This window comes from Pleomorphomonas diazotrophica (genome assembly GCF_002844595.1).
Taxonomy (GTDB): Bacteria; Pseudomonadota; Alphaproteobacteria; order Rhizobiales; family Pleomorphomonadaceae; genus Pleomorphomonas; species Pleomorphomonas diazotrophica.
The window spans coordinates 55,018-108,545 of the sequence record NZ_PJNW01000012.1 but is presented as its reverse complement, the minus strand read 5'-3'; the positions used below and the strand labels follow the sequence as shown (position 1 = coordinate 108,545).

Annotated in this window: 58 protein-coding genes (1 of these 58 running past the window's edge); 35 read left to right on the top strand and 23 right to left on the bottom strand. The window is 65.9% G+C overall.

All coding sequences use genetic code 11. The annotated features are described in order from the left end of the window. Positions 1 to 68: 68 nt before the first annotated feature. The 3 genes from CXZ10_RS15420 to CXZ10_RS15410 form a co-directional block, all read right to left on the bottom strand. Positions 69 to 1,145, bottom strand: a complete 1,077-nt coding sequence (locus CXZ10_RS15420; RefSeq protein ID WP_180336022.1) for a DUF2336 domain-containing protein — start codon at positions 1,143 to 1,145, stop codon at positions 69 to 71. 329 nt (positions 1,146 to 1,474) lie between these two features. Beyond that, entirely contained in the window at positions 1,475 to 2,575 is a 1,101-nt protein-coding gene (locus tag CXZ10_RS15415) for a DUF2336 domain-containing protein (RefSeq protein ID WP_101290244.1), read from the bottom strand. 233 nt (positions 2,576 to 2,808) lie between these two features. Then, positions 2,809 to 3,498 carry a LexA family transcriptional regulator gene (locus tag CXZ10_RS15410; protein ID WP_180336021.1) on the bottom strand — a complete coding sequence of 230 codons (690 nt, stop codon included), beginning with the start codon at positions 3,496 to 3,498 and terminating at the stop codon, positions 2,809 to 2,811. 52 nt (positions 3,499 to 3,550) lie between these two features. On the opposite strand from CXZ10_RS15410, the gene CXZ10_RS15405 reads away from it, so the two are divergent. The 4 genes from CXZ10_RS15405 (at position 3,551) to CXZ10_RS15390 (ending at position 5,289) form a co-directional block, all read left to right on the top strand. After that, positions 3,551 to 3,844, top strand: coding sequence for a hypothetical protein (locus CXZ10_RS15405; RefSeq protein ID WP_143741539.1), 294 nt, complete (start codon positions 3,551 to 3,553; stop codon positions 3,842 to 3,844). Between the two features lie 227 nt (positions 3,845 to 4,071). After that, positions 4,072 to 4,506: a DUF669 domain-containing protein gene (locus CXZ10_RS15400; RefSeq protein WP_101290241.1), complete on the top strand. Its 435-nt coding sequence runs from the start codon at positions 4,072 to 4,074 to the stop codon at positions 4,504 to 4,506. A 64-nt stretch (positions 4,507 to 4,570) separates the two neighbouring features. Beyond that, a complete protein-coding gene (locus tag CXZ10_RS15395) occupies positions 4,571 to 4,780 on the top strand; it encodes a hypothetical protein (protein ID WP_101290240.1) in 210 nt (69 codons plus the stop codon). Next, positions 4,777 to 5,289, top strand: a complete 513-nt coding sequence (locus CXZ10_RS15390) for a winged helix-turn-helix domain-containing protein (protein ID WP_244617215.1) — start codon at positions 4,777 to 4,779, stop codon at positions 5,287 to 5,289. Before CXZ10_RS15395 ends, CXZ10_RS15390 begins: the two co-directional genes overlap by 4 nt. A gap of 29 nt (positions 5,290 to 5,318) precedes the next feature. On the opposite strand, the gene CXZ10_RS15385 is transcribed toward CXZ10_RS15390, so the two are convergent. Continuing rightward, positions 5,319 to 5,603, bottom strand: a complete 285-nt coding sequence (locus tag CXZ10_RS15385) for a hypothetical protein (protein ID WP_101290239.1) — start codon at positions 5,601 to 5,603, stop codon at positions 5,319 to 5,321. Between the two features lie 17 nt (positions 5,604 to 5,620). Here CXZ10_RS15385 and CXZ10_RS21585 point away from each other — a divergent pair, with 17 nt between their 5' ends. Together CXZ10_RS21585 and CXZ10_RS15380 are read left to right on the top strand one after the other, a co-directional pair. Then, positions 5,621 to 6,391 carry a DUF6511 domain-containing protein gene (locus CXZ10_RS21585; RefSeq protein WP_180336020.1) on the top strand — a complete coding sequence of 257 codons (771 nt, stop codon included), beginning with the start codon at positions 5,621 to 5,623 and terminating at the stop codon, positions 6,389 to 6,391. A gap of 2 nt (positions 6,392 to 6,393) precedes the next feature. Beyond that, positions 6,394 to 8,700, top strand: coding sequence for a bifunctional DNA primase/polymerase (locus tag CXZ10_RS15380; protein ID WP_180336019.1), 2,307 nt, complete (start codon positions 6,394 to 6,396; stop codon positions 8,698 to 8,700). Positions 8,701 to 9,433: 733 nt separating this feature from the next. Here the strand turns inward: CXZ10_RS15380 and CXZ10_RS15375 are convergent. The 5 genes from CXZ10_RS15375 to CXZ10_RS15355 form a co-directional block, all read right to left on the bottom strand. Continuing rightward, positions 9,434 to 9,772, bottom strand: coding sequence for a type II toxin-antitoxin system PemK/MazF family toxin (locus CXZ10_RS15375; protein ID WP_244617216.1), 339 nt, complete (start codon positions 9,770 to 9,772; stop codon positions 9,434 to 9,436). Further along, positions 9,762 to 9,977, bottom strand: a complete 216-nt coding sequence (locus CXZ10_RS15370) for an AbrB/MazE/SpoVT family DNA-binding domain-containing protein (protein ID WP_101290236.1) — start codon at positions 9,975 to 9,977, stop codon at positions 9,762 to 9,764. The genes CXZ10_RS15375 and CXZ10_RS15370 overlap by 11 nt, the downstream gene beginning before the upstream one ends. A gap of 87 nt (positions 9,978 to 10,064) precedes the next feature. Further along, positions 10,065 to 10,481, bottom strand: a complete 417-nt coding sequence (gene arr / locus CXZ10_RS15365; RefSeq protein WP_101290235.1) for an NAD(+)--rifampin ADP-ribosyltransferase — start codon at positions 10,479 to 10,481, stop codon at positions 10,065 to 10,067. Between the two features lie 91 nt (positions 10,482 to 10,572). Next, positions 10,573 to 11,838 (bottom strand): type II toxin-antitoxin system HipA family toxin, encoded by a 1,266-nt coding sequence (locus tag CXZ10_RS15360; protein WP_244617221.1) that lies wholly within the window; start codon positions 11,836 to 11,838, stop codon positions 10,573 to 10,575. Next, on the bottom strand, positions 11,831 to 12,169 hold the full coding sequence (locus tag CXZ10_RS15355) for a helix-turn-helix transcriptional regulator (RefSeq protein ID WP_101290233.1): 339 nt from the start codon (positions 12,167 to 12,169) through the stop codon (positions 11,831 to 11,833). The genes CXZ10_RS15360 and CXZ10_RS15355 overlap by 8 nt, the downstream gene beginning before the upstream one ends. A 156-nt stretch (positions 12,170 to 12,325) precedes the next feature. Between CXZ10_RS15355 and CXZ10_RS15350 the strand changes: the two genes are divergently transcribed. Further along, positions 12,326 to 12,946 carry a hypothetical protein gene (locus CXZ10_RS15350; protein WP_101290232.1) on the top strand — a complete coding sequence of 207 codons (621 nt, stop codon included), beginning with the start codon at positions 12,326 to 12,328 and terminating at the stop codon, positions 12,944 to 12,946. A 271-nt stretch (positions 12,947 to 13,217) separates the two neighbouring features. After that, positions 13,218 to 14,159: an alpha/beta fold hydrolase gene (locus tag CXZ10_RS15345; protein WP_101290231.1), complete on the top strand. Its 942-nt coding sequence runs from the start codon at positions 13,218 to 13,220 to the stop codon at positions 14,157 to 14,159. Between the two features lie 273 nt (positions 14,160 to 14,432). Here the strand turns inward: CXZ10_RS15345 and CXZ10_RS15340 are convergent, their stop codons facing one another. Beyond that, a complete protein-coding gene (locus CXZ10_RS15340; protein ID WP_101290230.1) occupies positions 14,433 to 15,428 on the bottom strand; it encodes an HWE histidine kinase domain-containing protein in 996 nt (331 codons plus the stop codon). A 216-nt stretch (positions 15,429 to 15,644) separates the two neighbouring features. Between CXZ10_RS15340 and CXZ10_RS15335 the strand changes: the two genes are divergently transcribed. Next, the gene (locus CXZ10_RS15335) at positions 15,645 to 16,382 is read left to right on the top strand and encodes a DUF6683 family protein (RefSeq protein WP_101290229.1); all 738 of its coding nucleotides are present in this window, start codon (positions 15,645 to 15,647) and stop codon (positions 16,380 to 16,382) included. Positions 16,383 to 16,392: 10 nt separating this feature from the next. After that, a complete protein-coding gene (locus CXZ10_RS15330; RefSeq protein WP_101290228.1) occupies positions 16,393 to 16,818 on the top strand; it encodes a hypothetical protein in 426 nt (141 codons plus the stop codon). A 38-nt stretch (positions 16,819 to 16,856) separates the two neighbouring features. On the opposite strand, the gene CXZ10_RS15325 is transcribed toward CXZ10_RS15330, so the two are convergent. After that, on the bottom strand, positions 16,857 to 18,131 hold the full coding sequence (locus CXZ10_RS15325) for a DUF892 family protein (protein WP_101290227.1): 1,275 nt from the start codon (positions 18,129 to 18,131) through the stop codon (positions 16,857 to 16,859). A 150-nt stretch (positions 18,132 to 18,281) separates the two neighbouring features. Between CXZ10_RS15325 and CXZ10_RS15320 the strand changes: the two genes are divergently transcribed. Further along, positions 18,282 to 19,151 carry an alpha/beta fold hydrolase gene (locus CXZ10_RS15320; protein ID WP_101290226.1) on the top strand — a complete coding sequence of 290 codons (870 nt, stop codon included), beginning with the start codon at positions 18,282 to 18,284 and terminating at the stop codon, positions 19,149 to 19,151. Between the two features lie 211 nt (positions 19,152 to 19,362). Here CXZ10_RS15320 and CXZ10_RS15315 read toward each other — a convergent pair whose 3' ends face one another. Further along, on the bottom strand, positions 19,363 to 20,166 hold the full coding sequence (locus CXZ10_RS15315) for a glycoside hydrolase family 25 protein (RefSeq protein ID WP_101290225.1): 804 nt from the start codon (positions 20,164 to 20,166) through the stop codon (positions 19,363 to 19,365). A gap of 199 nt (positions 20,167 to 20,365) precedes the next feature. Between CXZ10_RS15315 and CXZ10_RS15310 the strand changes: the two genes are divergently transcribed. Both CXZ10_RS15310 and CXZ10_RS15305 read left to right on the top strand, forming a co-directional pair. Further along, the gene (locus tag CXZ10_RS15310; protein WP_101290224.1) at positions 20,366 to 20,629 is read left to right on the top strand and encodes a hypothetical protein; all 264 of its coding nucleotides are present in this window, start codon (positions 20,366 to 20,368) and stop codon (positions 20,627 to 20,629) included. A gap of 124 nt (positions 20,630 to 20,753) precedes the next feature. Continuing rightward, positions 20,754 to 21,308, top strand: a complete 555-nt coding sequence (locus tag CXZ10_RS15305; RefSeq protein WP_101290223.1) for a nucleotidyl transferase AbiEii/AbiGii toxin family protein — start codon at positions 20,754 to 20,756, stop codon at positions 21,306 to 21,308. A gap of 153 nt (positions 21,309 to 21,461) precedes the next feature. Here the strand turns inward: CXZ10_RS15305 and CXZ10_RS15300 are convergent, their stop codons facing one another. From CXZ10_RS15300 to CXZ10_RS15290, 3 genes are all read right to left on the bottom strand, one after another. Further along, positions 21,462 to 21,620 (bottom strand): DUF3563 domain-containing protein, encoded by a 159-nt coding sequence (locus tag CXZ10_RS15300; RefSeq protein WP_101290222.1) that lies wholly within the window; start codon positions 21,618 to 21,620, stop codon positions 21,462 to 21,464. A 161-nt stretch (positions 21,621 to 21,781) separates the two neighbouring features. Then, positions 21,782 to 22,132, bottom strand: a complete 351-nt coding sequence (locus CXZ10_RS15295) for a nuclear transport factor 2 family protein (RefSeq protein ID WP_101290221.1) — start codon at positions 22,130 to 22,132, stop codon at positions 21,782 to 21,784. Between the two features lie 115 nt (positions 22,133 to 22,247). After that, positions 22,248 to 23,135, bottom strand: a complete 888-nt coding sequence (locus CXZ10_RS15290; RefSeq protein WP_101290220.1) for an AraC family transcriptional regulator — start codon at positions 23,133 to 23,135, stop codon at positions 22,248 to 22,250. Here CXZ10_RS15290 and CXZ10_RS15285 point away from each other — a divergent pair. From CXZ10_RS15285 to CXZ10_RS15250, 8 genes are all read left to right on the top strand, one after another. Beyond that, positions 23,134 to 23,541 carry a DUF2000 family protein gene (locus tag CXZ10_RS15285; protein WP_101290219.1) on the top strand — a complete coding sequence of 136 codons (408 nt, stop codon included), beginning with the start codon at positions 23,134 to 23,136 and terminating at the stop codon, positions 23,539 to 23,541. The genes CXZ10_RS15290 and CXZ10_RS15285 overlap by 2 nt on opposite strands. A 232-nt stretch (positions 23,542 to 23,773) precedes the next feature. Further along, a complete protein-coding gene (locus tag CXZ10_RS15280) occupies positions 23,774 to 25,165 on the top strand; it encodes a J domain-containing protein (protein ID WP_101290218.1) in 1,392 nt (463 codons plus the stop codon). A 148-nt stretch (positions 25,166 to 25,313) separates the two neighbouring features. Beyond that, positions 25,314 to 25,730, top strand: a complete 417-nt coding sequence (locus CXZ10_RS15275) for an MbcA/ParS/Xre antitoxin family protein (RefSeq protein WP_101290217.1) — start codon at positions 25,314 to 25,316, stop codon at positions 25,728 to 25,730. After that, positions 25,724 to 26,437, top strand: a complete 714-nt coding sequence (locus CXZ10_RS15270) for an RES family NAD+ phosphorylase (protein ID WP_101290216.1) — start codon at positions 25,724 to 25,726, stop codon at positions 26,435 to 26,437. Before CXZ10_RS15275 ends, CXZ10_RS15270 begins: the two co-directional genes overlap by 7 nt. Positions 26,438 to 26,539: 102 nt before the next feature. Then, complete coding sequence (locus tag CXZ10_RS15265) at positions 26,540 to 27,835, top strand: S1C family serine protease (protein WP_101290215.1); 1,296 nt, start codon at positions 26,540 to 26,542, stop codon at positions 27,833 to 27,835. A gap of 188 nt (positions 27,836 to 28,023) precedes the next feature. Further along, positions 28,024 to 29,349 (top strand): S1C family serine protease, encoded by a 1,326-nt coding sequence (locus tag CXZ10_RS15260; RefSeq protein WP_101290214.1) that lies wholly within the window; start codon positions 28,024 to 28,026, stop codon positions 29,347 to 29,349. Positions 29,350 to 29,390: 41 nt separating this feature from the next. Continuing rightward, entirely contained in the window at positions 29,391 to 30,686 is a 1,296-nt protein-coding gene (locus CXZ10_RS15255) for a S1C family serine protease (RefSeq protein WP_180336018.1), read from the top strand. A gap of 199 nt (positions 30,687 to 30,885) precedes the next feature. Further along, positions 30,886 to 32,049, top strand: coding sequence for a S1C family serine protease (locus CXZ10_RS15250; RefSeq protein ID WP_180336017.1), 1,164 nt, complete (start codon positions 30,886 to 30,888; stop codon positions 32,047 to 32,049). 88 nt (positions 32,050 to 32,137) lie between these two features. On the opposite strand, the gene CXZ10_RS15245 is transcribed toward CXZ10_RS15250, so the two are convergent. Further along, positions 32,138 to 33,028 (bottom strand): AraC family transcriptional regulator, encoded by an 891-nt coding sequence (locus CXZ10_RS15245; RefSeq protein ID WP_101290211.1) that lies wholly within the window; start codon positions 33,026 to 33,028, stop codon positions 32,138 to 32,140. 213 nt (positions 33,029 to 33,241) lie between these two features. On the opposite strand from CXZ10_RS15245, the gene CXZ10_RS15240 reads away from it, so the two are divergent. The 4 genes from CXZ10_RS15240 (at position 33,242) to CXZ10_RS15225 (ending at position 37,755) form a co-directional block, all read left to right on the top strand. Further along, positions 33,242 to 33,994, top strand: a complete 753-nt coding sequence (locus CXZ10_RS15240; RefSeq protein ID WP_101290210.1) for an SDR family oxidoreductase — start codon at positions 33,242 to 33,244, stop codon at positions 33,992 to 33,994. An 851-nt stretch (positions 33,995 to 34,845) separates the two neighbouring features. Beyond that, positions 34,846 to 36,048, top strand: coding sequence for an acyltransferase family protein (locus tag CXZ10_RS15235; protein ID WP_180336016.1), 1,203 nt, complete (start codon positions 34,846 to 34,848; stop codon positions 36,046 to 36,048). Positions 36,049 to 36,093: 45 nt separating this feature from the next. Beyond that, the gene (locus tag CXZ10_RS15230; protein WP_101290208.1) at positions 36,094 to 36,915 is read left to right on the top strand and encodes a class I SAM-dependent methyltransferase; all 822 of its coding nucleotides are present in this window, start codon (positions 36,094 to 36,096) and stop codon (positions 36,913 to 36,915) included. Between the two features lie 3 nt (positions 36,916 to 36,918). Then, positions 36,919 to 37,755: a DUF3626 domain-containing protein gene (locus CXZ10_RS15225; protein WP_101290207.1), complete on the top strand. Its 837-nt coding sequence runs from the start codon at positions 36,919 to 36,921 to the stop codon at positions 37,753 to 37,755. Between the two features lie 6 nt (positions 37,756 to 37,761). Here CXZ10_RS15225 and CXZ10_RS15220 read toward each other — a convergent pair whose 3' ends face one another. The 3 genes from CXZ10_RS15220 to CXZ10_RS15210 form a co-directional block, all read right to left on the bottom strand. Further along, positions 37,762 to 38,268: a GNAT family N-acetyltransferase gene (locus tag CXZ10_RS15220; RefSeq protein ID WP_101290206.1), complete on the bottom strand. Its 507-nt coding sequence runs from the start codon at positions 38,266 to 38,268 to the stop codon at positions 37,762 to 37,764. Continuing rightward, entirely contained in the window at positions 38,256 to 38,597 is a 342-nt protein-coding gene (locus CXZ10_RS15215; RefSeq protein WP_101290205.1) for a type II toxin-antitoxin system TacA family antitoxin, read from the bottom strand. Before CXZ10_RS15215 ends, CXZ10_RS15220 begins: the two co-directional genes overlap by 13 nt. Positions 38,598 to 38,668: 71 nt before the next feature. Further along, a complete protein-coding gene (locus CXZ10_RS15210) occupies positions 38,669 to 40,222 on the bottom strand; it encodes a methyl-accepting chemotaxis protein (protein WP_180336015.1) in 1,554 nt (517 codons plus the stop codon). A gap of 719 nt (positions 40,223 to 40,941) precedes the next feature. Between CXZ10_RS15210 and CXZ10_RS15205 the strand changes: the two genes are divergently transcribed. After that, positions 40,942 to 43,035 carry a methyl-accepting chemotaxis protein gene (locus CXZ10_RS15205; protein ID WP_101290203.1) on the top strand — a complete coding sequence of 698 codons (2,094 nt, stop codon included), beginning with the start codon at positions 40,942 to 40,944 and terminating at the stop codon, positions 43,033 to 43,035. An 85-nt stretch (positions 43,036 to 43,120) separates the two neighbouring features. Here the strand turns inward: CXZ10_RS15205 and CXZ10_RS15200 are convergent, their stop codons facing one another. From CXZ10_RS15200 to CXZ10_RS15190, 3 genes are all read right to left on the bottom strand, one after another. After that, complete coding sequence (locus CXZ10_RS15200) at positions 43,121 to 43,531, bottom strand: SRPBCC family protein (protein ID WP_101290202.1); 411 nt, start codon at positions 43,529 to 43,531, stop codon at positions 43,121 to 43,123. Beyond that, the gene (locus tag CXZ10_RS15195; protein WP_101290254.1) at positions 43,528 to 43,851 is read right to left on the bottom strand and encodes an ArsR/SmtB family transcription factor; all 324 of its coding nucleotides are present in this window, start codon (positions 43,849 to 43,851) and stop codon (positions 43,528 to 43,530) included. The genes CXZ10_RS15200 and CXZ10_RS15195 overlap by 4 nt, the downstream gene beginning before the upstream one ends. Before the next feature lie 286 nt (positions 43,852 to 44,137). Further along, on the bottom strand, positions 44,138 to 45,028 hold the full coding sequence (locus CXZ10_RS15190; protein WP_101290201.1) for a LysR family transcriptional regulator ArgP: 891 nt from the start codon (positions 45,026 to 45,028) through the stop codon (positions 44,138 to 44,140). A gap of 85 nt (positions 45,029 to 45,113) precedes the next feature. Between CXZ10_RS15190 and CXZ10_RS15185 the strand changes: the two genes are divergently transcribed. The 8 genes from CXZ10_RS15185 (at position 45,114) to CXZ10_RS15150 (ending at position 52,237) form a co-directional block, all read left to right on the top strand. Then, entirely contained in the window at positions 45,114 to 45,725 is a 612-nt protein-coding gene (locus tag CXZ10_RS15185; RefSeq protein WP_101290200.1) for a LysE/ArgO family amino acid transporter, read from the top strand. 396 nt (positions 45,726 to 46,121) lie between these two features. Then, complete coding sequence (locus CXZ10_RS15180; protein ID WP_101290199.1) at positions 46,122 to 46,463, top strand: ArsR/SmtB family transcription factor; 342 nt, start codon at positions 46,122 to 46,124, stop codon at positions 46,461 to 46,463. After that, positions 46,450 to 46,917 carry an SRPBCC family protein gene (locus tag CXZ10_RS15175; RefSeq protein ID WP_101290198.1) on the top strand — a complete coding sequence of 156 codons (468 nt, stop codon included), beginning with the start codon at positions 46,450 to 46,452 and terminating at the stop codon, positions 46,915 to 46,917. Before CXZ10_RS15180 ends, CXZ10_RS15175 begins: the two co-directional genes overlap by 14 nt. A 381-nt stretch (positions 46,918 to 47,298) precedes the next feature. Then, the gene (locus tag CXZ10_RS15170) at positions 47,299 to 48,351 is read left to right on the top strand and encodes a S1C family serine protease (protein ID WP_101290197.1); all 1,053 of its coding nucleotides are present in this window, start codon (positions 47,299 to 47,301) and stop codon (positions 48,349 to 48,351) included. Between the two features lie 18 nt (positions 48,352 to 48,369). Then, entirely contained in the window at positions 48,370 to 49,386 is a 1,017-nt protein-coding gene (locus tag CXZ10_RS15165) for an AAA family ATPase (protein ID WP_101290196.1), read from the top strand. Next, on the top strand, positions 49,361 to 50,308 hold the full coding sequence (locus CXZ10_RS15160) for a DUF58 domain-containing protein (protein ID WP_101290195.1): 948 nt from the start codon (positions 49,361 to 49,363) through the stop codon (positions 50,306 to 50,308). The genes CXZ10_RS15165 and CXZ10_RS15160 overlap by 26 nt, the downstream gene beginning before the upstream one ends. 133 nt (positions 50,309 to 50,441) lie before the next feature. Beyond that, positions 50,442 to 51,500 carry a VWA domain-containing protein gene (locus CXZ10_RS15155; RefSeq protein WP_101290194.1) on the top strand — a complete coding sequence of 353 codons (1,059 nt, stop codon included), beginning with the start codon at positions 50,442 to 50,444 and terminating at the stop codon, positions 51,498 to 51,500. 506 nt (positions 51,501 to 52,006) lie between these two features. Beyond that, positions 52,007 to 52,237 carry a tautomerase family protein gene (locus CXZ10_RS15150; protein WP_101290193.1) on the top strand — a complete coding sequence of 77 codons (231 nt, stop codon included), beginning with the start codon at positions 52,007 to 52,009 and terminating at the stop codon, positions 52,235 to 52,237. A 148-nt stretch (positions 52,238 to 52,385) separates the two neighbouring features. Here the strand turns inward: CXZ10_RS15150 and CXZ10_RS15145 are convergent, their stop codons facing one another. Further along, positions 52,386 to 53,300 carry a LysR family transcriptional regulator gene (locus CXZ10_RS15145; protein WP_101290192.1) on the bottom strand — a complete coding sequence of 305 codons (915 nt, stop codon included), beginning with the start codon at positions 53,298 to 53,300 and terminating at the stop codon, positions 52,386 to 52,388. A gap of 88 nt (positions 53,301 to 53,388) precedes the next feature. Here CXZ10_RS15145 and CXZ10_RS15140 point away from each other — a divergent pair, with 88 nt between their 5' ends. Next, positions 53,389 to 53,528, top strand: the 5' end (the start) of a protein-coding gene (locus tag CXZ10_RS15140; protein WP_101290191.1) for a nitrilase family protein. Its footprint extends 823 nt past the window's final position; the window shows 140 of its 963 coding nt (coding positions 1-140); the start codon lies at positions 53,389 to 53,391; the stop codon falls past the right edge of the window.

The window sequence follows — 53,528 nt, the reverse complement described above, 5'->3', positions numbered from 1 at the left end:
AATTCAAGGTGGACCTCAGGAAGGTGGAGCGAGTGGCATATATAGGGCGCCGGATCCGATCCTGCTGCTCACCTCTTCTCGGCGTTCAGCACGGCCATGCGCATGCGGTGGAAATAGAGCGCGCGGTCGGCGGCTTGCCGGTCGATTTCGGCATAGTTGGCAAGCCAGGCGTCGATGGCCGCTGCCTCCAGCCGCAGATGCTTGGCGCGCAGCTGCGACAGCTTCAGGTAAGCCTTGTCGCCGATGCTGAGGCTGCGGCAGACGACGGCGATGCCATAGCCGTTGTCGTGGTTGAGCACGTTGGCGATGTGCGATTCCTCAAGGCCGCTCACCTGGACGAGCAGTTCGGCCACCGCGTCCAGCCGGTCGTCCCGCGCGAAGGCGTCGATGGCCTCGTCGAGCGTGCTGAGCCGCTGGCCGATCCGGCGCACGAGGGAGGTGATCTCCTTCTCGAGCTCCTGCTTCTGCTGGCGGGCGATGCCGGCCGCCTCGTTGACGAGCAGCGCCGCGAAATCGGGCGACGCGGCGACGAGGTTCTCGAGCTTGGTCCGCGCTTCGGCGTCAAAGGCGGCGATGGCCCGCGCCAGCCGCTCGGCCGGCATGTCGGCCCGTTTGGACAGCGCCTTCAGAATCTTGGGGTAATCGAGGCTGCGCGTCGCCAGCCGCTTCAGGCCGAGGTCGGAAAAGCGCGCCCTCTCGTTCCTGGTGACGCCTTCGAGCACCTCGGCGTTGCCGCGCTCGGCCAGCACCTGGGTCACCATCTCGCTGAGCTCCTTGCGGCGGGTGATCGCCAGAAGATGGCCCTGGGAGAGCGAGCCGGCGATGTTTCGGAGGTCGACATCGGTCAGGACGTCCGATTGTTCCAGCATCACGCCGGACACCGAAAGCTCTTCATCCCAGGCAAGGCGCAGCGCCACCGCGTGCGGCGTGCAGGAAAGGGGCGCCATCTGCTCGGAAAACTGGGCCCGCACATCGACCGAAACCTGATCGACGAGGCGGCAGAGGATATCGCCGAACAGCCGGGTCTCGGCGTCGGTGTAATTTTCCGCGCCGTCGGTGAACAGCTCGGAGATCAAAACGAGGAGATCCCGGCGCTTTTCGCTGGATTTCTCCTGACTGAGAGCAATCAATCTGTCGAACATCATGGTCTGTCGCCCCTTCGGGGAGCACTCGCCGGCCATATGACCCGATATGGTCGGCGGGCGACTGCTCCAGCATCCGAGCGGTGCCTCTCCCCCCGGGAGGTCGAGGTTTTCAGCTCCACCGAATGCCAACTACGCAAATACCAATAGGGAAAACTTGGGCGCCAAGGCTTAACGTGTGGTTGAACACCACAGATGCCCGCAATTAGCGTTACGAAAGTCTTTCGGCGAAAATTCAAAACTTAGAGCACGCCCGGCGAACTCTGGTTCGCCAACATGCTCCAGTTCTTTGTTGTCGCATTGTTTTTGCGGAAAGCCGGTGCTCTCGGCGTTCACCTGAGGCTGTGGCGGAGGCGGTCGGGCCTTACCATGCTCTTGGCGCCGGGCATGCGCATGCGGTGGAAGCGCAGGGCGCGGATGGCCGAGGCGCGGTCCACTTCGGCATAATTCCGGGCCCAGCCGTGCGCTTCCTTCTGCGGCAGGCCGAGGTGCGAGGCCAGCATGTGCGCCAGCATCAGATAGGCGTTGTTGCTGACGCTGAGGCTGCGGCAGACGACGGCCAGCGCCAGGTCGTTGCCGTGGGCGAGGGCTCTGGCGATATGCGCCTCCTCGAGTTCGGTCGCCTGGGTCAGGAGCTCGGCCATCACCTCGATGCGGCCTTCGCGGGCAAAGCGGGCGATGCAGTCGTCCAGCGTCACATGGCCGTCCTTGACGTGGCGGATCAGCGCGGCGATCTCCCGCTCCAGCCTCTCCTTCTTCTGCTGCGCCCGCTCGCTGGCCTCGCTCTTCAGCGACAGGGCGAGGCGCGGCGACAGGGCGATGATATGGCCGAGCTTGGCCCGCGCCTCGTCGTCCAGCGCCTTGACGGCGCGGCTCAGCCGCTCGCGCGGCATGTCGGCCCGCTGCGACAGGGCGATCAGCACCTTGGGATAATCGATGCCGCGCATGGCCAGCCATTCGACGCCGAGCTCTGAAAAACGTGCCGTGACATTGCCGGTCACGCCGATCAGCACCGCCGCATTGCCGCGAATGGCCAGCACGTCGGTCACCCGCTCGGTGAGCCCCTGCCGCCGGGTGATCGCCAGCAGGTGGCCCTGGCTGTAGGACGCGGCGATGGTGCGCAGGTCGGCCTCGGTCAGCACCACCGATTTCTCCAGCATCACCGCGAACACCTTGCGGTCCTGGTCGGTGGCAAGGCGCAGCGCCACCGCGTGCGGCGTGAAGGCGAGCGGCGCCAGCTTGTGCGACAGCTGCGCCCGCGCATCCACCGATACCTGATCGACCAACCGGAGGAGAATCTCGGCGAACAGCTGGGCTTCCCGGTCGCTGTGGCCCTCGCCGCCGTGGATGAACAGCCTGGCGAGCGATTTGAGGAGGTCGGCGCGGCTTTGCTGGGATCTGTCCTGCCCAAGGGCGATCAAATCATCGAACATTCTGTCCCGTCGCCCCCTTTCCGGCAGTTCGCCCGGCGGCCCGAAAGCCGGCGGGCGGGCGCGTGTCCAGCCTATTCCCCACGCGCCGAACCATCGGCCGGGCGCGATACGTATAAACAATTATGTATATATCGGTCAGGATTTGTCACCGAAACATTGACGGCGACGCATAGATCCGGTTAACGGGCCGGTTTCCGCCTCACGAAGGCGTGTAGTGCGATTTCAGGCGACGCCTACATCCGCGACCACTTGCCGATGACAAGGCCGATGACGCGCACCAGTTCGGCCGGGCGACGCTTGGGCGGAATGGCCGGGTTTTCGGAGATGATGTCGACGGTACGCGGGTTGTCGTCGTGGTTGAGGCGAAGGCGCTTCACCGAGGGGCCGTCGCCCTCGTCGATGACATAGATCTCGGCGTCCTTGATATCGCTCACCGTGGTGTCGACGGCGACCACGTCGGACGGGTTGAGGATCGGCTGCATCGACGTGCCGATCACCGGAATGAAGATGACGCGGGCCGGATTGGCGCCGAGATGGATGCGCGGCACCACCCATTCGCCGGTGACGAGATGACCCGACTGGATGCCGCCGGAGCGCAGCGTCAGCACCTGGCCCGACGAGCCGTCGCCGGCGCCGGCCCGTGCATCCACCTCGGCCGAGCCGCCGGGCAGGCGGGCCTGCCAACCCTCCTGCCAGCCGTTGCCGTTGTCCTCGTCGAAGGGGACGTGTTCGGTTTCCGCCTCGCGCGCGATGGCGTAGGGCTCGCTGATGATCTCGGTCATGCGGACGCCCAGCACTTCGGCCAGGGCGCGCGCCTTCTCGACGCCCGGCTCGCGGCCGCGCTTCAGGATGTCCCGCACATAGGTTTCGCCGAGCCCGGCCTTGAGCGACAGGGACTTCATGTTGAAGCCCTTTTCGCGCATCAGGCGTTCGAGGCGTGATTTCCATGTCTGTTCCATAGTGGGATTATGCCCATTGTTCATCGCCCCGTCAACGGGTATTTGCCCATTGACACGATGGGATTTTGACCATTACAATCTGCGCATGAACCCGATAACCGCTCTTCTCTCTCGCATTGAGTGCTACTGCGCGGCGCGCGGCATCAGCGAGAGCACCTTTGGCCGATATGTCGTCAACGACGGCAAGTTCGTGGCGCGGATCCGGTCCGGCGGTTCGATGACGCTCAAGACCCTTGAGCGCGTCGAGGCCGTCGTCGGCCCCGCGCCCGACCCCGGCGGGCGTCCTCCCCGCCCGCCGGGGCCCCCATGAGACCGCCCGGAAATTCTACTCCGGCGGCCGCCTAGCGCGACTTTCTGCGCTTCCGGTGCTCACGGACCGTCCTCCCCGCCCGCGGGGGGGTAATCGACCCGCTTCGTAACAGGCGGCACATCACATGAATTCGACGGCCGACAGGCTCGTCGTGGGGCGGGGGAGGTGATCATCTCCAACGATGCGCCTCCCCCATGCCCACCCTTTGGCGGAACAGGAGAAAGGCGATGGCAAGACCCGGACGATCGGTGCGTGTCGATGTCGCGCCCGGCTTGGTGCCGCCCGGTGACTATCAGGCCGAGGTGGTGGAGAGCGCCGTGCTGCCCACCGCCTCGGGGCGCGGCGAGACGCTGAAGCTCGTCTTCGAGATCGGTGCCGGCGATTTCCGGGGGCGCCGCGTCACCGAATGGCTCAACATCGTCAACGACCACGCCACGGCGCAACGCATCGCCCAGGAGATGCTGGCCCGCCTGTGTGCCGCCGCCGGCCTTGCCGGCATCGCCGACAGCGACGAGCTGCACCGCATCCCCGTGATGATCCGCGTCGACATCCGTCCGGGCAGCGACGGCTATGGCGACCGCAACACCATCAAGGATTACCGCCCGCTGGACGCGTCGCGACTGAAGCAGGCGGCCAGCGTCCGCCGGCCGTGGGACCCGTGACCCAGGCCGGGTAGCGCACACCTTCAAACTCGAGATCCACCCCACATCGCACGGAGGCGTGACGATGACCTGCGAACCCATGCCCGACGACAAGATCATGACCGCCCTCAGGGCGACAGCGGGGGTGCTGGAAGCCATCCGGCCCTATTGCCTCCTGGAGCTCACCACCCGCTACACAGTGTCGCGCGACGGCCATCGCCTCGGCGCCTTCACCATCGACGAGGCGCTCGATCTTGCCGACGCGGCGCTGGCCGAAGAAGGGGTGCGGCCGTGAACCATCCGCTGCGCGGCACCTTCGTGGGCAACTCCATCGTCCGCCTTGCCGACGAGGGCGTGCCGATCGGCGCGCTGAGCCGCACCTTCAAGATCCCCTATGACAGCGCCCACGGCATCGTGCGGCAGGCGCTGGAGGATGGCGTGATCGCCGACATGCCCCAGGCCGACTGGCCGGCCGGATCGCGGCTGCGCAAGCCGACCACGGCGCCCATCCGTCTCGACGCGCGGCTGGATTTCCTGATGAGCTGCAAGACGGAGTTCGGCCTGACGCCGGCCGAGAGCCGGCTGTTGCAATGCCTGATGCAGGCGCGCGCCTGCACCAAGCCGCACCTCCACGCCGTGGTGGCGCCGGAGGCCGAGCCGAAGATCATCGACGTGTTCGTCTGCAAGATCCGCGGCAAACTCCGGAAGTTTCAGGTGCGGATCGACACCATCTGGGGCCAGGGCTACGCCATGACCGAGGAGAGCAAGCGCCTGGTGCTGGCGCGGACCGGCGGGCAACCGTGATCATGCCGAGAGGCGCCGGGCCGGCCGGATCACGGCCAGCGGATCTGGGGATGGGTGGCGCGCACCTCGGCGATGGCGCGCTGGATCGCCGCCCGTCGCCGCGCGCTCGGCGGTTCCGCATTGGACGGGGAGGGTCGAAAGGCGAGGTCCCAGTTGGCCTGGGCGCCGCCGTCCTCCCTCAGCGGGATGAACTCGAAGTTGATGGGCCCGATCGGACCGTAGTTGGTTGCCGCCAACTGCTGAACCAGGGTGATCGCCTGCTTCGGCGTGATGGTTTGCGGGGTGGTGGTTGGGCGGGTCTGGAAGCTGTCCATCACAAGAGTGTCCTTGGTTGGACGAGGAAGCGAACGATGCCGTGGTCGGGGTCTGTTGCCGCGATTCTCACGCCGAGCCTGACGCCCTCGTGGTTCAAGTCGATGCGCCCGCGGGCGCCGATCATCAATGTCAGATCCTCTTCGGCACTGGCCTCGCCTTCGACGATCAGACTGCCATCGCTGCGGAACCAAGCCGTGGTCCGGAAAGCGAGGGGTATGGGGGAACGCCCTTCGAGTTGCAGGCGGGCCCTGTGGCGTATTGCATCGGATGCAATCAGCGGTCGTTCTCCTTTCAACGGGGCGTTGGGCGCAGCGGTGGGAACGACGGTCGAAAAGCCGGCAAAGTGCCGGTCTTTCGGCGACCAGTTAACAATGTCTTATTTGTTCCAGAAATGGAAGCACAATTTTTGGGTGTCGTCTCGCAGCAGCCTCCGGCGGGGTGCGGCATGAGGGGGCCGGCCTCGCATCACTACTCCACCTGCGGCATCTGCGGGCGGCGGGCCGACGGCATCGGCCATGCGCCCGACGGGCGGATGCCGGCGGTGTGGGTATGCAACGATTGCGGTCTCGACCGTGCCCGGCGGGTGGCGCGCATGCGCGACTTCGACGTCGTCGAGCGCAAGGCATTTGCGCTGGCGGCACAACGGGCCGGCCAGTTTCTCGACACCATCGGCAAGACCGATCTCGCCTGCCTCAGCACCGAGGAATACGAGGCCTTCCTCACAACGTTCCAGACGCATTTCGTGGAGGAGATCCGCCGGATGGTCGAGGGCGAGGCCGTCAGCTGATCATGGCCCCGCTGACCACGCCCTTCGCGATCGCCGACCTGCCGCCGGCCCCCAACCGGGCGCTGGCGCTCGACCTGGCGGGGGCCGGTTTTTTTGTCTTTCCCGTGCGCGGCGCCGGTCCCGATGCCAAGAAGCCCTGCCCGAACGTGCGCTGGGGCGATGACGCCACCACCGACGCCGGGGCCATCGAGGCCTGGTGGCGGCGCTGGCCGGAGGCCATGCCGGCCATCCATCTCGGGCGGTCGCAGCTTCTGGTGGTCGACCTCGACCGGCACGAGGGCGGCGCCGACGGCATCAAGGCTTGGGGCGAGGTGGCCAGGGGCGAAGTGGACTCAGGCGTGAGGGCGCCGGCCGTTGATACGCCCAGTGGCGGCCGCCACATCTATTTCCGCCAGCCCGAGGGACGCGCCCATGGCAACCGCGAAGGGCTGCTCAAGGGGCGCGGCATCAACATCCGCGGCGACGGCGGCTATGTGGTGGCACCCGGTGCACTCAGGGCCGACGGCGAGGGCGCCTATCAGCCCGTGCCGGCCGGGGCGCTGAAGGCCGCGCCGCCGGTGCCCGACTGGCTTTACGCGCTGATCGATCCCCCGGCTGCCACAGTGGAGATGGCCGCCAAGCCGGAGGCGCGCGCCCGCAGCGCGCCGCCGCTCTCCGACGCGAGACTCGGCCGCTATGCCGATAGGGCGATCGAGGCGGAACTTGCCGCCATGCGCGCCGCCGGCAAGGGCGGCCGCAACAACCAGCTCAACCGCAGCGCCTTCGCCCTGGGGCAGATGGTGGGCGCCGGCTGGCTCACGGAAGCCACGGCCACGTCGCTGCTCACGGCGGCGGCTGAGGGGTGCGGCCTTGCCGCCGACGACGGCCTGCCGGCCTGCCTTGCCACCATCCGCAGCGGCCTCAGGAAGGGCAGGGCCTTTCCGCGCGAGGCGCCGAGGGACACGCGGCCCGAGCCGCCGCGCGCATCCACCGGGCCGCGCCGCCTTCTGAAGGAGCGCTCCGGCGCGGTGGTCGACGAGGCGACCGGCGAAGTGGTGCATGAGGCAAAGCGCGCCCGCGCCGCCGTGGAGTTCCCCGACACGCTGACCCATGTGCCCGGCCTCGTCGGCGACATCACCGACTGGATCTGCGCCACCGCCCGCCGGCCCAACCGTGTCCTGGCGCTCGGGGCGGCGCTGACGCTGGTGGGCACCGCCATGGGCCGTTTCTGGGCCGGGCCGACGCTGAGCTCCACCGTGCTCTACATGCTGGCGCTGGCGCCGTCGGGCGTCGGCAAGGACCACGCGCTGCAGCAGATCAAGCGGCTGCTCGCCGCCGCCAAGATGACGCGCACCATCGGGCCGGACGAGTTCATCTCCATGCCTGCGGTCATCCATTTCATCGAGCGCGAGCCGCTGTCGCTCTGCCCGATGGACGAGTTCGGCGCCTTCTTGAAGCGCATCAACGCCAAGCGCGCCTCCGGTTTCGAGCGCGGCATTTCCAAGATCATGCGTTCGGTGTGGGGCACCAATTTCGGCCTGATGACAACGCCGGAATGGGCGGCGACGCCGGCCCGCACCGTCAGGGCGCCGGCGCTCTCCATCTACGGCGCCTCGACGCCGGAGGATTTCTTCGAGGCGCTGGACGGCGGCGACGTCAGCAACGGCTTCCTCAACCGCTTCACGCTTCTGACCGTGGCAAGCCGCACCGAGGACCGCGAGCCGAAGGAGCCGCCGCTCACCGTGCCCGAGAAGCTGTCGGGCAGCCTCAGGCGCCTGTTCGGCGGCGGCAATCCCCTGGTGGTCGCCTCGAAACTTCACGAGACGGATGTGGAGATCGAGCCCTTCGTCATCCCCTGGGGGCCGGGCGCCGAGGCGGTCTACACGGCCTTCCAGTGCGAGATCCTCGCCTGGCAGGACCGCGACGCCGACGCCGAGAACTTCATCGGCCGCGCTGCCGAAATGGCGGTGCGCATGGCGACCATCCGCGCCGGCGGCCGCGACCCGGTGATGCCCCGCATCAGCGAGGACGACATGCAGTGGGGCCGCGCCGTCGCCCTCTGGTCCGCCCGCACCCTCTACCGCATGGGCCGCCTCTACATCTCCGAAACGGAGTTCCAGGCCGAAGCCAACCGCGTGCTGCGCATCATCGACAAGGAAGGCGGCGAGATCAGCCAGGAGACCTTAAGGGCGCGGATGAAGAACAGGTTGAAGGCAAGGGACCTGAGGGAAGTGATCGAGACGCTGGAGGATACGGGCGCGATCATCCGGGAGAGCGTGGCGACGGAGGGCAGTGGGCCTAGGAAGACGTTGTATTTCTTGAGGGGGTAGGGGGCTTCTCGGCGCTTCGCCGACGGGGACGGCTGACCCGAGCGATATTGCTGCCAATCGGGCTTCGACGTACAAGGTTCATATACAACTCGCGGGTGCGGGTTTATTGCGGCCAAGCGAAAGCAGTTTGGCCGTCTCTCTTTAGGTGGGGGCCCTGACGAGAGATCCGGTGGGGGGTAGATGCCTGAAGTAAAACCCAGCGGTGTGCAAGGTAGCCTTGAGTGCCCTCCGATCGTCATTGTGGCTTCGGCGGAAAAGGCGATCCTGCTGCTTTTGGCCTGCCTGGCGTTCGTATGCCTCGGCGTGTTCATAATCTCGAATGGCTCCACGAGACCGGGTACGCATGTTATTGCATATGCTGGTATTTTCTTCTCCGGGGGCGGTGCCCTAACTAGCTTTTGGGCTCTTGTCGCACCGCCGCGCCTGACGCTCTCGCCAGAAGGTTTGGCCCTCTTCAGTGGCTTTAGGACGCGTCATTATGCGTGGCCGGACTTTTCGAAGTTTGTCATCTGCCGCTCTTCCCGGGGCAACACAGGGTATGTGGGATTCACTTTCGAACTCCGACGTGGTGAAGAGTGCGGCGTGACCAGACGCCTGTTTGGCGTAGATGGCGGCATCGGTGGGCTATGGCCGATGAGTCCGTCCACCCTGGTTGATCTGCTCAATAGCGCCAAAGACAAGTGGTCCCCGAACGCCAAAGGCGAAGAGGTCGAGGCGAGAGAAGAAGGGACACCTATTGCTCCAGATGCTTCCGGATCTCCTCGGCAACCTGCGACATGATCGGGGCCGTCATGTGCCCAAGCTTCTCGGCGCTTGAGGCTTCGATGGTGGCGATCTTCACGGGGCGGATGACGCTCGGGGCGGGCAGGCCGACATCCTGATAGGCTGCGCCGATCTCGACATCGCCCGGCCATGGACGGTTCTCGGCCGAGGTGATCATGGCGACCCATAGGAGCTTACCCTCCTCGCCGATGCCGCCATTGCTGACCACAAGGGCCGGCCGATGTTGGCGGACGGGGCGGTCGGTGTAGGGAAACGGCACGCGAACGACGTCGCCCTGTTCAAAGGTCACGATAGGCCTTCCGGTCGGCGTCGCTGTCCCACTCGTTGAAGGTGCCGAAGGGATCTTCGGCGGTGACGGTTTGCGCCTTGCGCATCGTCACCACGTCGCCTTCGATGCTGTAGGAAATCTCGTCACCCTCACGCAGACGCAACGCGTTCCTGATGGGTAGCGGTATCGTCGTCTGAGCCTTGGTCGTCAGCTTGCTCGTGATCATCGAAATCCTCGGTAAGGACTTTCCTTACATACGCCGGACGGTCGATAATTTCAAGAAATTCCAACTTCGCGGGAGCAAGCAAAGCCCTCAATCAATAATCACATCGCGCCCCTCGCGCGCCAGCTTTGCCAATCCCTCCTTCATCGCCTGCACCTGATCGGCCGAGTGGCCTTGCCAGCCGGTCACTTCGCCGATGATCCTCAGGGGGTCGCGGGAGCGGTAGGAGAGGGTGGGGTTGCCGGGGAATTTCTTGTCGGTGAGGTTGGGGTCGTCCTCGACGGGGCCGGTCGGCTCCACCACGTAGATGCGGCCAGGGCCGCTGCCGGCGGCAAGTTCGGCTCCCCAGATGGCGGCGTCGAGCGTCGCCGCGAAATAGACCCAGCTCAAGGCATCGGCGCCCGAGAAGTTGGAGGCGTGGCCGACGACGATCAGGTCGCCCGGCCGGAGGTCGGCCTTGGTGCCGTGGAAGAAGGACTGCGCGAACACGCTGGCGTTGGCTGACATGGCGTGGTTCTCCTTGATGGGCTGGCGGCCATTCGCCGGGAGGGCCGGACCAAGCTAGGTGAGGGCTGGGCCGTCGAGTTTCAACGCCCACTCACCCCGCCATCTCTCTCAACGCCTCCGGCGCCCCCTCGAAGGCGAAGGGGTTGAGGAACTGGCGGCGCCAGAAGAGGTCGCGGTCGACGGCGCCGAGGGCCGCTTCGTCGCAGACGGACTGCCACTCGCGCCTGATGGTGGCGATCTGCCGGGCGGCGATGGCCGTTGCCTCGTCGCGGGAGATCAGGAAGTTCGGCGCGGCGTCGAGGCAGAGCGAGAGCTGGCTCAGGCGCCTGTCGCCGTCGATCAGCATGGCCTGGGTGGCTTCCCGTCCGGCGCGGCCTTGCGGGCAGATGTCGTAGGCCGGCGTCAGCGACAGGGCGTGGCCGTCCCAGAAGGCGGCGTGGTTGCGGGCGTGATCGTCGGTGTTGCCTGAGAGGATGTTGAAGACGATGCGGGCGAACAGCTCGCGAAGGGTCGGCTTGGGATCGGTGAAGCGATGGCGGACGACGGTCGCCAGCTCCTGATAGCTGGCGTAGCGCGCCATCATCTCGTCGAGGCCAAGGAGGGTGAGCGCCGACACCATGGCGCGGCGCTGCCAGCCGGCTTCCCCCCTGATGCGGTCGAAGCGGCGGATGAGGAGCACATCTTTGCCGGAGACATGGACGAGCCTGACCTTGGCCGCGTCGATGCCGGCCAGCGCTGCGAGGCGCATGGCGATGAACTCCGCCTTGACGACGCTGGTGATGTCGGTGCTCGACGAGAACTTGGCGATGTATTTCTCGTCGCCGGCGTCGATCAGCGCCTTTGGCCGGGCGCCGCCGATCGATGAACCGTGCAGCAGGGCGGCGTCGAGGTCGGGCGGCAGCGGCACGCCGTCTTCGACGAGGCGGGCGGCGTCCATGAGCTGTTCAATGGATGCGGCGGCAGTGGCGCGCGGCACGAAGATCGAAGGCGAGGCCTGGAAATCCAGCGCGCCGATCCGGTCGGAGCCGGATTGAAGCAGATAGGTCAGTTCGCCGGGCTCGGCCGCATTGGTGCCCGACAGGCGGTTGAGGATGACGCGCCGACCCCAGGCATCCGGTACCGCGTCGCGCAGGGCACTGGGCATGGAGAGGCCCGGCGGCAGCGGCAGGATGCCGGGCCGGAGGGGCAGCTCCGGCTCGTAGAGAGGAATGGCATCGGCGCGGGCAAGATAGCTGCGGCCATAGTTGAACAACAGGTTGCGCCCCTCGGGCGCCAGGCGACCGGCGACGACCGGCTGCGTCTCTCCCGGCAACCAGACCCAGACATAGGCTTCCGTTGCTTCCGTTGACTCAGAAATCATCCTTCACCCCCCCGCCCGATGGCCGCACCGTTTTGGGCAAAAGGGCGAGCGTGGCGCCGCTGGCCGCGAGATGGACCGCCATCGTCGGCTGATCGGCATCGAACAGCCTGATGCCGACAATGGCGGCGGCCTCGAACACCGCGCCGATGGCGCATCCGGGATCGCCACGCTCGATCCGCTGGATTAGGCCGCGTGAGACGCCGGCCCGGTCGGCCAGTTCCTGCACCGTCAGCCCCCGCTCGATCCGGGCGCGACGGATCATTTGCGCCAACAGCGACAGCGCATCGCGGCTGTAAGGGGAAAGAGCTCTCGTCTCGGGTTTGGACATTTGACCTATAAATGGATCATATGAGCGATTATTAGCCTGTTTATGGATCATTGTAAGGTGGCTTCTGCCAGAAGTCAAAATCGTGTTCCGGCGAGGAAGGCCACGTGATGCGTCCTGTGCTATGAGCAAGTGACCTCTTTTCGAGAGCGAGGCCCCATGTCATCCCCCATCGAAGCCATCCTGATCTCCGGCACGTCGCATGTCGGCAAGTCGACGCTGGCCGAAAGGCTGGCCCAGCGGCTCGGCTGGGCGCAGATGTCGACGGATGGGCTGGGGCGGCATCCGGGGCGGCCGTGGCTGGGCGTGCCGGCGCCGGTCGTCGAGTTCTACGAGCGGCTGACGCCCGAGACGATCCACTGGTTCCTGAAGGTGCACCACGAGAACATGTGGCGGCAGGTGCGGCCGATGATCGAGGCGGAGCGGGCGGCCGGGCGGCGCTTCGTGCTGGCGGGGGCGGCGCTCAGGCCGGAGTACATCGCGCCTCTGGTCTCGGATGAGATGTTCGGCGTGCTGCTCCATGCACCGGACGATTTCCTTCTCAAGCGCATGCGCGCGGCCTCCGGCTATGAGACCCGCGCGCCGGCCGACCGCATCCCCATTGATGCCTTCATCGACCGGTCGCTACGCGAGAACGCCGCCCTTCGGGACGCGGCGCGCGAGGTGGGGCTCCGGATGGTCGATGTTTCCGACGAACAGGCGATGGCCACGCTGTTCGACGAACTTGTCGCGCGGGCGACTGTAACCCAAATTCCCGGCCCGCTGACGCCGCCACGCTGACTCATTATAGGCGCGGTTGGACTCCCATGGACTCCCAGGAGAGCCTCCTTGCCGGCGGTGCGATCTCGCGCTATCTCTCACCTCGGTCGGCAGTTCACCGAGGCGTCGCTGTCCCGTTTCCGGAAAGCTAAACCTGCCGCTTGAGATCGCTTTGAACCGGCGTCGGCGCCGGGCGTTCTCTTCAAGCCATTGACGGACACTCACCCGTGCCGCGTCGTAAGGCAGCGACCACGACAATCGCTTCGATCCCGGCACGGTCTGAGGATGAGACATGTCCAACACGCTTTCCCACGCGGCCGACGCGCGCCGGTCGCCCCGCTTCATTCCGCTGGCAGAGAGGCCGCCCGTTCTCCTCACCGACACCCCGCGCGGGGTGGTACAGCACACCGACGGCGGCGACGGTCCGGCCTTTCTCTCGCTGCATGGCGGCATGGGCGGCTACGACCAGGGCCTGATCCTGGCCGAGGCGCTGCTCGGCAAGACGCCGGACTATAGGGTGATCGCCCTGTCGAGGCCGGGTTACCTCGGCACGCCGCGATCGTCAGGCGATACGGCAGAGGAGCAGGCCGATCTCTTCGCCGCCCTTCTCGATACGCTCGGCGTCGAACGGGCGGTGGTGGCGGCGGTATCGGCCGGCGGTCCCTCGGCGATCGCCTTCGCCGCCCGCCATCCGACCCGCTGCGCCGGGCTGATCCTGATGTCCACGGCGAGCGGCTGCTTCGACGTGCCCGACTATGTGCTGAAGCGGCTCGGCTGGTTCGGCTGGCTGATCCGCGTGCCGGGGCTGCTGTCGCTTCTCGCCTGGATGCGGGGGCGGCAGCCGGAGAAGGCGGCGGCGAAGGCGATCGGCGATCCGGCGCTGGTCAGGACAACGCTCGACCACCCCGAGGCGGGGCCGCTGCTCCTCAGCCTCCTCCGCAGCACCTTCGACCGGCTGGCCGACCGGATGCCCGGCACCATGGCCGAGACCATGGGCTTTGCCAGCCTGCCGCCGCTGCCCTTTGCCGAGGTGAGGGCGCCGACGCTGGTGATCCACGGCGACGCCGACAGGGTGGTGCCCTTCTCCCATGGCGAGCGGTCGGCGCGGGAGATCGCCGGCGCCGAGCTGCATGTGGTGTCGGGAGGAGGGCACACCTGCCTCTTCAGCCATCTCGACGAGGTGAGGGAAAGGGCGCGGGCGTTTCTGGCGGAGATTGGCGGGGGAGGCCGATAGGGGCCGCTCGCTCTACCGTCCTGAGGTCCTGCGCCGACGCGCAGGATGACGGATTTATATATTGGAATCAAATACATAGGTTGTCATCCTGCGCGCAGGCGCAGGACCTCGGGCAGGAAAGGGCGGTGACGGATGTATAGGTCTCCCCGCTCTCTTGGAGCGCGATATCAGCGGCTCGCTCTACCTTCCCGAGATCCTCCTTCTCAGCAGAGGAGGACAGCCTGATGGTGAGATCGTCGGGCGGAGGAGGGCGGGGCCCGTAAGCCGTGCGCCTCAACTCGCCGACGGCGCGGGCCCGAGGGGAACGTCGATCTTCACCCGGACGCCGTCGGGCGCGAAGATCTTGTCCACCTCGCCGCCAGCGATGGCGGTGCGGATGAGCTTGCTGCCGAAGCCGAGGGTGGTCGGCGGCGTCACCCTCGGCCCGCCGCTTTCCACCCAGGTGAGGCGCAGGTTGCCGCCCGGCGCGTCCACCGTCCAGCCGATCGACACCCGCCCCTCGGGCACCGACAGGGCGCCATATTTGGCGGCGTTGGTGGCGAGTTCGTGCAGCACGAGGCCGAGCGAGGTCAGCGTGGTCGAAGCCAGCGACACCGGGCCGTCGGGCACGATCTCCACCGCCTCGGGGTCCATGGCATAGGGCGACAGCACCCGCTCGATCAGCGCCTTGAGGTTGGTGCCGTCGTCGCCGGACAGCCCCACCTCCTGCGCCTCGATCATGGCGCGGAAGCGGCCCAGGAAATCGTCGCGATATTGCGCGGCCGAGCGGCCGTCGGTGGTCGTCTGGCGGGCCAGCGACTGGGCGACGCTCAGAAGGTTCTTCATGCGGTGCTTGAGTTCGCTGAACAGCATGTCCCGTTCGGCGTCATGCTGGGCGCGCTCGGTGATGTCGACGATGGACAGCAGCATGAAGGGGCTGGCGGCGTCGGATTGGCGGAGCGTCCGCGCCGTCAGCAGCATGGTCTTGCGGCCGAGGTCTGGGAAATCGTGCTCGACGCGAAAGTCGATCACCGCCTTGCTCTTGGGAATGACCTCGAGCAGCAGGTGGCGCAGGTCGAGAATGTCCCACTGGCCGTTGCCCAGTTCGTAGATGTGGCGGCCGATGGTGTCATCGCGCTCGACCTTGAACACCTCGAAGAAGGCGCGGCTGGCGCTCTGCACCCTGAGGCTCTCGTCGAGCAGCAGCATCGGGTCGGCAACGGTATCGACGATGCCTTGCGCCTGCACGTGGCCGGCGCGGAGAAGGCGATAAAGCTCCTCCATGTTCATGCTGGGCACCCCCCTTCGATGGCCGAGCCGAAACAAGCGGCAACTTACTCGCAAAACGAGAGAAATCCAGACCAGACGGCCAGTGCGATAGACCTAGGCCGTTTTCCAAAAAGACGCGCAACTTTTGCCAAGGTTCCATGGAACCTTCGTGATCGTCGGCCGTTCGCTTCGGGATGGCCGGTCCGCACGAGCCCATCTCTGGAACGGAAGCTGCCCATGACGCTCAGCCTTGCTCGCCACCTGGCTCCCGCCTTGCTGGCCCTTGCTCTCGCCGCGCCGGCCGTGGCCCAGGACATGCCGACCGTGATGCCCAACGACTATGTTCTCTCCGACATCCTGAACCGCCAGCGGGTGGACGCGGCGATCGGCTCGGGCGGTGGCGCGGCCCAGCCAGCCCGGCCCAAGGCGCGCCCGTCGGCGCCCGAGCCTGCCGCCACCACCTATCGCGCCTCGGCCGCGGTGAGCGCCCGCGTGCGGCGCGACTTCGCCGGCTGGATGGGCGAGGTGGCCGGCGCGGAGGGCGGCCGCCGCATCGCCGAGGTGCTCTCCCGGAGCGATCCGGTGAAAAGCTGGGCCGGCATCGTCGGTAGCGACGGGCTGCGGCCGGGCGACCTGGCCGATGCCATGGCCGGCTACTGGATCCTCAACTGGGTGATGGCCAACGGCGCCGACAGCAATCGCGAGGACGCGCAGGCGGTGCGCGAACAGGTGCGGCGGATGATCGCCGCCAGTCCCGGCTTCTCGCGGCTCGGCAACGCCGAGCGGCAGGAGATGGCGGAGGTGCTGATGCTGAACTTCCTCATCCAGCACGCCGCCTATACCGACGCCATGGCGCGCGGCGACCGCGACACCGCCGCCCGGCTGGGCGAGGCGGCCGTCGGCCGCTTTCAGACCGAGATGGGCGTCGACCTCCGGCGCCTCCACCTGACCAATGCCGGCTTCGTCCGGGGCTGAGGAGAGGCGCATGAGATACCGATGGCTCGCCGCCCTCATGGTGGCCCTCTCGGCTGCCGCCTGTTCGCCGGCCGAAGCGCCGCCGTCACCGCCCGCCAACGTCGAGGCGCTGCCCGGCGCCGGCGCCTATGACCAGCGGCTCGACGACGTGACCCAGGAGTTGCGCGACGCGCTGGAGGCGCGCTACGGACATCTGGAGGTCACGGCCTACAAGCTGCCGCCACCCACCGCCTGGCCGAGCCTCAGCACCTATTATCAGAGCGCGCTGTCGGCCTGGAGCGCCGAACCCGCCCTTCCCGAATCCATCCGAGCCGCCAAGGCGCGGGCCTGGGCGCACCGGGGCACGGTGTTCGCCGTCGCCCTGATCGACAAGCCGATCCCCGGCCATGAGGTGGACTACAAGCTGCTGGTCACCGTGACGAACCGGTCGCCGTGAGAGAGGCGCCGCCAGTGGCGGCGGCGCCCAAGCCTCTATCAGCGTACGGCCGGCGGCATGCCGGCGAGCGAGGTCAGCGGCTGCGACACCTGATTGAGCAGGTAGTCGGACTTCATCTCCTCGCCGAGCGACAGGGTGAGGAGCTGGGCGATCTCGTGCTCGTGCAGCTGGATGGCCATGTTGCGCGCCGAGGTGTAGGCGGCGATCTCATAGTGCTCCACCCGCTGCGCCACGGCGATCAGGGCGAGATCGGCGAAGGGCTCGGGGTTCTTGGCGCCCTTCTTGATGATCTCCTCGCCCTCCTCGACGAGGCCCTGCATGCCCTTGGAGGCCTTGCCGGTGGCCGAGCCGCCGAGCGCCTTCAGCGCCTCGGTAAGCCGGTCGACCTGCATGTTGGTTTCCTTGAGGTGGAACTCCAGAAGGTCCTTGAGCTGCTGGGTGTTGGCGGCCTCCACCATCTTGGGAAGCGCCTTGACCAGCTGCTTCTCGGCATCCAGCAGGTAGTGCAGATCCTGCACCAGCATCTCACGCAGCGACTCGGCGTCCTTGGTGTCGCTGGTGACGGCGGCGACGCCGCTGCTCTCAGGCGCCGCGCCATCGCCTTCGAGACCCATGAAGGCCTTGGCCTCGACCATCTCCCAGTTGTCGCCCTCGTTCCAGGGGCCGCGCGCGTCGACCTCGCCGAGCTGGCCCTCGCCGGTCGACTCGTTGAAATACTGGTTGACCAGCTTGGGCGTCGGGGCGATGCGGCCGATCATCAAGGGCGGCTTGCCCATGCTTTCCAGCGCCAGCGAGAAGGCCTTCATGTGGGTGATCTCGCGCGTCATCAGGAACTGCAGTGCGTCCTTGGTGCCGGGGTCGCGGCAGAAGTCGATCAGCCGCTCGTAGACGATCTTGGCGCGCGCCTCGGCCGCGATGTTGCTGCGGAGATCGACGTCGAGCTCGCCGGTGATCTTCAGGTAGTCGGCCGTCCAGGGATTGCCCATGGAGTTGAACAGGTTGACGCCGCCGCCGCCGGCGATGGCGATCAGCGGGTCGGCCTCGGCATCCTCGCGCACCGACTTCATCGGCTTCAGATGCATGCGGGCGAGCGTGCCGACGATCTCAAGATGGCTGAGCTCTTCCGTGCCGATGTCCATCAGGAGGTCCTTGCGGGCGGCATCCTCGCAATTGAGACCCTGGATGGAATATTGCATCGCGGCTGCAAGCTCGCCGTTGGCGCCGCCGAACTGCTCCAGCAGCATGTTGCCGAAACGGGGATCGGGCTCGTCGACCCGCACGGTGTACATCAGCTTCTTGACGTGGTGGTACATGAGAAACTCCCTGTGCGGCCTCGGAAACGACGCGCCGCGTACGGGCTACAATCGTGAGAAGTGGCGATTGTTCCGACAAAACCGACAGAGGAGATGGGGAACTCATGAGGGCCGTCGGCCGTTCGTTTCGTGAAGCGAAGGGAAACGGCGATGTTCGAGGGCTTTCACCTGGAGATGATCGAGCTGCCGGAGGTGACGCTCAGGGTGCGCCATGGCGGCTCCGGCCCGCCGCTGCTGCTTCTGCACGGCCACCCGCGCACGCACACCACCTGGTACAGGGTGGCGCCGCTCTTGGCCCGCCATTTCACGGTGGTCTGCCCCGACCTCCGGGGCTTCGGCCAGTCGTCGAGGCCGACCGACGCCAGCGATCACGAATGGTCGTCGAAGCGCGCCAAGGCGCGCGACTGCGTGGAGCTGATGAAGCGCCTCGGCTTCGGCGCCTTCCATATCGCCGGCCACGATCGCGGCTCATACACCGCCTTCCGCACCGCCATGGACCACCCGGCTCGGGTGATGAAGCTCGCGGTGCTCGACGGCGTGCCGATCCTCGACGCGCTGGCCCGCTGCGACGCGCGCTTTGCCGCCCGCTGGTGGCACTGGTTCTTCTTCGCCCAGCCCGACAAGCCGGAACGGGCCATCCTCGCCGACCCCGACGCCTGGTATGCCGGCACGCCCGAAGCGCTCGGCCGCGGCAACTACGAGGACTTCCGCGCCGCCATCCATGACCCCGACACCATCAGGGGCATGCTGGGCGACTATCGCGCCGGCCTCTACGTCGACCCGCTCGACGACCTCGACGACCAGGAGGCCGGCCACAAGCTGCGCTGCCCGGTGCATGTCGTGTGGTCGAGGAAGGACGATCTCGAAGAGCTCTACGGCGACCTCCTCGCCATCTGGCAGCCCTGGGCCAAGCTAGAGGTGACCGGCGCCGGCATCGACTGCGGCCACCACATGGCCGAGGAAGCGCCGGAGGAACTGGCAGCGGAACTGGAGGCCTTCTTCATGCGGGCGCCGGAGTAGGGTGCTCGTTTCCGTCTTAGTGCATCCGATGTTCACTGCGCCCTATATCGGCGTGCACTCCGTTCTGCCTGAGGTCCTGCGCCTGCGCGCAGGATGACAGACCTATATATTTGTTTTTATTATATAATACTGTCATCCTGCGCGCAGGCGCAGGACCTCAGGCAGGATGGAACGCAACGGAAGTATCGGGCTCCCAGTGCTTATCGGGCGCTCACCGCTCCGCCACCATCGCCGGCCTGACCACGCTCTCGGCGAGGAAGGTCTGGAACTGGGCTTCCGAGCCGTAGAAGACGTTGCGGTCGGCCTTGCCGTTGACGCCGGCCACCTGGCCGGTGGAGGTGTATTGCCAGAAGTGCCAGTGGCGATTGCCGTATTTCTCATGCGGCTTGGCGGCGGTGGAGCGCACCCACAGCGGATAGGTCTCGAAGGCACCGTCCATGCGGTCCTCATAGAAGTCGAGCGTGGTGTAGATCACCGGCCGCTTGCCGTAATAGGCCTCGACGGCGTCGAGGAAGGCCTGCATCTCCGCGTGAAGTTCGGCGGCCGGCGGGCGCTTGCGGCAGGTGGGCGAGGTGGGCGTCCACTCGATGTCCAGTACCGGCGGCAGGGCGCTGTCGTCGCGCGGCACGTTCCGGATGAACCAGGCCGCCTGCTCGATGCCGGGGCGGCAGTGGTACCAGAAGTGATAGGCGCCGCGCAGCACGCCAGCCTGCCGGGCGCCGGCGAAATTCTCGTGGAAGCGCTCGTCCAGCCGGTCGCCGCCCTCGGTGGCCTTGATGAAGGCGAAGCGGATGTCGTCGCCGGCCACCGCCTGCCAGTCCACCGCCTCCTGAAAGTAGGAGACGTCGATCCCCTCGATGGCGTCCTTCGACGGCTGGCGGATCTCGAAGGTGGCGCCCGGGCGCACGGCGGCGCGCACCGGCTCCTCGTCGAAGCTGACCGCCGAGCAGCCGGCCATCAGCGCCGACAGCGCGACTGCGGCCGCGCGGAACAGGAGGGAGCGGGAGATCGCCATCGACAGGACCCTTGAAACCGAACACGACGGCCGAACCGCCTCTCGGTGAGAGCATCCCAGCACATGGATAAGGATTTGTTAACCACGACGGAGGGGGGAAGCCAGCGGGAGGATTGGCCCGCGTTGCCGGTGTTGTTGTGACGACAAGACGCTTGTTCTATATTAGTTTTGCTAATATCGCACCGGCTGAGCGGCTGAGATGTCCACGGTGATTTCGCAAGTTCTGACAACCGTGAATGCGCCCTACAGCGTGAAGGTGTCGGCGCATGAACTTGCAGCCAAGTTGCAAGATCCAGCCAGCGCAGCCAGCTTTGACGCGTCCGCCTTTGCCTTCTTCTCGGAAGTCAGCCCGAAACTCCAGACCGAGTTTCTGGACGAGATGGGCGTCAGCAGGGCCGACGCCGTCGCGGTTGCGACCTTGTTCTCCGACGCGGCCGGCTACAAGCTGCCGCTGGCTGCCTGATCGTGAATGCGCTCGGCTCCAGCCAGTGGGGCGTTCTGTTCGACCTAACCATGGCAATCATTGATCAGGCCAATGGTCACGGGGTGTTCTGGGCAAATGGACGTTCGGTGGCGGCACAGCCCTGATGCTCCAGATCGGGCACAGGGAAAGCCATGACGTCGACGTGTTCCTAGATGACCCTCAGGTTCTGCCCTACCTCAATCCTCAGACGCAAAGTTACGAGCTGCAGACGAGTCCGTCCTCCTACGAGACGGATGGACCGCGCTCGCTGAAACTGTCCTTTGATGACATCGGAGAGGTCGACTTCATTTGCGCTGGGCAGTTGTCGGAGGCTCCTACGATGATGATGGCTGTGCGGGGACGCGAAGTGTCTGTCGAGACGCCCCTGGAGATCATCACAAAGAAACTGGTTTATCGCGGATCCCATATCCAACCTCGCGATATGTTCGACATCGCAGCGGTGGTTGCGCAGCGGGGCTCCGGTGATCTTGTCCATGGGCTGCGTCAACACGGGCGGGAGTGCGGTGTTGCTCTGCAAGCTATCGAGAGATTTGCTCCGGCGGCCGCAACGGCCGTAATGAGCAAGCTAATGATCCGGAGCGGTTTCGAGTCATTGCCGGAGACAGCTCAGGACACTGTCATCGGTTTACTTCGCGAGGTTGTGGCGAAGCCCGCCTGATCTCTGAAGCTTGCCTCCGAACCCCGATACGACAAAGCGCCCGAACCGGTCAGGTTTCGAGCGCTCGACGTCGTGTCAGTTTTGCGTGCCTAGGCTCTTGCTACGGCATCGGGTTTTCCGAAAACCGGTTCCCACTTTTCGGTCCGATGCCCCTCAGAGGCCGATGGTCCGCTGGAGAGTGCGGCTGTCGAGGTAGCGTTCGCGGGCCTCGAGGTCGTAGCGGTCGGTGGCTTGGTTGAGGTAGTCCATGTCGCGCTCGGCCTGGGTGGGGGCGCGGAAGAGCTGGGCGGTACGCTTGAGAGCGTTGAACATTTTGGTCTTTCCTTTCCTGACCGGCGTATTCCGGTCTCTTTCTCTCGTCTCTTTGACGCCCTCAATATAGGCGCGGAAAGACTTGCGGCCTAATCGCAAGTTCTGAAGGCTGCCTTCAGTTTTTCTATAGGTGAAACTCCGGAGGCAGCCTCGGCGGAGCCTCAGGCCTCCTCGATGTCGAAGCGGGCGACCTTGCCGCCTCTGAACTGGAAGACGTGGCCGACCACGGCGTCGGCCAAGAGAGTGCCCTTGAGGTCGTGGACGATCTGGCGGACGTCCACCCGGACGGTCTCGCCATCTCTCCGGTGAAAGCCGACGGGCTCGACGCGCGGGTCGATCACGCTCCACTGGTGCGTCCAGTAGGCGCGGATGGCCTCGGGGCCGTGGACGTGGCCGCCTTCCATGCCGTTGGCCCAGGCAACGTCGTCGGTCAGCGAGGCCAGAACGCCGTCGATGTCGCGGGCGTTGAAGCGATCGTAAAGTGCTTCCAGCAGCCTGATCTTGGTGTCCATGCTGTCTCCTCGGATGCCGTGATGCGGAGTGACTCCCCCCTGATGATACGCGCCCGGCGCCGGCGACTGACGCGTGGTTCCGAAGAACATGCGCGCCAAACCGGGCGGTGCCGCCTCACGCCACCCTCTGCATCGCCAACCAGCGGCCGGGCGTCATGCCGAAGGCGCTGCGGAAGTGGCGGGTGAAGTGGGCCTGATCGGCGAAGCCGGCGTCCAGCGCCGCGTCGGCAAGGCGGTTGCCCCTGGCGATCAGGCGCTTGGCGCGGTCGAGCCGGCGCATCACCATGAAGCGGTGCGGGCTGGTGCCGGTGAGACGGCGGAACTGGCGGGCCAGCTCGTAGCGGTCGAGGCCGGTGACCGCTTCCAGCGTTTCCGAGCTGACGGCCTCCACTGCGTGGGCTTCGAGATAGTCGCGGGCGCGGCGAACGGCGGCCTCGGCGGTGGCCGACGCTCTCGCCTGCCTGAGGCCGGCCTGCCGGACGAGGCCGGCGGCGACACGCATCAACACGTCGTCCATCTGGAGATCGCCCGGCTCACCATCCAAGTCGGCGAGGATATCGGCCAGCGCCTGCCAGAGACCGGGATCGGAAACGATGGGGTCGGCGACGAAGGGGAGTGTGCCGGGCGAAGCGCCGGTGGCGGCGATCATCTCCGGCGGCAGGTAGATCATGCGATAGATGAGGCCCGCCTCGTCGCCGGCCGCGCCGTCGTGCACTTCGTCGGGGTGCAGCACGATGACGTTGCCGGGTCGGCTGAAGCGCAGGGCGCCGCGATAGCGGAAGGTCTGCACGCCGTGGAGCGTCAGGCCAAGCGCATAGGTATCGTGGCGGTGCGGCGAGAAGCCGTTGCCGTGAAAGCGCGCCTCCAGCCGTTCGACGCCGCCATCGTCGATGGAGACCCGCAGACGATCGCTGAAGCGGCCGCACGAACGTTCAAGACCGGCGGCGCTCGTCGGCGATAAAGCCTCAGCTCTTTCGACCCCTCTCACGGAGTTTGCCGGCATGTTCGACACCAAGATCGTCCTCGTCGTCCGCGATGACCTTGCCACCTGGCAGAAGCTCAACGTCACCGCCTTCCTGACGAGCGGCATCGTCGCGCAAACGCCAACGATTATCGGTGAAGCCTACCGGGATGCGGCCGGCCATGTCTACAACCCGATGTCCATCCAGCCGATGGTGGTGCTGGTGGCCGACCAGGAAACGCTGCGGACCATCCACAAGCGGTCGCTGGAGCGCGGCGTCACGACATCGGCCTATGTCGAGGAGATGTTCTCGACCGGCCACGACGGCGCCAACCGCGAGGTGTTCGCCAAGTTCTCGCCGGAGGACGCGAAGCTGGTGGGGCTGGCGCTGCGGGCGGAGAAGAAGGTGGTCGACAAGATCACCAAGGGAGCGAAGATGCACCCGTGAGAAATTCTACTCCGGCGGCCGTCTAGCGCGACTTTCTGTGCTTCCGGTGCTCACGGGCGTTAAGCCCGCTCCGCTCCGGTTCTCGAAAGCCACGCCATCCGACTCCCCGGAGCGAATTTCTTCGCCGCTCGGAGCAGAAGGATTCTCGTCAATAAGTTGTAGACACGACTCGCCTAACTTCGGTTTGGCGCCCATATGGGGACGGCACCAACCGGCGAGTTCCGAGGCATAGATGGACCACAGCGACCCCCTCGGACTTTACCGTGCCCTGGGATTATCGCCAACCGCTACGGCGGAGGAGATCGCGGCGGCTTTCAGGCGGCGGTCGAAGGAAACACATCCCGATACGTCGGGTCGGGAATCGGCCGAGGAATTCGTGCAGGTTTCCGCTGCCTATGAGGTGCTGGGCGATCCGGCCCGCAGGGAAAAATACGATCGGTCTAACTGGGAGCCTTTCAAGCGCGACACGGAGGCCGAAAAGGAGCGCGCGCAGGATCGTGAGTTTCATGGCGACTGGGGCGAAATTCGCATAGATCCGATCTGCTGCGATTTTTGCGGTAGAGTAACGGCGCAGCCGAGATATCTGACGTTCTCCTATTTTGTAGGTCTGGTCGTCTGGGCGCATGCGAAGCGTGCAAGCGGTATTTTTTGCGTAAAGTGTGCTCGCCTGAAGGCGATTTTATACTCGCTTATTACGATGGTGACCGGGTGGTGGGTATTCCCGACGGGCCCATATTATACAGTATTGACGATATTACAGAATGGATTTGAGACGGAGCGTATGAAAGAGGAGGACTATAGGCTGATTCTCCATAATGTTGATGCGTTCCAATCCAGGGGAAATCTAAAATTAGCCTATTCTCTGGCCTGTATTGCGATTCAATCCCGGGACAATTCTGTTTCTCGACAAGCCAAGATGTTTGTGAGGCGAATAGACAGTTCTTACCCAGACTGTCGCTCACAAAAACTGGAGAATGCTTGGGGGAAGTCATTTCTTTGGGATCTCTCCCATGTGATTATCGCATTTGTATTGCCTGTGTCTCTGGTGGTGGGTGTTTTTCTCAGTCAAGCAGAATGGGCGGAGTTGCACCAGGAGGATTGGCTATATCCTCGGATAGTTCAGGCTGATCGGTTATCTCCGTCTTCAAATCAAACAGGTCCCGGGCTGTGCAAGCATCCACCTAGCAACGGACAAGCCCTCGGACCTCAGTCGCCGGTGCGCCTCGGTCATCATCTGGGTATCCAGAATCGGAGCGACTATGACTTGATAATCAAAATAAGGGCGGGGGGCATGTGGCGCGCAGAAAATGTGGTCGCGTCGTTCTTTGTTGCCAAAGGGCAGCAGGCTTTGAGTCCACCTCTTCCAAGGGGGAAGTATGTCGTTCAAATTGCCGCGGGTGAGCATTTCGGCGAAACTTGCGATAGGTTTTTGAATATATACGCAATCAACCAGCGTGTCGATTTAGTGGATATAAACCCTTATAATCTTCCGGATAACGGCGTGTTGTTTGGTGACCCTGTGCTAAATATATATGATGTACATCCTTATGAAGACAGACCATCGCGTGGAGACACGAAAATACATTATACTGTTATTTCATTTGAGAAGTTTAACGAGCCCTGAGGCGCGGTTGCGAGGCTTGGCTACGAACTCACGGTTTGGTTAGTCATCCGTCCGCGTCCCAACAACGCCAACGTGAATCCCAACTTGGCATATGTTCTTGCCATTTGGCGTGAAGCGCCTATATTCACGACAAATGACAGGACGGACCATGATGCTGCAGCCCATCGAAGCCACTCCGATCGAGCGTACCGAGGGCGCCGCCATCACCGACGCGGAGGCGGCGGCGCTGGCGCGGGCGACGGTCAACCTTTTCAAGGCGTGGAAGCTCAGCGATGCCGAGGCGACGACGCTGCTCGGCGGGTTGTCGACGCGCACCTGGGCGCGCTGGAAGGATGGCAGCATCGGGCGGATCGATCGCGACCTCCGCATGCGGATGGCGCACCTGATGGGCATCCACAAGGGGCTGCGCTACCTCTTCAAGGAGCCGGCGCGCGGCTATGAGTGGGTGAGGAAGCCCAACGACACCTTCGACGGTAAGTCGGCGCTCGACCTGATGCTGCGCGGCGAACTGTCGGACCTCGCGGACATGCGCGCCTATCTCGACGCCGAGCGGGGCGCGTGGTGACGGATGCCGCGGGTGTGGTTCGGCGACGTGTCGCGTGGCCGAGGACATATCGCATCATCCGCTCGATCCATCCGCCCATCGACCTGTTCGAGGATATCGCCGACCCGCATGACTGGGAGGCGCTCAGCGCCGTCGAGGCGAAGACCAACCCGCGTGTGCGCGGCCTGATCGGCGATCTTTCCAAGGTGCCGAAGCACCGCCGCGTCGGCGGCCCCAACGCCAGCTATCTGATGGCGCCCTTCGTCCACGCATCGCCGCTCCGGCCCGGCCGCTTCACCGACGGCAGCTATGGCCTCTACTATGCCGGCGACAGCGAGGACGTGGCGATCGCCGAGACCATCTACCATCACCAGCGCTTCATGACGGCGACGAAGGAAGCACCGGGCTGGACCTCGGATTTCCGCGTGCTGGTGGGGTCGGTGGATGCCGAGCTCGATGACGTCAGCGCCGTGCCGGGCGCGCTCGACCCCGACGATTACAGCGCATCGCAAGCCCTGGGGCGCGAGCTGCGTGCCGCCGGCAGCGACGGTGTGGTCTATCCGAGCGTGCGCCGGGCCGGCGGCTGGTGCATCGGCATCTTCTGGCCCAACGTGATCCCCATCCCTGTCCAGGGCGCCCACTATTGCTACCACTGGAACGGAATGCGCGTGGACTTCGTCAAGCGCTACGACGGCGGCGAGACGAATACGGTGTTCGAGGTCGTTTGAGACTGCGACACCGCCGGAATTTCTGGTGACCGGGCGGGCCTCCCCTTGTGCCCCGGCGGCAGTTCCTGTTGAAATCGCGAACCGCCATTATTCGGGTGCGCCATGGCCGTGTGTTCCCTGCCAGTGTTCTGCCGTTCCGCCTGCCTTCTTGTTCTCCTCACCGGGCCGGCCTCGGCCTTCGGCGAGGATTATTACACCAGCGACAAGGTCTATGACGACGGCGGCAAGTGGACGGTCTCGGTCAACACCACCCGAAAATCCTGCCTGATGCACATGGTCTACGAGGACGACACCGTCATCGAGGTCGGCGGCGACCACAGCGACGGCGCGTTCACGCATTTCTTCATGTTCGGCAACACCTCCTGGACCTACCGGAGCGGCCGGGATTACGACGTCGTCACCGAATATGACGGCAAGAACACGTGGACGGGCGACGGCGTAGGCGTCAAGGTCAACGACTACAAGGGCGTCGCCATCGAGGGGGTGAAGGCGGAGGCGGTCGAGGAGTTCGCCGGCGGCAGCACGCTCAACCTCACGATCGGCGACCACGATTACGGCAAGTACAATCTCGCCGGCACGCGGCGGGGGCTCGCCAAGATGCGCGAGTGCATCAAGGCCGTCGAAGACGGCTCCATCTCGCTCGAGGAGATCGATCGGCAATACCAGGCCGACGCCGGTCCCGAGCCGAAAGACGACGAGACGAAGCCGGACGCCCGGCCGGGCGGCGGCGAGAACAGCGAGGACACCGATCCCACCTATTCCTCCGGCACCGCCTTCTTCGTCAACGACGACGGCTATCTCCTGACCAACGCCCATGTGGTGGAGGGCTGCGGCGACGCCGAGGTGCGGCGCGACGGCGGCATGCTGGAGCCGGCCACCATTGTGGCGCGCGACGAGACGGGCGACCTCGCCCTCCTGAAGATCGCCAAGGACAACCCGGCCTTCGGCCGGTTCCGCGGCACGCCGCCGATCCGCCTCGGCGACACCGTCGTGGTGTTCGGCTACCCCCTCACCGACTATCTCTCCAAGACCGGCAACCTTGCCACCGGCCTCGTGGCGTCGCTGGCCGGCGCCGGCGACGACGAGACGCAGATGCAGATCTCGGCGCCGGTCCAGAGCGGCAACAGCGGCGGCGCGGTGGTCGATCAGTCGGGCCGCGTCGTCGGCGTGGTCGTCGCCAAGTCGAACATCCAGAGCTACGAGTCTGGCGACGAGGACGACATCGAGGTGATCCAGAACGTCAACTTCGCCATCAAGGCCGGCGTGGCGCGCGATTTCCTCGACGAACACAAGGTCCGCTACGAAGTGGAGCCGCCGGGCGAGGAGATGAAGACGCCCGACGTCGCCGAGATCGCCCGCAAGTTCAGCGCCCAGGTGATCTGCGAGGTGAAGGAGTAGGGCAGCGACGCATCGCGCCATCTTCGCGTTGAGACGGTCCGGAGCGATCGGCCGACATCGGCCGGAAAGAGGCGCATCGCCGGCGCTTTCGGCGCAGCCGGAATTTCCGGTGGGATAGGCGGAAGTCCTCTTGTTCGGGGGGACCTGTTCCTGTTGAAATCGGCCCGTCTGCAATTCCCGGATGCGCCATGTCGTCGGTGTCTGTCTTGAGCGGCCATCTCTGGCTCGTCGCGTTCCTGTCCGTGCTGTCCGGCCCGGCCGAAGCGTTGGATCAGGATTACTTCCTCATCGACGACGTCTATGCCGACGAGGAGAAATGGACCGTCGGCGTCAATCTCGCTCGTCAATCCTGCATCATGGACATGGAGTTCGTGGGCAACACGGAGCTTCAGGTGGGCAAGGATGCCAGCCACGGCGAGAGCGAATACTACATGATGTTCGCAAACCCCGGCTGGAGCTACGAGGAAGGCACTGATTACAGCGTCACCGTCAAATACGACCGGGTCAGCACTTGGGAGGGAGACGCCGTCGGCATGAAGCTGCACGCCTATCGGGGCGTGTCGCTGGAGGGCATCAAGAAGGACGTCATCGACGAGTTCGGCTCGCGGGGCAGCCTGTTCCTCAGGATCGGCAAGACCAACCATGGCACCTTCAACCTGTCAACGACCGGCAAGGGCGTGGCCGCGCTGGAGGAATGCGCCAGGGCGGTTGCCGACGGCAGCATATCGCTCGACGCGATCGCCGGCCGGATTGCCGAGAATGGCGGCAGCGGAACGCCCGCGCCCGAGCAGGACGACCGGGCCGCGACGCCACCAGTGGATGACGGCAGCCGAAAGAAAGATGGCGAGAGCGAGCGGGACGAGGGGGGAGGCTATGTCACCGGCACCGGTTTCTTCGTCAACGGCGACGGCTACCTTCTCACCAACGCCCATGTGGTGGAGCGCTGCGAGGACGCCATGGTGCGGCATGGCGTTTCCGGCGTGATGCCGGCCGCCATCGTGGCGCGCGAGCGGACCAACGACCTCGCCATCCTCAAGGTTGATGCGACGGCCGTCGCCTTCGGGAAATTCCGCGGTTCGCCGCAGATCCGCCTCGGCGACTCCGTCGTTGTGTTCGGCTATCCGCTGGCCGGATTGCTGTCGAGCACCGGCAATCTTTCCATGGGGCTGGTGTCGGCGCTGACCGGCACGGGCGACGACGTGAGCAAGTTGCAGATCTCGGCGCCGGTGCAGAGCGGCAACAGCGGCGGCGCGGTGGTCGATCAGTCGGGGCACGTGGTGGGCATCGTCGTTGCCAAGTCCAACTATCAGGACCGCGGCACCGCCGAGAAGCCGGACATCGAGGTGATCCAGAACGCCAACTTCGCCATCAAGGCGGGCATGGCCCAATTCTTCCTCGACGCCAATCAGGTGCCGTATGAGGTGGAGCCGCCGGGCGACGACCTCAGGACGCCGGACGTGGCGGACATCGCCCGGAGTTTCACCGTGCAGGTGATCTGCGAGATCAGGCAATAACGGCTGGACCTGAGTGTCCGGCGTGGATGGGACGGGATCTCATGGCTGTTCTCGGTCGCTTCACCTGGCTACTGGCGGTTCTCGCGACCCTGTCCGTACCTGCCGCCGCCTATGACAGGAGCTATTACACCACCGACCAGCCCTATTCCCTCACCGCGACGTGGATGGTCGCCGTCAATCTCGCCCGGAAATCATGTTTCCTCGGCATCAACTACGCGAACGGCGTGAATATCGAGATCGGCCTCGACCAGAGCAGGGCCGAGCCCACCTATTTCATGATGTTCGGCAGCAAGTCCTGGAATTACGAGGAAGGCCAGACCTACGGCGTGACACTCAAATACGACGGGGCCAGCACCTGGACCGGCAAGGGCTTCGGCATCGGGGTGAACGCCATCCGCGGCGTTGCGCTGGAAGGGCTGGAAAAGGCTGCGATCGACGAGATGGCGGCGGGAAAGCGCTTCAGTCTCAAGATCGGCAGGCGCGACTATGGCAGATACCCGCTGACCGGAACCCGCCATGCCCTGGCAAAGATGGACGAGTGCATCGCCGCGATCGCCGACGGCCGCATATCGCTCGCGGAGATCGCCAGGGAGTATGAGGAGGATCGCGTCAGCCCGCCGCCCAACGGGAACTTCGGCGCCAAGAAGGACGAGACGCCCGATGATCCGCACGGCGGGACGCCGGACAAGGCAGACAAGGATGCGGTCCGGGCCTATGGCACCGGCTTCTTCGTAAATGGCGACGGCTATCTCCTGACCAACGCCCATGTGGTCGAGGGCTGCGAGGACGCCATGGTTCGGCAGGGCATCTCCGGCATTCAGCCGGCCACCATCGTGGCGCGCGAGCCGACCAACGACCTCGCCATCCTCAAGGTGAACAGGACAAGCCCGGTCTTCGGCAAGTTCAGGGGCGCGCCGCAAATCCGCCTGGGCGACCCGATCGTGGCCTTCGGCTACCCGCTCTCGGGCTACCTGTCGAGCACCGGCAACCTGTCCAAGGGGGTGGTGTCGGCCCTGGCCGGCGCTGGCGACGAAGCGAGCCGGTTGCAGATCTCGGCGCCGATTCAGAGTGGCAACAGCGGCGGCGCGGTGGTGGATCAGTCCGGGCACGTGGTGGGCGTGGTGGTTGCCAAGTCGAACGTGACGCCGCACGGAACCGGCGTCGAGGTGATCCAGAACGCCAACTTCGCCATCAAGTCCGGCATCGTGCAATTCTTCCTCGATGCCCATCAGGTTCGTTATGAGGTGGAGCCGCCGGGCGAGGAGATGAAGACGCCCGACGTGGCGAACATCGCCCGGAGTTTCACCGCGCAGGTGATCTGCGAGGTGAAGGGGTAACCGCTTCGTTGGCACGGCAGAGCTACATGGTGGGTTGACGATGGCTGTTCTCGGTAGGTCTGTTTGGCTTTGCGCCCTTTTGGCCGGGCTGTCCGCTGCGGCATCCGCCTCTGACGGCTCCTATTCCGCAATTGGCAAACCTGGTTCTTTTGCCGCGACGTGGGTCGTGGGCGTCAACCTCGACCGGAAGTCGTGCCTCGTGAAGACCGCCTATCCCGATGGGGTGAACCTTCTTATCGGTCTGGACGGGAGGCGGACGGAACGAGCCTATTACTTGATGTTCGGCAGCGAGGCCTGGGATTATGAGGTGGACAGAAACTATGGCGTCAACGTCACTTTCGACAGCGCCAGCACCTGGGACGGAATGGGCGTCGGCGTCAAGGTGAATGCCATCCAGGGTGTGGCGCTCGAAGGCCTCGAAAGGACGGCGATCGACGAACTGGCCCAGGGGAACAGCTTCGACCTGGAGATAGGCGGGCGCGCCTACGGCCGGTATCCGTTGACCAGAACGCGCCAAGCCCTGGCCGCGATGGACAAGTGCATCGCCAACATTGCCGAGGGCCGCATGTCGCTGGAGGCGATCGCCCGGGAGCATGGTGTGGACAGCGTCGGCCCGCCACCTGTCGAGGGCCTCAGTTCCGGCGGAGGGCAGGCGCCCGCCGCCCCAGGGGCGGACAGGGAGCCGGTCCAGGCGCTGGGCAAGTCGGACGTGGATGCAGCCTATTCCACCGGTAGCGGCTTCTTCGTCAATGGCGATGGTTATCTCCTGACCAACGCCCACGTGATCGACGGTTGCAAGGACGCCATCGTGCGGCAGAGCAATGCCGATGTTCAGCCGGCCACCATCGTGGCGCGCGGGCAGACCAACGATCTCGCCATTCTCAAGGTATCGAGCAAGAGCCCGGCTTTCGGCAAGTTCCGCGGCTCACCTCCGGTCCGCCTCGGCGATTCCGTCGTGGTGTTCGGTTATCCGCTGGCCGGTTTCCTATCGAGCACCGGCAACATTTCCGTGGGCTTCGTATCGGCCCTCGCCGGAGCCGGCGACGATATGAGCAAGTTGCAGATCTCGGCGCCGGTCCAGAGTGGCAACAGTGGCGGCGCGGTGGTCGATCTGTCGGGGCATGTGATCGGCATCGTCGTCTCCAAGTCGGACACGCAGGCGCGTGGCACCACCGGCAATGACGATATCGAGGTGATCCAGAACGTCAACTTCGCCATCAAGGCCGACTTGGCGCGGTTCTTCCTCGACGCCAACCAGATCCGCTACGACGTCGAAGCGTCGGGTGATGAGCTGAAGACGCCGGATGTGGCGGATATCGCTCGGAGTTTCAGCGTGCAGGTGGCGTGCCAAGCGAAGGAATAGATGGGAAGGGAACCCCGTATGGACCGTTCGTCTTGCTCGTCGGGCTGGAAAAGTGACTTTTCCCTATCGGCCCAGTCCCAAACCACCCTCACGCCGCCACTGCCCGCTCGCGCGAGGCCTTGAGGTCGCGGCCGGGCGGCTGGCCGAACAGGCGGGCGTATTCGCGGTTGAACTGCTGCACGCTCTCATAGCCCACCTCGTAGGCGGCGAGGCTGGCGCTCAGGCCTTCGGAGAGCATCAGCCGCCGGGCCTCGATGAGGCGCAGCTGCTTCTGGAACTGCAGCGGCGACAGCGAGGTGATCGCCTTGAAATGCTGGTGGAAGGCGGAGGGGCTGAGGCCGGCGATGTCGGCGAGCCGCTCCACGCGGATGGGGGCGGCGAACTCGGCGCGCAGCATGGCGACGGCGCGGGAGATGCGCTGGGCGTGGCTGTCCTTCACGCCGAGGCCGCGCATGGCGCTGCCGTGCCGGCCGGCCAGCAGCCAGTAATGCAGCTCGCGCAAGAGCTGGTTACCGAGGACGGGGAGGGCGGCGGGCCGGTCGAGAAGGCGCATCAGGCGGAGCGCCGCCTCGGCCACCTCGGCGTCGGTCGGCTCGACGCGGACGGCCGGGCCGGGCGGCGCGGGCACGGCGGCCATGTCCACGGCGAGCGCCTCGATGAGGCCGAGGTCGAGCTCCAGCACCAGCGAGATATAGGGCACGGCGGCGCTGGCGCGGGTGATCTGGCTGACGGTGGGCACGTCGGCCGAGATCAGGAGCGAGGCGCCGGCGCCGAAATCGAGGGTTTCCGGGCCGATGGTCACCCGCTTCTCGCCCTGCAGCACCAGCGCCACCAGGGGGCGGTTGATGGCATATTGCAGCGCGCTGGGCATGGTGGCGCGGACGACGGCAAGGCCCGGGATCGGCGTCGGCGCGACGCCCGAGGCATCGGCATGGACGGCGGCGTGGCGGCGTGCGGCGGAGAGCAGCGTTTCTGTCATATGCTGAGTTAGCCATACCTGTTTCGCGCGCGCAAGCGGGTGCGGAGGAATAGGCAAGGCTACGCGAGCTTCAGGCAAAGATAGGCGGCTCTGCTGCCGGTCGATGACAGCATTGGTGAAGGATCAGGCAAAAAGCGGCCAGCTTCAGGCAACCCAAAGGAGGCGTGCCGGGCGATGATCATCCCGTCAAATCAACCCCGAAGGAGACGGACCATGACCATCGCTCTCATCACCGGCGCCAACCGCGGCCTCGGCCGCAACGTCGCCACCAGCATCGCCCGCCGCGGCGGTGACGTGATCGTCACCTATCGCGCCAACAAGGCCGAGGCCGACGCCGTGGTGTTCGAAATCACCGCGCTCGGCCGCAAGGCGGTGGCGCTGAAGCTCGACGTCAGCGACATCCAGAGTTTTCAGGGCTTCGCCGACACGCTCCGGACGACGCTGAAGGAGATGTGGGGCCGTGACAGCTTCGACCACCTCATCCACAACGCCGGCCATGGCGAGATGGCGGCCTTCGCGGATACCACCGAAGCGCAGTTCGACGGCCTCTTCACCGTGCATGTGAAGGGGGTGTTCTTCCTGACGCAGGCGCTGCTGCCGCTGATCGCCGACGGCGGCCGCATCGTCACCTATTCCTCCGGCCTGACCCGCGTCTCCTATCCCGGCTTCTCGGCCTATTCGGCGGCCAAGGGGGCGATCGAGGTGCTGACGGTCTATCTCGCGAAGGAACTCGGCGCACGCGGCATCACCGCCAACTGCGTGGCGCCCGGCGCCATCGCCACCGACTTCCTGGGCGGCGCGGTGCGCGACACGCCGGAATATAACGAGGCCTTCGCCAACATGATCGCGCTCGGCCGCGTCGGCCTCCCCGACGACATCGGCCCGATGATCGCCAGCCTGCTTGGCGAGGACAATCGCTGGGTGACGGCGCAGCGCATCGAAGTGTCGGGCGGGCAGGTGATTTAAAGGCCCGGGCGGAAATTCTACTGGGGCGGGGCAACTCTGGCATCCGCTTTATCCGAAAAGTCTGCAACTTTTCGGGCGGATGCTTGGGCCTAGTCTTCTGCGCTTCCGGTGCTCAGGAAGTCCGCTCCGCTCCGGTTCTCGAAGCCGTCGCTCTCTGCCGCACCCCAGCGAATTCCCGCCCAGGCCTAGGCGCCCTTCAATTGCTCCGCCCAGGCGCCCTATATGAGCGGCACGCCCCTTCCTGCCTGAGGTCCCCGCCTGCGCGGGGATGACAGAATTATATAATAAGAACATGAGTATAGGTCTGTCATCCCCGCGCAGGCGGGGACCATCAGGCAGGATGGGGCGACAGGCTGCTATCGGGCTCCGATCAACGTTGCTGCCGATCAATAAACGCCTCAGGCTTCACTCGATCCGGGCGCGCAGGAAGTTGGCCTTGATGTCGATGGTCGGCGGCGGCCACCGTGGAGCTCACCGTCGTGCCCGGCACGACGCTCAGGCGGGTGTCGGGCATTGGGGCGTCGGAAGTCCCGGCGCGGCGTCCGTCTGCACCGAACCTGCATGCGCTGATACCAATACATGCGGTTCACCTATGAGTATTCCATGGGTCATGCCTCTATTGATGCGCGTCCGACTCCAGAAAATCATAACGAAAACATCTGATTGACTGATCCCGTAGCCAGTCATAGCGTCCGCCGGCAACCATGATTACGGAGCGCACGGCCTGCGCGCGCAAGAGGGCCGGGTCGGCGATCTCATTCATTCACGCGAAGAACTCGTTGGGACGGGCGCCGAGCGGCGGCCCCGCTCCTGGCCAAGTCGGCATGCGGCATCGCGATCGGGGGAGCGACATGGATGCGCAGGGAGCGGTCATGGAGAAGACAAGGCCAGGCCGTCTTGCCTATCTCGACAATCTCAGATGGTTCATCATCATCCTCGTGGTGCTGATGCACCTCAACGTCACCTATGGCGGCAACGGCCTCTGGTACTACAAGGAAGAGGCCGGCTACGGGCCGCTCTCCGGCCTGTTGTTCGGCCTCTATGGGTCGCTCACCCAGGCCTGGTTCATGGGCCTCCTGTTCTTCATCTCGGGCTATCTCGTGCCCGACTCCCTCGAACGGAAGGGCGTGCAGCCGTTCATCCGGGGGCGGCTCGTTCGCCTCGGCATTCCCATGCTGGCCTATGTGGCGGTCATTCATCCGCTGACCATCTGGATCGCCGGCTTCGCCGCGGGCGGCGAGCCGGACATGGCCGCATGGTATGGCCATTACGTCGTCTCGCTCGACTTCCTTTCCAGCCTCGGCCCGCTGTGGTTCCTGATGGTGCTGCTGATCCTGTCGGTGGCCTATGCCCTATGGTGGGCCTTCTTCGGCCAGCCGGCGCCACGGGCGCAGACGCCCGTCAAGGTGCGTCACCTCTGGTTGGCGGGTCTGGCCATGGTCATCGCCATTGCCGCCTTCCTGCTGCGCGTGGTGGAGCCGGCGGGCGCGCAGTTCATCAAGCCGTTGCCCGGCAACTTCATGCAGGTGGGCTTCTTCGCCTCCTACGTCGTGCTGTTCGTGGTCGGCATCCTGTGCCGCACGCACGACCTTCTCGACGGCATCGGCTACCGGTTCGGCATGCGCTGGTTCTGGTGGACGCTGATCCTCGGCATACCCATCTGGTTCCTCGGCATTCCGGCGAGCGCCATCGCCGCGGAGGCCCGGGGCGGCGTGCCCGACATCGGCGCCTTCTTCGGCGGTTTCCGCTGGCAGTCGGCCTTCTATGCGACATGGGAGGCGTTCTTCTGCGTCGGCATATCGCTGGGGTTGATCGTGCTGTTTCGCGAAAAGTTCAATGCTGAGGGCAGGCTGGCGCGTTTCCTGAGCCAGAACTACTTCGGCGTCTACGTCATCCATCCGCCGATCATCGTGGTCGGCGCCATCCTGGTGCGGGGCGTCGAGGCGCCGGCGCTGTTGAAGATGTATGTGATGGCGGTCCTCCTGGTGCCGCTCGCCTTTCTCGTCAGCCACGGCCTCAGGCAGGTGCCGGTCATCCGGCGCTATTTCTCGTGATGCGGCGCGTTCCGGGTTAAGCTACGGGCGAGCCGAGGGGAGATCATGGTCGACATCGAAAAGAGCTTCGGCCGGCAGGCCTTCGGGCTGAACCCGGCCGCCTATCATTCGGCACGGCCGGAGTATCCCGATTGGGTCTTTGACATGCTGGTCGGCCGCTGCGGCCTCAGGCCCGGCGCCAGCGTGTTCGAGATCGGTCCCGGCACCGGCACGGCGACGCGGCGGCTCCTGGCATTCGGCGCCGATCCGCTCGTCGCCATCGAACCGGACGGGCGGCTGGCCGATTTCCTGGAGGCGAGCAATGCCACCCCGGCGCTTCAGGTGCTGCGCACCTCGTTCGAGGAGGCGGCGCTCGATGAGGGCACTTTCGACCTCGGCATCTCCGCCACCGCCTTCCACTGGCTCGACGAGGAAGAGGCGCTGGACAAGGTGGCGCGGCTGCTCCGGCCCGGCGGCTGGTGGGCGGCCATCTGGCACGTCTTCGGCGACGACAGCCGCCCCGACCCGTTCCACGATGCGACGCAGAGCGTGCTCACCGCCTCCACCAGCCCCTCGGCCGGTCATCGCGGCATCCCCTTCGGCCTCGACGCCGAGGCGCGCACCGAGGCGCTGAAACGCACCGGCGCCTTCGACGTCGTGGAGCACAAGATCGTCCCCTGGCAACTGGTGCTCACCACTGAGGAGACCATGGGCCTCTACGCCACCTATTCCGACATCACCGCACGGGAGGACATGGAGGCGGTGCTTGAGGAGGTGGGGCGGATTGCAAGGGAGGAGTTCGGGGGACGGGTGGAGCGGAACATGACGACGAGCGTGTTTGTGGGGAGGAGGGCCGCTGACTCGACAACCGGTGCCGAGGGCTGGTGAGATATGTCTCGTTCCTCCATTGTCCTTGCGCTCGCCCACGTTCGTGAAAAGTCTCAAGGCGGATCGCTGCCTCGCGAAGTGCCCATCACCATCAACTTCCACCCCGATGCGCTCCACGAGGGTCGGTGGGTGATCGAGGCGCTGGCTCGGGAGGGCGTCTATCGCTCGCAGTTCGAGACGGGTGTCAGCAATGGCGGTTTGACGGCCTATCCCGGTGGTGACCGCTGGCTTTGGGAGAATGGCATCTTCGGAGGCGCCTATGACGAGGTCGATCCGGCGATGCGGCCGAAGTATGGGGCGCTCAACTACCTTCGGCGGGTGACGGGCGGATCGCCGCGCTTCGGCTCGGCACATCTTCGCCTGCGGCCGCATGTGCTTGACAGAACCACCTTCTGCTATCCCGACAGCTGCTACAGCCCCGCCCACTTCGGCGTGGCCGACCGCATGGGCCTCGTCGCGCTGGCCGAGCAGGAGAGGACCTCAAAGGATATGCTCGACGATTATGTCGAGGCGCATGTCCACGGGCTGCTTGTGCTGGGCGAGGATGTGGAGGCCGTGGTCCTCGATCCGAGCCATCGCGGCACGGAGATCGAGGCGATCACCGGTATGCTCGACTGTCCGGTGGAGTGGCACCCCGGCTTTCGTATGCCGGCGAGCCGGGTCGCCGATTGCGTCGCCTATCGCGGTCAGGAGATCGCCGATCTCGCGGCGTCGCTGGTGACGGACGGCTTCCTCACGCCGCGCGACATCGGCCTCGCCCGCCGGGACGGCCGCGCCGACTGGCAGTCGCTGAAGCGCGTCTGGCATTGCGTGGCGAGGTTCGGCGGTCCGGCAGAGTAGGGCGCGTCAACCCATCCCCTCAACCACCGTCTCCATCGGTAGGAACAACGTGCGGCTTCCATCCGGGTATTCGATGAACTCGGCGGCGTGGAGGTAGAAGCGTTTGGCGGCTTCGTCCTTGGCGTGGACGAGGACGGCGGCGATGCCGATGGTTTGGGATGCCATGGCGATGCGACAGAGGGCGTCGGCGAGAAGGTCCGTGCCGAGGCCCTTGCCGGCATAGGCGCGGTCGACGGCGAGGCGGCCGATGACCGAGACGGGGATGGCGTCGGGGGCATTGCGCCTGAGCTTGCCGGGCGCCTCCATGCGCTCCACCGAACCGGCGGAAACGCAGTAGTAGGCGACCACCCGGCGGCCGTCGCAGACAACATAGGTGCGCGAGAAGCGGCTTTCGTTCTTGAGGGCGCGATGGCGCAGCCAGTCGTTCAACGCAGGCGAGCCGCAGTCGAAGGCCGTGGTGTCGTGGTCGGCCGACAGCGGAGCGGGCGCCGTGAGGCCGGTTACTTCTGCCACGCTGGCACCCGGCGGAGCAGCGCCTTCAGTTTCGGCCCCGGCGCCGGCGGATTGTCGAGGGCGCCTATGAAGGCGTCATAGCGCTCGGGTTCGAGAGCGAACAGGCGTTGGTCGAGCAGCACGTCGATCGCCTGCTGGCGAGCACTTTCCACCATGAACTCGGTGCGCGTCTTGCCCTGCACGGCCGCTGCGTCGTCGATCAACTGGCGGGTGACGCCATCCATTCTGAGGTTGATGCTGCCCTTTGCGGCAGGCGGCGGCGACCGGCCGGTGCTTTTCGCAGCCGACCGCTTGGGGCTTTCATGTGAGGTGGAGCGCAGTTTGGACATGGGGACACTATGTGGCGGCGTATATACGGCGTCAATACAGTATGTCGTCCCGAAGAAGCCGCTGTCCTCCCTCACTCGCAGGCAAACACTGCCGTCTTGCCGAGATCCCCCAGGCGCCTGAACACCTCGTCGCCGGCTTCGTTCAGCGTCACGAGATGGGTCAGCGCGTCCTTGGCGCGGCCGGCCTCGAAGAGTTTCAGCGTCTCCACCGCCTCCTGGTGGACGCGGGCGTGCGGCGCCTCGATGGCGCGGAACTCCGGCGTGCCCTTGATCTTGGGGTCGCTCACCTTGTCGTACCAGAGGCCGAGGCGGCAGCAGTGGTGGTCGAGCACCTTGCCGCTCTCAAGCGCGGCGTAGCCGAGGAGGGTGTCGGTGACCTTCTTCTTGAACAGCACGTGGTCGATCTTGGCGATCTCCAGGAGCATGGCCGGGTTGGTGGAGTCGCGGTAGAGCGTCTTGGACTCCTCGGCGTTGCGCTGGTTGCTGGCCTCCATCTTGTCGGCCATCTGGCGCAGGAGCGCCTGATTGCGCTTGGCGAGATTGGCGGCGGCGTCGACCGAGGAGGCGATCTCGGCGCTGGCCGCCTGCTGCTCCTCCAGCACGGCGGCGATGGAGTCGATGCGCGTCAGCACGGCGCCGACGCGTTCGCCGATGGCGCCCATGGCGGCGGATGCCTCGTCGATCACCTTGTCGCCGGTATCGACGGCGGCGTTGGTGTTGGCCATGGCGGCGGTCATGCCCTCGATCACCTGCCGCATGCCCTCGACGCGGGCGCCGATGTTCTCGGTGGCGCTGGCCGTCTGGTTGGCCAGCACCTTCACCTCGGAGGCGACGACGGCGAAGCCCTTGCCGGCCTCGCCGGCGCGGGCGGCCTCGATGGTGGCGTTGAGGGCGAGCAGGTTGGTCTGGCTGGCGATGGTGTCGATGACGCCGAGGATCTGGGCGATCTGGTCGAAGGCGGCTTCCAGCTCGGTCACCTTGGCCTTGGTCTCGTCCGTGGTGGCGCCGATATGGCCCATGGCGGCGCGCAGCCGATCCACCGCGCCGGTCGACTGGGCAGCGGCATCGGCGGCGCTACGCGATTCACCCAGCGCCTCGTGGCTCGCCCGGGAGATCTCGCCGATGGAGGCGACCATCTCGGCGGTGGAACTCGCCATGGTCTCCGAACTCGCGACGAGGTCGTCCATGTTGAAGGCGAGGCCCGACAGCTCCACCGCGATGGCGTTGACGTCGGACATGGTGGCGGCGAGGCGGCCGATGGTGCTGCGCGTGTGGCAGCTTTCCTGGGTCTCGGCCTCGGCGCGGCGGCGGCGTTCGGCCTCGGCCCGCTCCAGCGCGGTCACCACCCTCGCATAGGCGAGGCAGAGCTCGGAGGCGGCGGACGAGCGGCCGAAGGAGAGGGCGGAGCGGCGCATCAGGGCGGGCAGGGCGGCCGCCATGTGGGCCTCCACCGCGCCGGCGAGGGCGGCGGGGTCGGCGCCTGCGGCGAGGAGATCGGCGACGCGTCGGTCCGTCTCCTTCGCCTCGAACAGGCTGGCGACATCGGCGGCAAGATCGGGCGCGGGCGGTGCCGAAGGTCGGTCGGAGGGGCGGGACGGGGCGGCGTTCGCCGGGGACGGGGCCATGAAGATCTCCTGAGATTCGCGGAGATCGTGCGGGCCAAGGGTTAACGGAGCGTAGCGGACAGTAAAGGCGGCTAAACAATTTGCATAACTAAAACCTTTTGTTATGCCGAGACCGCAACCTCGGCGATTGTTAACGCCCGGCGAAACGCGGACGTTGGCAAGGGCGACCTGCGGCCGATCGGTGGAGACGCCCGGATCGGCGGATGCCCAGGGGATGCAAGCTCGCAGCCCATGACAATCGAAAGTCGATATGAGCCCTGTCATATCTGCCGGGGCCAGAACGACCATGTTCCCTGGGGACGATGTGGTTTCGGTCAAGTCTTCGGTCAGGCGATCAGTCGCGATCATCTAGAAATTTATGCATATGTCTCCGGTACTGCCGCCGAGCGCGCAGCGATGGGGCGCTTTTTCTCGGAGGCGGCCAGCATTCATCAGGAGTTAGGGAAAAAGCGCGATCATGCCGGCCATCGAAGACTAGTGGAGCGAATTTGACATTCGAGTCCCGCCTGACATAGAGCGCCAGCTCAAATGTCAAATTCAAAAGCTCCACTAGAACCAATAACTTGCTAGTGGCTCTTATGACCGAGACATTTGCTCCGAGGCTTGTATCAGGCGGATGCAAATGTCTCGGTCGAACCACTAGTACAGTTCCAGCAAAAGCGGGAACCGGTTTTGCGTCCGGAACTGCGTCACAGCAAAAAGCTCTGGTGGAGGTTGCCATGGGGCGCCTGTCGGTCAATCTGATCCTGAAATCGGTGGTCGGGCTTCTTCTCGGCGTCATCCTGCTCCAGCTGTCGCTGGGGGCGTGGACGTCGTGGAAGCATGTGGCTGACAGCGAGCGCATCGAATCGGTGGCCCGAGCCACGGCGGCGATGTTCGATGCTCTGCCCAACCTTCGGGTCGATCGCAGCAACACCCAGCGCGCCCTGACGGTGGCGGAGGCCGACGCCGGCGTCTACGTCCAGCGGGCCGAGGAGGCGCGCAAGGTGGAGGCGGCGGCCATCGAGGAGGCCATGGCCATCCTGAAGGGCTCCACCATCACCGACGCCGACAAGCTGGTCGCCAGGCTGGACGGCGGCTATGCCGCGCTGAAGGCGGCGCAGGCCAAGACGGCCGAGGCCTTCCGCCTGCCCAAGGACAGCCGCCCCGCCGATGCCGGCCCGGCCCTCGCCGAGGCCGCCACCGCGATGATCGCCACGCTGACCGACGTATCGGCGCTGGCCTCGCAGGACGTGCGCTTCCTCAACGGCTGGACCGACCGCCTCCTGGATATCAAGACCCAGGGCTGGGTGCTGCGCAACAATGCGGGTGACGCCTCCTCGACTACCGCCGACGTGCTCGGCCCCAAGGGCGCGCCTCCGGGAACGCTGGAGAAGTATCTCACCGCCATGGCCGGCGTGAACGCCGCCTGGGCGACCATCCAGGATCAGGTGGGCGGGCTCAGCCTGCCGCGCGGCCTCGCCGACGCGCTGGCCAAGGCCGACAGCGAGTATTTCAAGTCGGGCGTCATCGACCGGCAGGCCGACATCCTGACCAAGGTGATGGCCGGCACCAAGGTGGACATGCAGTCGATCGACTGGAGCAAGGGCAACCAGTCGCGCCTCGACGCGCTGCTCGGCGTCGCCACGGCGGCGCTTGACGCGGCCAAGGCCAACGCGGCCGATGAACGGGCGGCGGCCCTCACCGCCTTCTGGGTGCAACTGGCGCTCCTCGTCGGCGCGCTGGCCTTCGCCACCGCCGTCGTCCTGCTGGTGCAGGGCCGCGTCGTCCGGCCGCTCGGCGTGATCCGCGACCGGATGATGGCGCTCGCCAACGGCCGCTTCGAGATCGAGGCGCCCTATACCGACCGTCACGACGAGATCGGCGCCCTTGGCAAGACCATGGCGGTGTTCCGCGACAACATGCTGGAGACCGAGCGGCTGCGCGCCGAGCGGGCCGACCAGGAGCGCCTCGCCGCCGAGCAGCGGCGGGCCGACATGCACGCGCTGGCCGACCGGTTCGACCAGGCGGTGGGCGGCGTCGTCGAAATGGTCGCCTCGGCGGCCACCGAGCTTCAAGCCTCGGCGAAATCGCTGACCGCGGCGGCCGAGGCCACGCAGAGCCAGTCGGCCACCGTGGCGGCGGCCTCGGAAGAGGCGTCGGCCAACGTGGCATCGGTCGCCTCGGCGACAGAGGAACTGTCGTCGTCGGTGGTGGAGATCTCCCGTCAGGTCAGCACCTCGTCGGAGATCGCCCGGCGCGCCGTCTCCGAGGCCGAGCACACCAACGAGCAGGTGAAGGGACTGGCGGCGGCGGCCGAGAGGATCGGCAACGTCGTCGACCTCATCAACACCATCGCCGCGCAGACCAACCTCCTGGCGCTCAACGCCACCATCGAGGCGGCCCGGGCCGGCGAGGCGGGCAAGGGTTTTGCCGTCGTCGCGGCGGAGGTGAAGCAGCTCGCCGACCAGACCGCCAAGGCCACGGCCGAGATCGGCGCCCAGATCGCCGCGATCCAGGCGGCCACCTCGGAAGCGGCGACGGCCATCCAGGGCATCGGCGGCACCATCGAGACCATGAGTTCCATCGCCGCCTCGATCGCCGACGCCGTCGACGGGCAGGGCGCGGCGACATCGGAAATCGCCCGCAACGTGCAGCAGGCGTCGATCGGAACGTCCAGCGTTTCCGAGAGCATCACCAGCGTCACGGTGGCGGCCAGCGAATCCAGCTCCGCCTCGGTGCAGGTGCTGTCGTCGGCCTCCGAACTCAGCCGGCAGGCGGAGACGCTGCAGCTCGAGGTGGACAAGTTCCTGAGTTCGGTGCGCGCCGCCTGAGGCCGCCGTTCACGGAAAGTCCGAGGATCGCCGTGCTTGCCGGCGATCCTTTTTCTCGTCGCATCGGGTTTGTGGGGACGATGCGTCAGGCGATGCGCGCGAGCACGTCCTCCAGGCCATTGAGGAAGGCGGGCCAGCCGGCGCGGGCGCCCTCGTAGAACTGGTCCTGTCCCGGCTGGAAGCCGGTCTGCTGCATGGTGAGACGTGTGCCGCCCGCCGCGGCGGCGAGCGTCCAGCGGACGATGCTTCGGAGGCCATAGGCGTCCCAGCGGTAGGCGAGCGCGCGCCTGGGCTCGACTTCGAGAACCTCGCAATCGACAGTGCCCCACTCGGCCTTGAGCTGGAACTTGTGGCCGACCTCCGGCCGGAAGTCGCTCTTCATCAGCCAGTCGTCGATCAGCGGCTGTTCGGTCAGCGCCCGCCATACCTTCTCCGGCGGGTGGGGAAGCTCACGCTCCAGCGTCACGGAGCGGCTGTCGGCTGCAATGTCGGTCATTGATCCATCCTCCTCAGGAGATCTTCGAGCTTGTCGAGACGGCCCTGCCAGAAGCCCGTCATGCGACCCGTCCAGTCGATGAGGGGTGAGAGGGCGTCGGGGCGGGCGCTGTAATGCGTCTGCCGGCCCTCGCGGCGGTCGATCACCAGCCCTGCTTCCTTCAGGATGCCGAGATGCTTGGACACGGCGGGCTGCGAGACGCCCGCCTCCGCCGTCAGCGCATGCACCGTCTGCTCGCCCTCGAGGCAGAGCCGCTCGAAGAGGCCGCGCCGGGTGGGATCGGAAAGGGTGGCAAAGAGCTGGTCGGCGGCAAGGGGCATGGGATTCATAACTCGCTGGTGATGGGTTATTCATAGCTGATGGGTTATGAATGAGTCAAGGTGGGGTGGGGGAGACCTGAGAGGGGAGACCTATACCCGCACCTGAGATATCTCGTCCTGAGGTCCTCGCTTTCGCAAGGATGACAAAATTATATAAATGAAACAGTTGGATAGCTTGGCGCCCATTTCTATCAAGTTGTCATCCCCGCGCAGGCCTCTTGAATTCGCGCGCGAATTCAAGGTGGACCTCAGGACGAGAAATCTCAGCGGCCGATATAGGGCTCCCTCACACCAGCGCATCCTTTGCCGCTTCCAATACGGCGCGCGTCAACGCCGGAAACTGACCCGATACGAGGCGGCTCACTTGCCAGTGAAGCGTCACGTCGAGCGTGGCGCCTGGCACCAGCTCCACGAGGCGGCCTTCGGCGAGGTGGCCCGCAACAAGCTGCGTGGGGTTGAGGCCCCAGCCCATGCCGAGGAGGGCGGCGTCGACGAAGCCGTGCGTCGAGGGCAGCCAGTGGGTGGGGCCGGGGTCCGTGGCGCCGAGCGTCCGCCGCGCCCAATCCTGCTGCAAGCCGTCCTTCTGGTTGAAGGTGAGCGCGGGGGCGCGGGCGAGCGCCTCGGCGGTGACGCCGTCCGGAAAGTAGCGCGCCATGAAGGCGGGGCTGGCGGTGGCGTGGTAGCGGAGGCGGCCGAGCGGGCTGACCTTGCAACCGGCCACCGGCTTTGACAGCGAGGTGACGGCGGCCACCACATGGCCGCGCCTCAGCCAGTCGGCCGTGTGGTCCTGGTCATCGACGGCGATCCTGAGCATGGCCTTGGTGCGTTCGGCGAAGGCGGCGGCGGCCGGCATGAACCAGGTGCCGAGGCTGTCGGCATTGACGGCGATATCGAGGGTGACCGGGCCGGACAGGGGGTCGCCGAGGCCAGGCAGCCGCTCCAGAAGGTCGCTTTCCAGCATGCCCACCAGCTCGACATGCCGGCAGAGCCAGGCGCCCTTTTCCGTGGCGGTGCAGGGCGTGCCGCGCTCGATCAGCACGGCGCCGAGCCGCTCCTCCAGAAGCCGCACCCGTTGCGAGATGGCCGAGGGCGTGACGGAGAGCGCCTTGGCGGCCTTCTCGAAACTGCCGGTGCGGACGATGGCGGCGACGGCGAGGGCGGCGGAATAGTCGATCATTAGCGGGGCTAATCCAAGATAAGCAGGTTTAATTTGTCTAATCCTCTGGGGCCGTCTAGTCCATCTGGGCGAACAGGGGGCTCCAGTGGATCTTTCGGCTTATCTTTCCGGGCTGGGCATGGGCCTCAGCCTGATCGTCGCCATCGGCGCGCAGAATGCCTTCGTGCTGCGGCAGGGGCTGAAGGGTGGGCACGTCTTCGCCGTCTGCCTGACCTGCGCGCTGTCGGACGTGGCGCTGATCGTCCTGGGCGTCACCAGTTTCGGCCGCATCGCCGCCGTGCTGCCTTGGCTCGACCCGGTGATGCGCTTCGGCGGAGCCGCCTTCCTCGCCGTCTATGGCTTCAGGAACCTCATGTCGGCCGTGAGGTCGCATGGCGCGCTGGATGTCAGCGGCGGCAACGGACCGACGCCGCTCTGGCCGACGCTTGTCGCCTGCCTCGCCATCACCTGGCTCAACCCGCACGTCTATCTCGACACGGTGGTGCTGCTCGGCACCATCTCCACGCAATATCCGGGTGAGGAGGCGGCCTTCGCGCTGGGCGCCATGACCTCCTCCTTCGGCTTCTTCTTCTCGCTCGGCTATGGGGCGGCGAAGCTCCGCCCGATCTTCGCCCAGCCGACGGCGTGGAGGCTGCTGGAGGGGGCGATAGCCGCGATCATGTGGGCGATCGCGGGGAGTTTGGTGGTGGGGGGATAGGGGGAGTGTGATATCGACGTTGCGCCTCTATCTGCCTGAGGTCCCCGCCTGCGCGGGGATGGCAATTAATTGATACAAAACAATTAGATAGCGCGTTGCCTTGCGACCGCCGGCCTGTCTCCCCTCTCCATAAGACTGTCATTCTCGCGAAGGCAAGAACCTCAGGACGGTAGAGCGAGCCGTTGATATCGGGCGGTGGTGCAGGGAGCGCGATAGTGGCGCCGAGCTCCTTCCTGCCCGAGGTCCACCTTGAATTCGCGCGCGAGTTCAAGCGGCCTTCGCGGGGATGACGATTAATCTATATAAATCAACATGATAATCCGCTTGCGGCGATAAAACTTAGCCAAATGGATAACTGTCTTGACAGGGTGCTGCCTCTCGTGATTAGTTAGCCATATGGATAACCTTGATCGCATCTTCCACTCCCTGGCCGACGGCACCCGCCGCGCCATCATCGCCCAACTCGCCAGCGGGCCGGCCCGCGTCGGCGATCTGGCGCAGCACCACGACATGGCGCTGCCCAGCTTCCTGAAACACATGCGCGTGCTGGAAAGCTCCGACATCATCGTCTCCCGCAAGGTGGGGCGGGTGCGCATGTGCGAGTTGCGCCCCAACGCGCTCGTGGTGGCGCAAAACTGGCTAGAGCGGGAGCGCCGCATCTGGGAGGACCGGCTCGACCGGCTGGACTTTCTTGTCGAAACCCTGGCGAAGAAGGAAACGCCCGATGGAACTGAATAAGGATCTGGACCTGCTGCTCGAACGCACGGTGAAGGCCAGCCCGGCCCAGCTCTGGCGCGCCTGGACCGAGCCGGAGCTTCTGAAGCAATGGTTCGCGCCGCGCCCCTATGGCGTGGTCAAGGCGGAGATGGAGCTCATCCCCGGCGGCGTGTTCAACATCGTCATGTGCTCGCCCGAGGGCGAGGCCTTCCCCGACAAGCCCGGCTGCCTGCTGCTGGTCGAGCCGGAGCGGCGGCTGGTCTGGACGGACGGCCTCGGGCCGCTGTTCCGCCCCAACGCCGAGGCCTTCCTCACCGCCGACATCACCATGGAAGCGGTGGCCGGCGGCACGCGCTACCGGGCGCTGGTGCGCCACAAGAGCCCCGAGGACAGGAAGAAGCACGAGGACATGGGCTTTGCCGAGGGCTGGGGCACCTGCCTGACCCAGCTCGACGAGCTCGCCGTCACGCTCTGACGCGAGGTACATCCCGAATAGCTGTCGCCGCGATCACCTGGTGGTCGCGGCGATGCTGTTTGTGGAGTGGAGCGCGATATCGACGTTGCGTTCCATCCTGCCTGAGGTCCACCTTGAACTCGCGAGCGAACTCAAGCGGCCTGCGCGGGGATGACAGAGCTATATATAAACAAAACAATAGGATAGCGAATCTCACCGGTGCGACCTGCCGTCCGTTTAATCCTGCCTCATATTTTCACATTTGCGAGAGCGGCGGGCGCCGGGCGGCATTTGTCGTTGGCAGGGGAACCGCTTTTCCGTACCCTCGTTGTTCTACGTACTCAGCACGTATCAGGCGCGTTCAGGTCTCCCGGCTTCCAACCCGATCAGGGGGAACCGACCATGAAGAAGCGGCCGATCATCAGCAGGTCCGGCAAACCGCGCGCGGCGGGCGATGCAACGCGGCCTGCGCCCGACGACACCACGCCCGCCTTCATCACCCCTTTCGACCATGACGAGCCGCCGCTCCGGCAGCGCCTCGGCGCCCGCTGGACCGGCTTCTACGGCCGGCACCAGGGGCCGCTCCTGGTGGCGATCAGCGTGGCGACGACGCTCGCCCTGGTCGGCCTTTACCAGTTCGCAGAGCCGGCGCCGCAGCGTCTCACCCAGCCGCAGCTCAACGCGGCCGTCAACTTCGCACTCGACGAGCGGCCCCGTCCGCCCTCGGTGGCCTCGGTCGCCTATGCCAAGATCATTGGCTCGGTGGTCGAGGTGAACGGCTTCGATCCCACGGGCAATAAGCCCGACGGCAAGGCGGACGACAGATTGGGCGACACGCCCGAAGACGGCCCGCTGCCGCCCGATCTCAGGTCGTCGCCCGCCGCCAAGGACGGCGTCGACGAGGACTACCACAAGAGGTTCTCGGCCGTCGGCACCGGCGTGGTCATCAACGAGAGGGGAACCATCCTCACCAACCTGCATGTCGCGGCCGCCGCCCCCAGCCTCCGGGTGGTGTTTGCCGACGGCACCGAGTCCGACGCGCTGATCGTCGGCGCCCAGCCGGAGCACGACCTCGCCGTTCTCCAGCCGGACGTGCTGCCCGACGACCTCCAGCCGGCGACGCTCTCTTCCACCGCCAACCTCCGGCCCGGCGACGACGTGCTGGCCGTGGGTTTTCCCTTCGGCATCGGCCCCTCGGCTACCGCCGGCGTGGTGTCGGGCCTGAAGCGGCAGTTCGGCGACGAAGAGGGGGGCCGGGTGCTCGGCAACCTCATCCAGTTCGACGCGGCGGCCAACCCCGGCAACTCCGGCGGGCCGCTGGTCAACGCCGACGGCGAGGTGGTGGGCATCGTCACCGCCATCGTCAACCCCTCAGGCGTCCGCACCTTCGCCGGCATCGGCTTCGCCGTGCCGATCGAAAACGCCATGGGCGGGCTCGGGGAGTCACCGCTTTGATTTTGGAAAGGACCGCCGATGACCGAACCCGCCGTTTCCGCCCCCGAGGCGGCCCAGCAGATGGAGCAGATCCTCTATGAGGTGAAGAAGGTCGTCGTCGGCCAGGACCATTTCCTGGAGCGGGTGCTGATCGCCCTTCTTTCCGGCGGGCATCTTCTCGTCGAGGGCGTGCCGGGCCTTGCCAAGACGCTGACCGTCAACACGCTGGCCGAGGTGATCCGGGGCAGCTTCAAGCGCATTCAGTTCACACCCGACCTGGTGCCGTCCGATCTCGTAGGCACTCGCATCTACAACCAGAAATCCGGCGAGTTCACCACCTCGCTCGGCCCGGCCTTCGCCAACCTGCTGCTCGCCGACGAGATCAATCGCGCGCCGCCCAAGGTGCAGAGCGCGCTCCTCGAAGTGATGCAGGAGCGGCAGGTGACGATTGCCGGCGAGACGCACAAGGTGCCCAGCCCCTTCGTGGTGATGGCGACGCAGAACCCGATCGAGACCGAGGGCACCTATCCGCTGCCGGAGGCGCAGGTCGACCGCTTCATGATGAAGGTGCTGGTCGGCTACCCCAGCGAGGAGGAGGAGTTCGTCATCGTCTCCCGGTCGATCGCCCCGCCGCCGACTGTGGCGCGGGTGACCGATGCCGGCCAGCTCATGGCGCTGCAGGCCCGCTGCCGGCAGATCTACGTCGACCCGTCGCTGATCCAGTTCGCGGTGCGCGTGGTGGCGGCCACACGGACGCCGGACCTCGCCGGCCTCAAGGATCTTTCCCGGCTGATCCTCTATGGCGCCTCGCCGCGCGCCACCATCGGCATGATCGCCGCCGGGCGGGCGCTCGCCCTGTTGCGCGGCCGCGACTACGTGCTGCCGGAAGACGTGATCGACGTCACCGCCGACGTGCTGCGCCACCGCGTCGTGCTGTCCTACGAGGCGCTGTCGGAGTCCGTGTCCGCCGACGACATCGTCTCGGCCATCCTGAAAGCCGTTCCCGCCCCCGACAAACCCCTGGAGGCCCATGTCCGCGTCGCCGCATCAGGCTGAATCGGTGCTCCGCCGATTGGAGTGGACGGTGGTCCGCCGGCTCGACGGACTGCTGCAGGGGGACTATCGCACGCTGTTCCGTGGCATGGGCCTCGATCTCGCCGATCTACGCGCCTATCAGGCCCATGACGACGTGCGCCACATCGACTGGAACGTGACGGCGCGCACCGGCGAGCCGCATGTGCGCGTCTACAACGAGGAGCGCGAGCTGACCGCCTGGTTCCTGCTCGATTTGAGCCCCTCGGTGGATTTCGGCTCGGGCGAGATCAGCAAGCGGCAGGTGCTGGCCGAGTTCACCGCCGTGCTGGCTCGCCTCTTGACCCGGCGGGGCAACATGGCCGGCGCCATCCTGTTCAACGGCATCGACGAGTTCGTGGTGCCGCCGCGCGGCGGTCGCCGGCACGTGTTGCATCTCCTCGCCAAGGTCCTCACCCACCCGCGCCTGTTGCGCGCGCCGGAGACCGACCTCGGCGCTTTCCTCGGCCGGTCGCTCAAGGCGCTGAAGCGGCGGTCGCTGGTCTTCGTGCTGTCAGACTTCATCTCCCGACCCGGCTGGGAACGGGCGCTCGCCGAGTTGAGCCGGCACCACGAGGTGGTGGCGGTGCGGCTTTTCGATCCGCTGGAAGGCGCGCTGCCCAACCTCGGAATGATGCTCATCGAGGATGCCGAAAGCGGCGAGCAGCTTTTCGTCGACACCGCCGACCGGGGCTTCCGCCGGCGCTTCCTGGCCGAGGCGGAGCGGCGGGAAGCGGCGCTTTACGATGCCTTCGGGCGGGCCGGAACGGATGTGCTGGAGTTGTCCACCGCCGACGACCTGCTCGACGCCATCCTGCGCTTTGCCGATCTGCGCAGGATGGGCGCCGGGCTGGGCGGCGGCCTGCCGGGGCGCCTGTCCCAAAACTCTACTGGGGCGGGCATCTAGCTTCGATTTCTGCGCTTCCGGTGCTCACGAACCCCAAAGTTCGCTCCGCTCCGGTTCTCGAAACCATCGCTATCTGCCTCGCCCAGCGAGTTTTGGGGCAGGCGCCCAGGGAGGTGACTAAGAGGGTGACGCCATGACCTTCATCTGGATGCCCATGCTCTGGCTGTTGCTGCTCGTTCCGCTGATGATCGGGCTCTATATCCTCATGCTCCGGCGGCGGAAGCGGACGGCCGTCCGCTACTCCAACCTCGCCATGGTCAGGCAGGCCATGGGCCGGGGCGCGGGCTGGCGCCGCCATGTGCCGCCCGCCTTGTTGCTCATCGCCATCGCCGTGCTGATCCTCGCCGTCGCCCGGCCGGCGGCGGTGATGACGCTCGCCTCCTCGCGCGCCACCACCATTCTCGCCATGGACGTATCCGGCTCCATGCGGGCGCAGGACGTGCCGCCGTCGCGCATCGCCGCCTCGCAGGCGGCCGCCAAGGAGTTCATCGCCGGCCAGCCGGCCGACGTGCAGATCGGCATCGTGGTGTTCGCCTCCGCCGCCTATCTGGTGCAGCCGCCCACCCTCGACCGCGAGGCGCTGTCGCAGGCGATCGACCGCTTCGAGACGCGGCGCGGCACGGCGGTGGGCTCGGGCGTGCTGACCTCGCTCGCCACCATCTTCCCCGACGAGGATTTCGAGGGCATTGAGGACAGCCTGGGGCCGCCGGACAGCGCGCCCAAGCCACCCAGCCGGTCGCTGGACGATCCGGAGAGCACGGTGGAGAAGATGCCGCACATCCCGGTGCCGCCGGGCTCCTACCAGAACGCGGTGATCGTCCTCCTGACCGATGGCGGCACCACCACCGGCCCCGATCCCATCAAGGCCGGGCAGACCGCCGCCGACTATGGCGTGCGCGTCTATACCGTGGGCTTCGGCTCGCCGAGCGGAGACGTGGTGGCCGTCGAGGGCGGTTCCTGGCGCACCCAGCCCGACCTCGAAACGCTGAAGACCATCGCCCGCATCACCGAGGGCCAGTTCTTCGAGGCCCGCTCCTCCGAGGACCTCACGCAGGTCTACCAGTCGCTGTCGGCCAAGCTCGTCACCGAGACCAAGCTGACCGAAATCTCCTTCATCTTCGCCGGCATCGGCGCCCTGTTCGCGCTCGCGGCGGGGTGCCTCTCCATGCTCTGGTTCGGCCGCATCGCGTGAAACTCTACTGGGGCGGCCATCCCTGGCATCCGCTTGATCCGAAAAGTCTGCAACTTTTCGGGCGGATGCCTTGGTCTAGTGTTCTGCGCTTCCGGTGCTCACGGGTGGTTTTCCAAGACGCAACTCCGGACGCAAAACCGGTTCCCACTTTTGCTGGAGCTGCTTGAAGTCCGCTCCGCTCCGGTTCTCGAACCCGTCGCCATATGACTCACCCCAGCGAGTTTCACACGTCGGCGCGGGCTTTTGCGGGAGACCCATATCGGCCGATTGCTCTGTTCTGCCTGAGGTCCTCGCCTGCGCGAGGATGACAGGAGAATTATATTTAGGAAACAGATGGATAGCGAGGCACCCATTGCTATCAGGCTGTCATCCTGGCGAAGGCCGGGATCTCGGGAAGGTAGAGCGAGCGGGTGATATCAGTCTCCCCCGCCTCCTCCGATCTTTCATCTGGAAAGGCGGGATCAACAGCGGCAACATGACGCGCTGGAACTGCCAAGGAGGAAGCCATGCCGCATGTCGTCATCAAGATGATCGAGGGCCGGAGCGAAGAGCAGAAGCGCCGTACCGCTGAGCTGGTCACCCAGGCGATCATGGACGGCATCGGCTGCAAGGAAAGCTCCGTCTCCGTCGCCATCGAAGACCTGCCGGCGGCCGAGTGGGTCAGCGCGGTGTATCGTCCGGAGATCGAGCCGCAGATGGATCGGCTGTACAAGAAGCCGGGGTACAAGCCGGAGTGAAGAAGCAGGCGCCCTATATCGTCGTTGCACTCTATTCTGCCTGAGGTCCTCGCCTGCGCGAGGATGACAGGAGGATTATATTTAGGAAACAAGCGGATAGTGAGGCGCCCGTTTCTATCATGCTGTCATCCTTGCGAAAGCGAGGACCTCAGGCCGGAAAGGGCGGGGCCGAACTATAGGGCGCCGTGTCGAGGCTTTCCGGTTCTCCCCTCACATGCTCCACGAACCTTTTGAGCAGCGGGTTGCTGTTGGCGGTGCGCCAGCAAAGGCCGATCGGCCAGCTCGCGTGTGCGCCCGGAAGCCGCATGGATTGGGTGCGGGCGCCGAGGGCTTCGACACCTTGCAGGGGGAGAAGCGCGGCGCCGAGGCCGGCGGCCACCACGGCGTGGACGGTGAGGATGTCGTCGGCCTGCTGGATGACGCGCGGCGTGAAGCCGGCGCCCCGGCACCAGGCGGTGACCTGGGCGTCGAGACCGGGGCCGCGGCGGGAGGCGAGGGCCACGAAGCCGAGGGCGTTGAGATCGTCGAGCCGGTCGGGCGGCGGCAGGGCGACGCCCTGCGGCACCACCAGCGCCAGATGCTCGGTGAGGATGGGCGCGAAGGAGAGGTCGTCCGCTTCCGGCTTGCGGCAGAAGCCGAGGTCGAGCCGGCCGGCCAGGAGGCGCTCGTGCTGCTCGCGCGAGGACATGTCGTTGAGGGTGATCTCGCAGTCCGGCACGGCGCGGCGGAAGCCGGCGATCAGCGCCGGCGCGGCGACCAATGTGGAGATGCCGAAGCCGATGTCGAGCCGGCCAGTGAGGCCGGCGCTGGCGCGCTTCAGCCGCAGGTCGGCTTCTTCGCTCAAACGCAAGAGCGGCCGCGCCTCGGCGAGCAACACTTCGCCGAGGGCTGTCGGCTTGGCGCCGTGCCGGCCGCGCTCGAACAGCGCGCCGCCGATGGTCGCTTCCAGCGCCTGGATCTGCTTGCTGAGCGTCGACTGGGTGACGCAGAGCTTTGCCGCCGCCTTGCCATAGTGGCCGGCGTCGACCAGTTCGGTGAAGGCGCGGAGAAGCTTCAGATCCATTCCATAGCCGAATAATTTCAGGACAATTTGTCATTTTACAGATGGGAGGCGGAGAGAGCAAGCTCGGGGCAACCAAGGAGGACGCGCCATGACGCTCAGGGTTTCCAGCGTGCAGTTCCAGCATCGGGCCGGCGACAAGGCCTATAATCTTCAGCGCATCGCCGAGTTCACGCGGCGGGCGCTCCGGGCCGGCAGCCAGCTCGTCGTCTTTCCGGAAATGTGCATCAC

Excerpts from the sequence above, each read along its gene's own strand:
- CXZ10_RS15420 (WP_180336022.1), bottom strand. The coding sequence starts at position 1,145 with ATGATGTTCGACAGATTGATTGCTCTCAGTCAGGAGAAATCCAGCGAA.
- CXZ10_RS15415 (WP_101290244.1), bottom strand. The coding sequence starts at position 2,575 with ATGTTCGATGATTTGATCGCCCTTGGGCAGGACAGATCCCAGCAAAGC.
- CXZ10_RS15410 (WP_180336021.1), bottom strand. The coding sequence starts at position 3,498 with ATGCGCGAAAAGGGCTTCAACATGAAGTCCCTGTCGCTCAAGGCCGGG.
- CXZ10_RS15400 (WP_101290241.1), top strand. The coding sequence starts at position 4,072 with ATGGCAAGACCCGGACGATCGGTGCGTGTCGATGTCGCGCCCGGCTTG.
- CXZ10_RS15395 (WP_101290240.1), top strand. The coding sequence starts at position 4,571 with ATGACCTGCGAACCCATGCCCGACGACAAGATCATGACCGCCCTCAGG.
- CXZ10_RS15385 (WP_101290239.1), bottom strand. The coding sequence starts at position 5,603 with ATGGACAGCTTCCAGACCCGCCCAACCACCACCCCGCAAACCATCACG.
- CXZ10_RS15380 (WP_180336019.1), top strand. The coding sequence starts at position 6,394 with ATGGCCCCGCTGACCACGCCCTTCGCGATCGCCGACCTGCCGCCGGCC.
- CXZ10_RS15370 (WP_101290236.1), bottom strand. The coding sequence starts at position 9,977 with ATGATCACGAGCAAGCTGACGACCAAGGCTCAGACGACGATACCGCTA.
- arr (WP_101290235.1), bottom strand. The coding sequence starts at position 10,481 with ATGTCAGCCAACGCCAGCGTGTTCGCGCAGTCCTTCTTCCACGGCACC.
- CXZ10_RS15355 (WP_101290233.1), bottom strand. The coding sequence starts at position 12,169 with ATGTCCAAACCCGAGACGAGAGCTCTTTCCCCTTACAGCCGCGATGCG.
- CXZ10_RS15350 (WP_101290232.1), top strand. The coding sequence starts at position 12,326 with ATGTCATCCCCCATCGAAGCCATCCTGATCTCCGGCACGTCGCATGTC.
- CXZ10_RS15345 (WP_101290231.1), top strand. The coding sequence starts at position 13,218 with ATGTCCAACACGCTTTCCCACGCGGCCGACGCGCGCCGGTCGCCCCGC.
- CXZ10_RS15340 (WP_101290230.1), bottom strand. The coding sequence starts at position 15,428 with ATGAACATGGAGGAGCTTTATCGCCTTCTCCGCGCCGGCCACGTGCAG.
- CXZ10_RS15335 (WP_101290229.1), top strand. The coding sequence starts at position 15,645 with ATGACGCTCAGCCTTGCTCGCCACCTGGCTCCCGCCTTGCTGGCCCTT.
- CXZ10_RS15330 (WP_101290228.1), top strand. The coding sequence starts at position 16,393 with ATGAGATACCGATGGCTCGCCGCCCTCATGGTGGCCCTCTCGGCTGCC.
- CXZ10_RS15325 (WP_101290227.1), bottom strand. The coding sequence starts at position 18,131 with ATGTACCACCACGTCAAGAAGCTGATGTACACCGTGCGGGTCGACGAG.
- CXZ10_RS15320 (WP_101290226.1), top strand. The coding sequence starts at position 18,282 with ATGTTCGAGGGCTTTCACCTGGAGATGATCGAGCTGCCGGAGGTGACG.
- CXZ10_RS15315 (WP_101290225.1), bottom strand. The coding sequence starts at position 20,166 with ATGGCGATCTCCCGCTCCCTCCTGTTCCGCGCGGCCGCAGTCGCGCTG.
- CXZ10_RS15310 (WP_101290224.1), top strand. The coding sequence starts at position 20,366 with ATGTCCACGGTGATTTCGCAAGTTCTGACAACCGTGAATGCGCCCTAC.
- CXZ10_RS15305 (WP_101290223.1), top strand. The coding sequence starts at position 20,754 with ATGCTCCAGATCGGGCACAGGGAAAGCCATGACGTCGACGTGTTCCTA.
- CXZ10_RS15300 (WP_101290222.1), bottom strand. The coding sequence starts at position 21,620 with ATGTTCAACGCTCTCAAGCGTACCGCCCAGCTCTTCCGCGCCCCCACC.
- CXZ10_RS15295 (WP_101290221.1), bottom strand. The coding sequence starts at position 22,132 with ATGGACACCAAGATCAGGCTGCTGGAAGCACTTTACGATCGCTTCAAC.
- CXZ10_RS15285 (WP_101290219.1), top strand. The coding sequence starts at position 23,134 with ATGTTCGACACCAAGATCGTCCTCGTCGTCCGCGATGACCTTGCCACC.
- CXZ10_RS15290 (WP_101290220.1), bottom strand. The coding sequence starts at position 23,135 with ATGCCGGCAAACTCCGTGAGAGGGGTCGAAAGAGCTGAGGCTTTATCG.
- CXZ10_RS15280 (WP_101290218.1), top strand. The coding sequence starts at position 23,774 with ATGGACCACAGCGACCCCCTCGGACTTTACCGTGCCCTGGGATTATCG.
- CXZ10_RS15275 (WP_101290217.1), top strand. The coding sequence starts at position 25,314 with ATGATGCTGCAGCCCATCGAAGCCACTCCGATCGAGCGTACCGAGGGC.
- CXZ10_RS15265 (WP_101290215.1), top strand. The coding sequence starts at position 26,540 with ATGGCCGTGTGTTCCCTGCCAGTGTTCTGCCGTTCCGCCTGCCTTCTT.
- CXZ10_RS15260 (WP_101290214.1), top strand. The coding sequence starts at position 28,024 with ATGTCGTCGGTGTCTGTCTTGAGCGGCCATCTCTGGCTCGTCGCGTTC.
- CXZ10_RS15255 (WP_180336018.1), top strand. The coding sequence starts at position 29,391 with ATGGCTGTTCTCGGTCGCTTCACCTGGCTACTGGCGGTTCTCGCGACC.
- CXZ10_RS15245 (WP_101290211.1), bottom strand. The coding sequence starts at position 33,028 with ATGACAGAAACGCTGCTCTCCGCCGCACGCCGCCACGCCGCCGTCCAT.
- CXZ10_RS15240 (WP_101290210.1), top strand. The coding sequence starts at position 33,242 with ATGACCATCGCTCTCATCACCGGCGCCAACCGCGGCCTCGGCCGCAAC.
- CXZ10_RS15235 (WP_180336016.1), top strand. The coding sequence starts at position 34,846 with ATGGATGCGCAGGGAGCGGTCATGGAGAAGACAAGGCCAGGCCGTCTT.
- CXZ10_RS15230 (WP_101290208.1), top strand. The coding sequence starts at position 36,094 with ATGGTCGACATCGAAAAGAGCTTCGGCCGGCAGGCCTTCGGGCTGAAC.
- CXZ10_RS15225 (WP_101290207.1), top strand. The coding sequence starts at position 36,919 with ATGTCTCGTTCCTCCATTGTCCTTGCGCTCGCCCACGTTCGTGAAAAG.
- CXZ10_RS15215 (WP_101290205.1), bottom strand. The coding sequence starts at position 38,597 with ATGTCCAAACTGCGCTCCACCTCACATGAAAGCCCCAAGCGGTCGGCT.
- CXZ10_RS15210 (WP_180336015.1), bottom strand. The coding sequence starts at position 40,222 with ATGGCCCCGTCCCCGGCGAACGCCGCCCCGTCCCGCCCCTCCGACCGA.
- CXZ10_RS15205 (WP_101290203.1), top strand. The coding sequence starts at position 40,942 with ATGGGGCGCCTGTCGGTCAATCTGATCCTGAAATCGGTGGTCGGGCTT.
- CXZ10_RS15200 (WP_101290202.1), bottom strand. The coding sequence starts at position 43,531 with ATGACCGACATTGCAGCCGACAGCCGCTCCGTGACGCTGGAGCGTGAG.
- CXZ10_RS15195 (WP_101290254.1), bottom strand. The coding sequence starts at position 43,851 with ATGCCCCTTGCCGCCGACCAGCTCTTTGCCACCCTTTCCGATCCCACC.
- CXZ10_RS15190 (WP_101290201.1), bottom strand. The coding sequence starts at position 45,028 with ATGATCGACTATTCCGCCGCCCTCGCCGTCGCCGCCATCGTCCGCACC.
- CXZ10_RS15180 (WP_101290199.1), top strand. The coding sequence starts at position 46,122 with ATGGATAACCTTGATCGCATCTTCCACTCCCTGGCCGACGGCACCCGC.
- CXZ10_RS15175 (WP_101290198.1), top strand. The coding sequence starts at position 46,450 with ATGGAACTGAATAAGGATCTGGACCTGCTGCTCGAACGCACGGTGAAG.
- CXZ10_RS15170 (WP_101290197.1), top strand. The coding sequence starts at position 47,299 with ATGAAGAAGCGGCCGATCATCAGCAGGTCCGGCAAACCGCGCGCGGCG.
- CXZ10_RS15165 (WP_101290196.1), top strand. The coding sequence starts at position 48,370 with ATGACCGAACCCGCCGTTTCCGCCCCCGAGGCGGCCCAGCAGATGGAG.
- CXZ10_RS15160 (WP_101290195.1), top strand. The coding sequence starts at position 49,361 with ATGTCCGCGTCGCCGCATCAGGCTGAATCGGTGCTCCGCCGATTGGAG.
- CXZ10_RS15155 (WP_101290194.1), top strand. The coding sequence starts at position 50,442 with ATGACCTTCATCTGGATGCCCATGCTCTGGCTGTTGCTGCTCGTTCCG.
- CXZ10_RS15150 (WP_101290193.1), top strand. The coding sequence starts at position 52,007 with ATGCCGCATGTCGTCATCAAGATGATCGAGGGCCGGAGCGAAGAGCAG.
- CXZ10_RS15145 (WP_101290192.1), bottom strand. The coding sequence starts at position 53,300 with ATGGATCTGAAGCTTCTCCGCGCCTTCACCGAACTGGTCGACGCCGGC.